Source organism: Streptomyces sp. NPDC085460 (genome assembly GCF_044541975.1).
Lineage (GTDB): Bacteria > Actinomycetota > Actinomycetes > Streptomycetales > Streptomycetaceae > Streptomyces.
On record NZ_JBITTO010000007.1, the window covers coordinates 164432 to 218297 of the forward strand.

Below are 53866 nucleotides of genomic sequence, written 5' to 3' on the forward strand. Positions count from 1 at the left end.
GCGCACCGCGCTCCGCGACCGGGCCGCCGGACTCGCCGCCCTGTACGCGTCGCCGGCGGGCGCCGGCCGTGAGGCCGGGCGACCGGCGGCGGATCGCCGCGTCACCGGGCGGTGAGGCCACCGGCGCGGGCGGTCGCGCGGTGGGTGCTGGGGTGGTGGCCGGTGTGGCGGAGGAACAGGGTGGTGAGGGTGCCGGCGTCCTGGTAGCCGACGTCGGAGGCGATGGTGGCGATGGGGCGGTCCGTGGTCTCCAGGAGGTGCCGGGCGCGGCGGACGCGGGCGGTGTGGAGGTGGGTGAGCGGGGTGTGTCCGGTCTCGGCGCGGAAGCGGCGGAGGAGGGTCCGGGTGCTGACCCCGAACTCCGCCGCCAGGGCCCGGAGGTCGTAGCGGGTGGCCAGGTGCTGGTCGAGCCAGCGCATCACACCGGCGGAGAAGGCCCGTCCGGCGGCCGGGAGGAGGTCCGGGTCGACGTAGGGCGTCTGGGTGGAGCGGGTGGTGTCGAGGAGGGCGACGCGGGCGGTGCCGTCGGCGATGCGGGGTCCGTCGTGGTCGCGGACGAGGCGGAGGGCGAAGTCGTACATGGCGGTGAAGGCTGCGGTGGTCGTCACGCCCCGGTCGGTGAGGACCAGTTGGTCCGGGCGCGTGCGGACGTCCGGGTAGCGGCGGGCGAAGCGGTCGGCGTACAGCCAGCTGGTCGTCGCCTCGCGGTCGCGGAGCAGGCCCGCCTCGGCGAGGAGGAAGGCGCCAACGCAGATCGACACGACCGTGGTGCCGGACTCCGCGGCCGCCCGGAGGGTGGCCAGCTCGGGCGTGAGGCCGGCGAGCGTCGCGTCCAGGTCCAGGGCGGGGGTCAGGGCGAAGCCGGGCACGAGCAGGACGTCGGCGGGACGGACCGCCGAGACGTCGATCCGGGCGCCGCCCGCGGCGAGGACGCGCCGGCGCGGCGAGACCACGGAGGTCTCGTACGCGGGCTCCGTACGGCCGTGCGCCGCGGCGACGTGACCCGCCATCGTGAGGAGGTCGGGGACGCCGTGGACCTCCGACGCGAAACAGCCGGGGTAGGCGAGGACGCTCAGTCTGAGGGGGCTGCTCATGCGGACGTCCGATCGTGGGAAGGGGTGGCGGGATCGGCGGGTATCTCGGCGATGACGCCAGTGTCGCCCACCGTGCGGGGGCCGTCATCCTGCCTGCCATGGGACACGTGAGAAGGCAGTGCGACGACCCGCTGGACGACTTCGAGCGCCGGGAGGTCGAGGTGGAGGGCGTGGAGAAGCGCGTGTACGTCTCCGGGGACGGGCCCGCGGTCGTGATCATGCCGGAGATGCCGGGGATCAGTCCTGACGTGGCCCGGTTCGCACGGTGGGTAGGGGCCACCGGCTTCTCGGTGTACCTGCCGTCCCTGTTCGGGGTCGACGGGGCCTACCCGCGGACCGAGGCGGCCGGGGAGGTCGTGCGGCGGGCCTGCGTCAGCGCCGAGTTCCGGGCCTTCGCCGGGGGCGGTACGAGTCCGGTGGCGGCGTGGCTGCGGGGCCTGGCGCGGGCGGCGCACGCCGAGCGGGGCGGGCCGGGGGTCGGCGCGGTCGGGCTGTGCTTCACCGGGAACTTCGCCCTGTCGATGGCGCTGGAACCGGCGGTCGTCGCGCCCGTGGTCAACCATCCGTCGCTGCCGCTCGACGATCCCGCGGGCCTCGAACTGAGCGAGGACGACGCCGTGGCCGTGGCCGAGCGGCTGCGGCGCGACGGGCTGAGGGTGCTCGCGTACCGCTTCGAGGGCGATCGCTGGTGCACGGGGCAGCGCTTCGCCGCGTACCGGGCGCTCCTCGGCGACGCGTTCGACGGGCGCACGCTGCCCGCCGAGGCGGCGAACGCGGACCCGCCGCCGTTCTTCCGCGAGGTCGTGGGGTGCGCGCACAGCGTCGTCACCGCGCATCTGGTGGACGAGGCCGGCCATCCGACCCTGCGCGCCCGTGACGAGATCATCGCCTTCCTGAAGGAGCGGCTGGCCGGTCCGAGCGCCGGCCCCCCGCCCGCGCCGGAGGGCTGAGGCGGGCTCAGGACAGGAGCGGACGCCAGTGGTCGGCGGAGTCCTTCAGGTCGTGGACGACGCGCTCCAGGAAGACGCCGGCCTTGGAGAGGCGGCGGGCGGCGGGGTTGTCGGGGCCCAGGGCCTCGGCCGCGTCCATGGCGGCGTGCGCCGACGCGAGGGTCTGGCGGACGCTGACCACGATCGAGTGGTACCAGGCGTCGTCGTCGACGACGTAGACGTCGCGCCGGCGGTGCGGGTCGCGCTCGCGGCGCACGTACCCCTGCTGGAGAAGGAAGTTGACGGCCACCGAGACGGAGGCGGGGCTGACCTCCAGGCGGTGGGCCAGTTCGGCGGCGGTGCGCCGGCCGTCCTCCGAGAGCAGCAGGTCGACGTGGACGCGCGCGGTCATACGCGGCATCCCGGATCTGACCGCGATCTCGACGATCTCGACGATCTCGTCGCCGGTCGCCTCGCGCGGTCTCCCGGCGGCGCGCGCGGACGCCGGGGCCGCGCGGTGGGCCCGGTCGGCGGTCGCCCGGTGGGCCCGGTCGGGGCGGTAGGCGTGGGCGCCGCCGTTGCGCGCGATCTCGCGGCTGATCGTGGACGTCGGGCGGTCGAGCCGCCGGGCGATCTCGGCGTAGGAGAGGCCGTGGGCGAGTCCGGCCGCGATGTGACGGCGCTCCTGCTGGGTCAAGCGTCCTCCTGGCATGGCGCCCAGTATTGCCTTCGAAATCGCCCATTGCAACGCTTCGTTGCGTTCGATCCCAGGCCATTGCATCAATTTCCCTTCTCTACCTGCACATTCACGAATTGACGATTGACGATCTCGTGAACGCAACGTAGCTTTCGGAATACATCAAACACGTCATATCGCGAGATGAGGACCGGTCATGAGCGCACCCCTCCACACCGTCGCGGCGATGCCGACGGAGCGTCGGCCCGGCTGTCCGTTCGATCCGCCGGCCGAGCTGCTCGACGCCCGGGAACACGGACCGATCAGCCGGCTCACCCACCCCGGCGGCATGCCCGGCTGGCTGATCACCGGGTACGACCTGGTGCGGTCGGTCCTCGCCGACCCGCGGTTCAGCTCGCGCAAGGACCTGCTGAACGTGGTCGACTTCGAGATTCCGCCGGCGCCCCCGGGCGAGTTCCTGCTGATGGACGATCCGGAGCACGCCCGCTACCGGAAGCCGCTGGTCGGCAAGTTCACCGTGCGGCGGATGCGCCTGCTCACCGAGCGGATCGAGCAGGTCACCGCCGAGTGCCTGGACGCCATGGCGGAGGCGGGGCCCACGGCGGACCTCGTGACCGCCTTCGCCAAGCCCATCCCCACCATCGTGATCTGCGAGATCCTGGGGGTGCCGTACGAGGACCGCGCCTCCTTCCAGCAGCAGATCGACACCTTCATGGGCGGGGAGGTGAGCGACGAGGAGCTCATCGCGGCCTACACGGCCACCCAGGAGTACCTGGCACGGCTGGTGGCCGCCAAGCGCGCGCACCCCACCGACGACGTGCTCAGCGAACTCACCGACAGCGACCTCTCCGACGAGGAGCTGAAGGGGATCAGCCTGATCCTGCTGGCCGCCGGCTTCGACACGACCGCGAACATGCTGGCCCTCGGGACCTTCGCGCTGCTCCAGAACCCGGAGCAGCTGGCTGCCCTGCGCGCCGACCCCTCGCTCACCGACGGGGCGGTGGAGGAGCTGCTGCGGTACCTGAGCGTGGCCAAGACGTTCATGCGGACGGCCCTGGAGGACGTCGAGGTGGGCGGGCAGACCATCGAGGCAGGGACGACGGTCGTCCTCTCGTACCACACCGCGAACCGCGATCCCGAGCGGTTCACCGACCCCGGCGCGCTCGACATCCGCCGCCCGTTCGACGGCCACCTGGCCTTCAGCCACGGCATCCACCAGTGCCTCGGGCAGCAGCTGGCCCGCATCGAGATGCGGGTCGCGTTCCGCGCGCTGATCGAGCGCTTCCCCACGCTGCGGCTCGCCGTGCCGGCCGAGGAGGTCGCGCTCCGCCCGGAGAGCGCGGACATCTTCGGGGTGAAGAGCCTTCCGGTCACCTGGGACGCGAAGTGACGGGCGCGAACCGGCTGTCCGTCGACCGGGAGCGGTGCATCGGCGCCGGGATGTGCGCGATGACCGCGCCCGCCGTCTTCGACCAGGACCCCGACGACGGGCTCGTCCTCCTGCTTGAGGCCGAGCCGGCTGCCGGCGACCGCGCGGCCGCGCGCATGGCCGCCGGCGTCTGCCCCTCCGGCGCGATCACCGTGCCCGACGCCGGTCCTGGCGGGCCGGGAGGGCCGGGTAGTTCGGGCGGGCCGGGCAGTTCGGGCGGGCTGGGCCGGGCGGCGACGCCGGGCGCCGGCGGCGCGTAGCCGGGCCGCCGGCGGCCCCGGCGGGAACGGAACCCGGCTCGTGGCCGGGTTCCGTTCCCGCTGCCGTCGCACCCGGGATCCGTTCCCGTCGCGTGCCGGATCCGTTCCCGTCGCGCCCGGAATCCGTTCGGGCTCCCGTCGCGCCCGGGGTCAGGCCAGGACCCGGAGCGCGGCGGGCTGGACCCGGAGGGTCACCGGCAGGGTCGCGTCCACCTCGCCGTCGGCGCCGTACGGCAGGGGGCGGTCGGCCTCGATGCGTATCTCCTTGCCGCGCAGGACCTCCACCTGGGGGCGGTCCAGGTGGGCGCCCGTCTTCAGCTCGTTCATCATGGCGAAGAAGAGCCGCTTCGGGGCCTGCCGTATCACCACGACGTCCAGCGTCCCGTCGTCGACCCGGGCGCCCGGCGCGATCTTCCGCCCGAAGCCGTAGAAGCCGGAGTTCGCCGCGACGACCGTGTAGCCGGTGCGTTCGTGGCGTACGCCGTCGATGGTGATGCGGTAGTCGGCGGGCTTCCAGGCCAGAACGGCCCGCAGGCCGCCGGCGTAGTACGAGGCGGCGCCCCGGAGGATCCGGGAGTCGTTGGCGTGCCGGTTCGCCACCGCGTCCACGCCCGCGTACACACTGCCCAGGACGCAGGTCCTGGCGTGCGCGGCGGACTCGACCTCGATGGTGTCGACGGCGCGCGGCTCGCCGTGGAGCAGGACGGCGGCGAGCCCCGGCGCGTCGGTGGGCAGGCCCAGGGCGCGGGCGAAGTCGTTGCCCCGCCCGGCGGGCACCAGGCCGAGCACGGTGTCGGTGCCGCTGAGCGCGCCGCCGACCCCGCCGGCCATGCCGTCCCCGCCGACGGCGAGGACGACGTGGCCCCGGGCTCCGGCGTCCCGGGCGAGTTCGCGGGCGTGTTCCAGGCTGCGGCTGTAGACGGTGTCGAGCCGGGCGCCCGCCTCCCGCAGCAGCCGGGCCAGCGGGAGCAGGCCGGCCGTACCGCTGGAACCCCCTGCGGTGGGGTTGACGACTGCGGTGAACTGTCGCATGGGTGAGACCTCCGGGCGGCAGGAGAGGGGGTCAGCGGACGGGGACGAGGACTCCGGGGTTGAGCACTCCGGAGGGGTCGATCTCGGCCTTGACGGCCTGGAGCATGCGGATGCCCAGGGGGCCGATCTCCTCGACGTACCAGTCGCGGTGGTCGGTGCCGACGCCGTGGTGGTGGCTGATGGTACCCCCGGCCGCCAGGATGGCGTCGTTGGCCGCCCGCTTCGCCGGGGCCCAGTGGGCCACGGGGTCCTCGCCCTGGGCGGAGACGACGGTGAAGTAGAGCGAGGCGCCGTTCTCGTACGTGTGCGAGATGTGGCACATGACGAGCGGCGGGGTCCCCGCCTCGGTGAGCGTCTCCGTCAGCGCGGAGCGGACCGCCGCGTACAGACCGGGGATCGCGGACCAGAAGGCGGCCGTCTCCAGGGTCTCGGCGAAGGCGCCGGCGTCGAGGAGGGCGTCGCGGAGGTAGGGGGCGTTGTAGCGGCCGTGCTCCCAGCGGTCGCCGGGCTCCTCGCCGAGGTACTCGCCGTCGCAGGCGAGGAGGACCTCGCGGGCGGCGGCGCGGCGGGCCTCGGTCTCCGCCTCGGTGCCCTCGTATCCGACGATCGCCATGCAGCCGGGGTTCTGCGGGAGTTCGGTGCTGCCGATGGCGTCCGGCTGGGCGAGGCCGACGAAGGTCTCGGACTCGTCGGAGAGCCGCAGCACGGTGGGGCGGGGGCCGTCCTGGGCGAGGCGGCGCAGCGCCGCCGTGCCGGCCTCGAAGGAGGCGAAGCGCCACCCTTCGTAGATCCGCCGGGCCGGCAGGGGCCGGATGCGGACGGTCACGGCGGTGATGACGCCGAGGGCGCCCTCGGAGCCGAGGATCAGCTGGCGGAGGTCGGGGCCCGCGGCGGAGCGGGGTGCGCGGCCGGTCTCCAGGGTGCCTTCGGGGGTGGCGACGGTGAGGCCGAGGACCATCTCGTCGAAGCGGCCGTACCCCGCGGACGCCTGGCCGCTGGAGCGGGCCGCGGCGAAGCCGCCGACGGAGGCCCACTCGAAGGACTGCGGGAAGTGGCCGAGGGTCCAGCCCTGGGCGTTGAGCAGCTCCTCGCAGCGGGGGCCGCGCAGGCCGGGCTGGAGCGTCGCGGTGCGGGACACCTCGTCGACGGCGAGCAGCTGGTCCATGCGGCGCAGGTCGAGGGCGACGAACGGGCGCTTGGTGGCGGGCGCGAGGCCGCCGACGACGGAGGTGCCGCCGCCGAAGGGGACGGCGGCGAGGCCGTGGTCGGCGCAGGCGCTCAGCACCGCGAGGACCTCGTCGTGTCCGGCGGGCAGCACGACGGCGGCGGGGATGTCCTCGACCTCGCCGGCGCGGATGCGCAGCAGGTCGGGGGTGGACTTGCCGCGGGTGTGGCGGATCCGGCTCTCGGCGTCCTCCCGCAGGCCGTCAGGGGCGGCGACGGCGGTACGCAGCGCGGCGCGGGCCTCGTCGGCGAGGGCCGGGGCCGGGGCTTCGACGGCGGCGAGCCCGGTGGGGCCGCCGTCGCGGGGGGTGACGCCGAGCAGGTCGCGCAGGAGGCCGGTGACCGCGTCGGGCAGGGGTGCCGCCTTGGCCGGGTCGCCCCAGCCGCTCCACAACATATCCACTTCGAGGGTTCCTCACGGTCTGGTGCACGGGCTGGTTCGGGTGCCGGCCGGCGGGCCGGCCGGCGGGTGGTTCCCCGTGGACGGCCGGCGGGCGGCTCGCGGAGCGTTCGCGGCTGGACTGCCGCTCGGCCCGTCCGGGTATTACACTGTGACAGATGACGCCCATTCGTCACAACCATGCAGACGCAGATCCCGTGCTCGACGCCGCACGCGACTGCGTGCTCGCCGTCGGCGTACGGCGAACCACCCTCACCGACGTCGCCCGGCGCGCGGGGGTGTCCCGGATGACGCTCTACCGGCGCTGGCCCGACGTGCGCAGCCTGGTCGGCGACCTGATGACCCGTGAGTGGATCGGCGTCGCCGCGGGAGCCATGCCCCCGTCCGACGAGACGCGGCCCGAGCGGGAGCGCATCGTGGAGGGGCTCGTCGCGGGCGCCGCCGCCTTCCGGGCGCACCCGCTCTTCCACAAGATCATCGACGTCGATCCGGAACTGCTGCTGCCGTACATCCTCGACCGGCGGGGCGCGAGCCAGGACGCCCTCCTCGGCCTCCTCCACACCGCGCTCGAGGACGGCCACGAGGACGGTTCGGTCCGCCGCGCCCGGGCGGACCTCCAGGCGCGGTCCCTGCTCCTCGTCGTCCAGTCCTTCACGCTGTCGCTGCGGACCATGACCGACGAGACCGATCCCGAACTGAGCGAAGCGGCCTTCCTCGGCGAGCTGCGCACCCTGCTGGAGAGGACCCTCACCCCGTGAACCCCACGAGCGGCATCGCCCTGCCCGGCTCCTCCCTCGACGCCGAGCGGCGCCGACGCGAACTGGAGCGCCTCGCCGACGGATCCGGTGCGTCCGGTGCGTCAGGCGGATCCGACGGCGTCCTCGACGTCCTCGTCGTCGGCCTCGGCGCCACCGGCGCCGGCGCCGCGCTGGACGCCGCCACCCGCGGGCTCAGCGTCGCCGCGATCGACGCCCACGACCTCGCGTTCGGCACCTCGCGCTGGAGCTCCAAGCTGATCCACGGCGGCCTGCGGTACCTCGCCTCGGGCCAGCTCGACGTCGCCCACGAGAGCGCCGTCGAACGCGGCGTCCTGATGGAGCGCACCGCCCCCCACCTCGTCCGCGCCCAGCCCTTCGTGCTGCCGCTCACCCCGCTGGTGAGCCGCGGCCAGGCCGCCCTCGCGCAGGCCGGGTTCCTCGCCGGCGACCTGCTGCGGGTCGGCGCCCGCACCTCGCGCCGCACGCTGCCCCGGCCGCGCACCCTCTCCGCCGTCGAGACCCGGCACCTCGCCCCCGCCCTCCGGTCCACCGGGCTGCGCGGCGGCCTCCTCTCCTGGGACGGCCGGCTCTCCGACGACGCCCGGCTCGTGACCGCGATCGCGCGCACCGCGGCGGCCCACGGCGCCCGGATCCTCACCCGGACCCGCGCCCTCGAACTCCACGGCGACGGGGCTCTGGTCCGCGACGAGACCACCGGCGAGACGCTCCGCGTCCGCGCCCGCACCGTCGTCAACGCGACCGGGGTGTGGGCCGGCGGCCTCGTCGACGACGTCCGGCTGCGGCCCTCGCGCGGCACCCATCTCGTCCTGCGCGCCGAGGACCTGGGCCGGCTCTCCAGCGGCCTGCACATCCCCATCCCCGGCGAGACCAACCGCTTCGTGCTGGTCCTCCCCCAGGGCGACGGACGCGTCTACGTGGGCCTCACCGACGAACCCGTCGACGGCGACGTGCCCGACGTGCCGGAGGTCCCCGAGACGGACATCGGCTTCCTCCTCGACGTGCTCGGCTCCGCGCTCGACGTGTCCCTCCAGCGGTCCGACGTCGTCGGGGCCTTCGCGGGGCTCCGGCCGCTGCTCGACACCACGGACGCCTCGGGCCGCACCGCCGACATCTCGCGCCGCCACGCGGTCCTCACCTCCCCCGAGGGCATCGTCACGGTCGTCGGCGGCAAGCTCACCACCTACCGGCGGATGGCGCAGGACGCCGTCGACGCCGCCGTCGCCGCCCGGGCCCTGGACGCCGGCCCGTGCCGCACCGCGTCCCTCCCCCTGGTCGGCGCCGCCGCGCCGCGCGTCCTCGCCGGGCTCGACGTACCGGCCCGGCTCGTGCACCGGTACGGCTCCGAGGCCCCGGCCGTCCACGCCCTCGGCCTCCGGGACCCCGCGCTCGCCGAGCCCGTCGTCCCCGGTCACCCCGTCACCGGCGCCGAACTGGTCTGGGCCGTCCGCCACGAGGGCGCGCTCGACGTCTCCGACGTCCTGGACCGGCGCACCCGGATCGGCCTGGTCCCCGAGGACCGGGCCGCGGCCGAGCCCGCGGCGCGCGCGGCGCTCGCCGCCCCGGCCCGGGTGGGCTGACGGGCGCCCCCGGGCGGCGGCACCCGGGGGCCCTGGGGCGTCAGGAGACGAGCCGGGTGTCCACCTCCCGCAGCTTCACCGTGCAGAGGCCGCTGCGCTCGGCCTTCACGTCGGTGACCTCCAGCTGGGTGCCGGGGGCCAGGATGTACTCCTCCTCGCCGGTGAAGGCGGAGAAGCTGCGGATGCCCACCGCCCGGGCCGGCGTGACCTCGAACAGGGTCCGCTTGCCGCGGCTGCCGAGGAAGGAGCGGGCCACGCCCAGCTCGGAGGTGCAGGAGGAGACGCCCCACCACGTGACCGTCTCCCCGACGGGGTACTGGCCGCGCAGGTCCAGGGCGACGCCGCGCCACAGCGGCTCGGTCCGGGCGGGCAGCGACTCCACCGCGGCGAAGAGCAGGCGCAGGTAGGGCAGGTAGGGGACGACGCGGGCGCGGTCCGGCGAGCGGAGGACGGCGTTGATGTTCCGGTAGAAGCCGGACTCGCAGGTGTACAGGAAGAGCGCGGCGATGGCGTCGGCGGAGAGTCCGCCGCCCGCCTGCTCGTCGGCACGCCGCTTGCCGAACTCGCGGGAGCGGTCGATGTGCCCGCCGAGGCCGCGCAGCACCTGGGCGACCGGGGCGACGGCCTCCTCGAAGGGCATCAGCGGGGTGTCGAACACGCCGGTGAGCGGGGGCAGGACGTGGCCCTCGTCGCGGACGCTGGTGAGCCGCTCCAGGTACAGCTGGTGGAGCTCCATGGTCGAGGCGATGAAGGCGCCCATCCGGGCGGCGACGTCGTCGTCCTGGCCCCCGGCGCCGCCCGCGGTGCCCTTGCCGGCACCGGCGGGGGGCTGGTTCCAGCCCTTGCTCGGCAGCCAGTCGACGGCGTCGGCGCCGAGGGACATCAGGGCGTCGTTGACGGTGGCGAGGTGGTCGCCGTCGCAGAACAGGTCGCCCTGGGCGGCCGGGTTGGCGTGGTCGAGGTGGCGGACCTCGACGCCGGGGTACTTCTTCTCCAGCCGCTGCACGGTCCGCTTCAGGCTGCGGGCGTGGGCGCCCCACCAGGCGAAGACGACGCCCCGGTCCTCCGGGTCCTCCGCGTCCTGCTTGGCGCGCAGGATCTCCTCGACGATCCGCTCGGAGACGGGCCGCCAGAAGCCGGTGTGCAGGTCGGTGCCCATGGCGCCGTCCGCGCTGGCCGTCAGCGAGGCGTTGAGCAGGAGGACGCCCTGGGTGAGCATGGCCTGGAACCACTCGGGCGGCTGGACCGTGTCCCGCTCCTTCAGGAGGGCGCGGATCTCGGCGATGGGGGTCTTCTTGACGATGCCGTACTTCCACATCGCCGCCGCCTTGATGAGGCAGCGGATGCTGACGACCCGTCCGAACTGGCTGTCCTTCCAGTCGTTGAAGGTGTTGTCGAACATCGCGATGCCGGTGGCGCTCTCCGGCCGCGGGTAGGGGTTCTGCCCGAAGACGACGACCTTCCACTTGTGCGGCGGATGGGGCTTGAGCGCCTGGAAGGTGAGCTCGCGGACCGGGACGACCTGCGGGCTGCGGCCCGGTCCGATGAACCGGTCCGCGTCCGGCCGGGCCTCGATGACGGGCTTCAGGACCGGCAGCCAGGGCTCGCCTCCCCCGGTGAAGAGCTCGGCGAGGGCCAGGGGGTCGTTCGGGTCGGGCTGGGGGGTGGCGGTCGTGGTCGCTGCGCTCATGGCGGGGGAACTCCCGGTGGTCGTACCTGCGGGGTCGGAGGTGCCGGCGGCCGTGTCCCCGGCGGGTGTGGCACCGGCGGCCGTGCCCCCGGCCTGGGTGTCGCCGGCGGACGGTTCGGCCTGCTCAGGCGCAGTGGGCGCACCCTTTGGCTGGAGCTCCTTCGCCGACTGCTCCTTTGGCAGCGGCTCCTTTGCCGGACCCCCCTTTGCCGGCTGCTCCTTTGCCGCCTGCCCCTTTGGCAGCGGCTCCTTTGGCAGCGGCTCCTTTGGCCGGAGCTCCCTCGGGCGGTGTGATCCGTACCCGCGTCGTGTGCGGCCTCTGCTCGATGCCGGCGAGCTGCGAGGTGATGGTCGCGCGCAGCTCGTCGTCGTCCTCGAACCAGTGGTCGTGGAAGAGGGTGTATCCGGTCCACATCAGGTTGGCGCAGACCCGGGCCGGGACGCGGCCGGTTCGGGCGCCCATCCCGACCAGGGCCACCGACCGGATGCTGCCCGGCGCCTTCCGGTTCTGCCGGTGCACGGCCTGGAAGGCCGCCGCGCAGGCCATGGCGACGTTCAGCGTCTCGCTCACGTTCTGCGAGGAGGCGACCATGGTCGGGGTCGAGATCACGAAACGCGGCACCGTCGCCCCCGACGGGACGCACACGGCGCTGCCGACCGGCATGCTCCCGGCGAACCGGTCACGGATCGCCTGCCGCACCCGCAGCTGGATGCCCGCCCCCAGGTGGCGCTTGATCGCCGCGTCGACACCGCCGTCCATCCGGCCGGCGGAATTCGTCGGCGTGACCCAGGCGTCCACGTCCTCGTCGAGGATCGAACCCCGCCGGATCTCGATGCCGGGCACGTCGGCGAAGGCCGCCCGCCACGCCTCCACCACTCCCTCGCTGACGTCCGTCAGTACCACCCGCAGCGCGGTGCCCACCTGGTCGTATGTCATCGAAGCCCCCTGTCGGAACGATCTCCTGCAACACCTCCGAAACTAGTGGGCACCACTGACAACGGCCCCCGCCGCAGCCCCGCCTGAGCCTCAGTCGGGCTTCCTGGCCATCACGACGACACCCGGCCCGGCGAACTCGTCCGCGGGGAGCCGCAGCTCGGCCACGGTGCGCAGTCCGGCCCGCTCGACCAGCTCCACCAACTGCTCCGGCCGCCACCGGTGCGTCGTCCACCGCACCGGCACCCCCCCGTACGCCTCGGTGCGGAGCAGGTCCCCGTCCCCGACGTGGGTCGCGGTGATGAGGTGTCCCCCGGGCTTCAGGGCCCGCGTGAAGGAGGCGAGGACCTGCGGGAGGACGTCCCGGGGGAGGTTGAAGAGCGACCACCAGCCGAGCACGCCGCCGAGGGACGCCTCGTCGAGGGCGAGTTCGGTGGCGGAGGCGACCGCGAAGCGGCACTCCGGGTACAGGCGGCGCGCGTTCTCGATCATCCGGGGCGAGAGGTCCACTCCGGACACGTCGAGGCCGCGCTCGGCGAGGTAGCCGGTCACGGTGCCCGGCCCGCAGCCGACGTCGAGGACGGGGCCGAGGTCGCCCACGCTGTCGGCGAAGGCGTCGATGGACGCCTTGAGCCACGGGTGGACGCGGATGTCGCCCATGCCCGTCGTCGTCATCATGTGGGCGTAGTTGTCCGCCACCCGGTCGTAGGACTCGCGTACCTCGTCGAGGTCGGCCGGGCGGTCGATGGGGTGTGCGCTCATCGGCCCACGATAGGACAGTGGCCTGATGTCCTATGCCCGGGGCATCGTCTTCCGCGAAAGCGCCTCGCTCCCGGCGCACTTGGTGTCTAGTGGAGGACGAACGCGATCACCGACCGAGGGAGCAGTACGGATGGCGAGTGTGGAGACGTCTCTCAAGGAGGCGATGACCTCGATCGAGGGCAGTGTGGGGGCCGCCCTTGTCGACTACACGAGCGGCATGGCGCTCGGCACGCTGGGCGGGGGCAAGGACCTCGACCTGACCGTCGCGGCGGCCGGCAACACCGACGTGATCCGGGCCAAGCTGCGGACCATGGACATGCTGGGCATCGACGACGGCATCGAGGACATGCTGATCACCCTCGGTACCCAGTACCACCTGATCCGGCTGATCAAGAGCCGGGGCGGCAACGGCCTGTTCCTCTACATGGTCCTGGACAAGGACAGGGCCAATCTGGCCATGGCCCGGCACCAGCTGAGGCGCATCGAGGCGGAGCTGGAGCTGTAGTCCTCGTCCCGCCGCCCGGCTCCGCACGCCCACCAGTTGAAGAAGTCTTCAAGTCGGCACATCTGAAAGTGATCAGTCGAGGGTGGGCCGGAGCCGGGACAGGCGAGAATGACGGCCGTCCGTGGATCAGGGATGATCAAGGATCCGGCCGGTCGGGCCGTCGTCGTCCGGGGAGTCGATCCGGGGGGAGTGTCGTCGCATGCAGGTGCCGCTGTACCAGGCCAAGGCGGAGTTCTTCCGCATGCTCGGGCACCCCGTCCGGATCCGGGTGCTGGAACTGCTCCAGCACGGCCCCCTGCCCGTCCGTGAGCTGCTCAAGGACATCGAGGTGGAGCCGTCCAACCTCTCCCAGCAGCTCGCGGTGCTGCGCCGCTCCGGCATCGTCATCTCCATCCGCGACGGCTCCACCGTCAGCTACGCCCTCGCCGGCGGCGACGTGGCGGACCTCCTGAAGGCGGCGCGGCGCATCCTCACCGAGCTGCTCGTCGGCCAGCGCGAACTCCTGGAGGAGCTCCGCCACGCCGACGGCGCGGCCGTTCCGCACCAGGCGGGGGATGATGAGGGCGGAACGACGGAACACGAGGTCAGGAGCGTGCATGGCGAAGCGGGTGCACCAGCCCCGTGAGGACGCGGAGTTCGATTTCATCCTGCGGATGAGCGGAGTCCCCGTGCTCGCGTACTTCATCGGGACGTGGCCCAAGGCGATCGAGCCCTGCCGGGAGATGGACCTCGTCGTGGGCGAGCTCGCCGACGCGTACGCGGACCGGCTGACGGTCGTGCGCACCGACATCACGCGCTGCCCCGACGCGACCCGGCGGCACGAGGTCGCCGGCGCCCCGTCGTACGTCCTCCTGAAGGACGGGGCGGCGGTCGCCCACGGCACGGGACCGATGTCCCCGACCGCGCTGCGGGAACTGGTCGACGCCCATCTGTGAGCCGGCCGTGTCGGGTCAGTGCCCCGGCGCGGCGGATCCGGACAGCCGGTCGAAGGCGGCGGTGACGCCGGCGGTGCGGGCGAGATCCATGAGGGTACGGGCCATGACCGGGCCCGGGTCGCGCGCGAGGGTCACCAGGCCGACGGTGACGGGCCGGGAGGGCGCCGCCATCGGCACCGCCCGCATGCCGCTCGCCACCCCGAAGACGTTCAGCCAGGCGGAGGGCACGATGGTGGCCCAGCGGCCCGTGCGGACGTGGGCGAAGAGCGCGGCCACCGAGTCGGTCTCGACCCGCGGCGACGGCCGCAGCCCCGCCTCGGAGAACACCTCCTGGAGCACCCGCCGCCCCTGCATGGTCTCGGCCAGGAGACAGAGCGGGAGCCGGGACGCCTCCGCCCAGGTGGCCTCGGAGCGGCTGCCGAGGCCGTCGGCGGAGGAGTCCTCGGTGAGGAGCACATACCGCTCCTCGTACAGCGGAACCGTCCTGAAGCCCTCCCGGACGCGGTGCAGATACGTCACTCCGGCATCGATCTCGAAGTTCTGGAGCTGCCGGAGGATGTCCTCGGAGCGCAGATCCGCTCTCAACTCGACGGTGACGAGCGGGTGCCGGCCGCAGAAGGGGCCGGTCAGCAGGGCGACCGCGCCCGAGGCGGTCGGGACCGCGCCGATCCGGAGCCGGCCGCTGAGTCCGGTCCGCAGGGCGTCGACCTCGCTCTTGAGGGAGTCGCGGTCGGCCAGGATCCGCTGCGCCCAGAGGACGATCCGCTCGCCCTCGGGGGTCAGCCCCTCGTAGGTGCGGCCGCGCCGCACGAGGGAGACGTCGAGCTCGTCCTCCAGCTTCCGGATCGCTTCGGACAGCGCGGGCTGGGAGACGTAGCACGCCTGGGCGGCACGGGCGAAGTGGCGCTCGCGGGCGAGGGCGACCAGGTACTCCAGTTGACGAAACAGCACTCCACGGGTTTATCCGAACGCCGGTCGGAACGCCACCACTGCCACCGTGTCGGTCACCCCGGCCCTTCGCGCTCCGGCGTGATCCGTTCCTCGCCCGCGTACACGTTCATCGAGGCGCCGCGCAGGAAGCCGACGAGGGTCAGTCCGCTCTCGCAGGGGCAGCAGTCCGGAGCGTAGGGCGTGCCCGACGATTTCCGCTCCAGCGAGGCGTCCGGGGCGGGCACGCCGGGTGCCAGTCCGACGTCCACCACGTTGTAGGTGTTCCCGCCGTCGGAGGTGGCCCCGGCGCAGTAGCGGATTCCGGCCACGTCGGCGGCGCTGCGCACCACGCCCTCGCCGACGAGGAATCGAAAAGGCGGGCCCGGTCTTCCCGGGCGAGGTTTCGGGCGCCGCCGTGCCGGCGGGTTCCCTTGGTGCGGGGGATTTTCCCGGGTGTACAGCGGGAAGTCACGGGACGGTCGTGGAGCGGTGGCTCTCGGGCGCTCTTCTTGGGGCGCTCAGCGCCGGGCCCCGGCCGCCGCTCCGTCGCCGTCCCGCCCGACGTTTCGCCCCGCTGTCCCGTTTCGTCCGTTCTAGTTCCGGAGGACCACTCCCCCATGGCCGACCTCGATCGCCGCAGGTTCCTTCAGCTCGCCGGTGGTGCCGTCGCGTTCAGCGCGCTGTCCGAGTCCATCGCCCGCGCCGCCGCCATCCCCGCACAGGGCTCCACCGGCACGCTCCAGGACGTCGAGCACATCGTCGTCCTGATGCAGGAGAATCGTTCCTTCGATCACTACTTCGGGTCGATGAAGGGCGTCCGCGGCTTCGGCGACCCCCGGCCGGTCACCCTGCCCAGCGGGAAGTCCGTGTGGAACCAGTCCGACGGCTCGAAGGTGACGCTGCCGTTCCGGCCGGAGAGCGCCAAGCTCGGGATGGAGTTCCTCCAAGGGCTCAACCACGACTGGGCGGGCGGCCAGAGCGCCTTCAACAAGGGCCGGTACGACAACTGGATACCGGCCAAGTCCAAGGCGACGATGGCGTACCTCACCCGGGACGACATCCCCTTCCACTACGCGCTCGCCGACGCGTTCACCATCTGCGACGCCTACCACTGTTCGTTCATCGGCTCGACCGACCCGAACCGCTACTACCTGTGGTCCGGTCACACCGGCAACGACGGCACCGGCGGCGGCCCGGTCCTCAACAACGCCGAGGCCGGCTACGGCTGGAAGACGTACCCCGAGCGGCTGGAGGCGGCCGGGGTCTCCTGGCGGGTCTACCAGGACATCGGCGACGGCCTGGACGCCGCCGGACACTGGGGCTGGATCAACGACGCGTACCGCGGCAACTACGGCGACAACTCGCTGCTCTACTTCAACACCTACCGCAACGCGCAGCCCGGCAACCCGCTCTTCGAGAAGGCCCGGACGGGCACGAACGCCAAGGCGGGAGAAGGCTACTTCGACCGCCTGCGCGCCGACGTGCAGGCCGGCCGGCTGCCGCAGGTCTCCTGGATCGCCGCCCCCGAGGCGTTCTCCGAGCACTCCAACTGGCCGTCGAACTACGGCGCCTGGTACATCGCGCAGGTCCTCGACGCGCTGACGTCCAACCCCGACGTGTGGGCGCGTACGGCGCTCTTCATCACGTACGACGAGAACGACGGCTTCTTCGACCACGTCGTCCCGCCGTACGTCCCCGCCTCGGCGGCGCAGGGCCTGTCGACGACCCCCACCGCGCTCGACCACTTCCCGGGCAAGGCCGGGTACGTCGCCGGGCCCTACGGCCTCGGGCCGCGCGTCCCGATGCTCGTCGTCTCGCCCTGGTCCACCGGCGGATACACCTGCTCCGAGACCTTCGACCACACCTCGGTGATCCGCTTCATCGAGCGCCGCTTCGGCGTCCAGGAGCCGCAGATCTCCCCCTGGCGGCGTGCCGTCTGCGGCGATCTGACCTCGGCCTTCGACTTCACCCGCGCGCAGACCGGGCCGGTCTCGCTGCCTCCCACCAGCGGCTACTACCCGCCGGACCGCGACCGGCACCCCGACTTCCCGGCCACCGCCCCCGCCGTCGGCACCATGCCCCGCCAGGAGCACGGCGCCAAGCCCACCCGGCCGCTGAAGTACGCCCCGTACGTGGACGGCTCCGCCGACACCGCGGCCGGCACCTTCCGGCTCGCCTTCAGCGGCGGCCCGGCCGCCGGCGCCCAGTTCTACGTGACCTCCGCGAACCGCACCGACGCCCCCTGGACCTACACGGCGGCGGCGGGCAAGTCCATCGCCGACACCTGGAACACCAAGTACTCCAAGGGCACCACCGACCTCACCGTGCACGGCCCCAACGGCTTCCTGCGCCGCTTCCGCTCCCCCGGCAAGACCGCCGTCCCCGAGGTGACGGCCCGTCACAACGCCGCCACGGGCGCCCTCGACCTCACCTTCACCAACGCGGGACCGACGACGACGGTGACCGTCACCCACGCCTACGCGGGCGGTCCGCGGACGCTGACGGTGGCCCGGGGCGCGACGGTCACCCACACGGTGCCGCTCACGGACTCCGGCCGGTGGTACGACGTCACCGTCACCTCGGCCGCGCACGCCGACTACGTACGCCGCCTGGCCGGGCACGTGGAGACGGGCGCGGAGGGGGTGACCGACCCCGGGATCCTCACCCACTGACACCGGCCCCGCGGGCGCCGTGAACCGGTCACACCGGGGTCATGGCGCCCGTCCGGGTGCGGAAGGTCCGCCGGTAACTGTCCGGGGGCACCCCCAGCGTCCGGTTGAAGTGCCGGCGCAGGGTGGTGGCGGTGCCCATGCCGGTGGCCGCGGCGATGGCGTCGACGCCGTCGTCGGTCCGCTCCAGGAGCTCCTGGGCCCGGCGGATCCGCTGGGCCAGCAGCCACTGGAGCGGGGTGGTGCCGGTCGCCGCGCGGAAGTGGCGGGTCAGCTGGCGCGAGCTCAGGCCGGCCCGGCGGGCGAGGTCCTCCACGGTCATCGGCCGGTCGAGGCGCTCGACGATCCAGGGGAACAGGGCGGTGAGCGGGTGGTCGTCCTGGGCCGGTACCGGGGCGGTGACGAACTGCGCCTGACCGCCCGAGCGGTGCGGCGGCACGACGAGCCTGCGGGCGACGGCGTTGGCGACGGCGGAGCCGTGGTCCAGACGGACCACGTGCAGGCACAGGTCGAGCGCGGCGGCCTTGCCGGCGGAGGTGAGGACGCTGCCGCCGTCCACGTAGAGCACGTCGGGGTCCACCTCCACCTCGGGGTGGCGGGCGGCCAGCGCGTCGGCGTGGGCCCAGTGGGTGGTGGCGCGCCGGCCGTCGAGCAGCCCGGCGGCGGCGAGCACGAAGGCGCCCGTGCACAGGGAGACGATCCGGGCGCCCGCCGCGTGGGCCGCGCGCAGCGCGCCGACCAGTTCGGCGGACGGCTCGACGTCGACGTCGGCCCAGCCGGGGACGACCACGGTGCCGGCGTCCGCGAGCCGGTCGAGACCGTGGTCGGGTGCGAGGCGGAACGGACCGAAGGGCACCGGGCCGGGCCCGCAGACGGTCAGGTCGTACCAGGGGACGCCCACCGCGTCGGGAGCGGATCCGAACACCTCTTGGGCGACGGCCAGTTCGAAGTGCAGCATCCCGTCGGTGACGGCCAGGGCGACTGAGGGCATGTCCGGAAGTGTACGGGGCACGTCGTTTCCGACACTCACCGTTGCCTGTTCAACCATTCCAGGATGGGGGTGCTCGATCGGACGCGGCGAGGACGTCGGACGCGGCACGGGAACAGGGAGAGACCTCATGGCGGCGGGACAGACGGTGACGGTGTACGGCGCTTACGGACACACGGGTCGGTTCGTGGTGGCGCACCTGCGGGAGCGCGGGTTCGTCCCGGTCCTGGCCGGGCGTGACCGGCGGAAGCTGGAGGCACTGGCCGCACGGTACCCAGGACTTGACGTGCGTCCCGCGCCGGTCGACGACCCGGTGGCGCTCGACCGGGCCCTCGCCGGCGCCGACGCCGTCGTCAACGCGGCGGGGCCGTTCGCGACGACGGCCGCCCCCGTGATCGAGGCGGCGCTGCGGGCCGGGATCCCGTACGTCGACGTGGCGGCCGAGATCGAGGCCAACGCCGACACGTTCGCGCGGTTCGCGGACCGGGCGAAGACGGCGGGCGCGGTGGTTTTGCCCGCGATGGCCTTCTACGGCGGTCTCGGCGACCTGCTGGCCACCGCCGCGCTCGGCGGTCTCACGACGGCGGACGAGGCCCACATCGCGTACGGGCTCAGCGGCTGGCAGCCCACCGAGGGGACTCGGCTGGCCGGGAAGGTGTCGGCGGAGCGGCGCGGGGGCCGCCGGGTCCGCTTCACCCAGGGGAGGCTGGAGTACCACACGGACGCGCTGCCGACACTGACGTGGCCGTTCCCCGAGCCGATGGGCCCCCGGTCCGTCGTCGGCGAGTTCACGATGGCCGACGTCGTGACCCTCCCGAGCCACCTCTCCGTCCCCACCGTGCGGACCTACATGTCCACCGAGGCGGCCGGCGGCGTCACGGGCGCGGACACTCCGGCCCCGACGGCGGTCGACGCGCGGGGCCGGTCCGCGCAGACCTTCCTCGTGGACGTCGTCGTGCGCTCCGGCGAAACGGAGCGGCGCGCCGTCGCCACCGGCCAGGACATCTACGCCGTGACGGCGCCGCTCGCGGTCGAGGCGGTCCACCGGATCCTCACGGGACGCACCCGCACGACCGGCGTCGCCTCCGCGGGCGAACTCTTCGACGCGCCGGACTTCCTCGACTCCCTCGCCGCGTCCGGGCACCTCGCCTGGGAGCATGGCACCGCGGTGGTGGGGTGAGGCGCCCGCTCGGGTACGGGCCGGGGGGCGGGCTCGGCGGTCAGCGGGGGTCGCGGAGGTCGCGGAGGCGGCGGAGGTACGTGGCGGTCAGGGAGACGGCCGGGTCCTCGTCCTCGGTCAGACCGGCGAGGGCGCGGGAGGCGACGGGGCCGGGGATGTCGGCGAGGGCCTGGGTGAGGCGGCCCCGGGACGCGGGCGCGGTGGCGGGGTCGGCGAGACGGGCGACGAGCCGGGCAGCAATGGCGTCCGCCGCGTCCATGGCGGTGCCGTCGCCGGGACCGGCGGGCATGTCCGTGTCGTCGCCAGGACTGGCAGCCGTGTCAGGGCGGTCGCCTGGACCGGCGGGCATGTCCGTGGCATCGCCAGGACTGGCAGCCGTGTGAGGGTGGTCGCCTGGACCTGCGGGCATGTCCGTGGCATCGCCAGGACTGGCAGCCGTGTGAGGGTGGTCGCCGGGACCGGCGGGCATGTCCGTGTCGTCGCCAGGACTGGCAGCCGTCTGCGTGCCGTCGCCGGGACCGCCGGCCAACGGGGTGTCCTCGCCAGGACCCTCGGCGGCGCGCGCGAGGGCCGCGAGTGCGTCGGCCGCGTCCGTGTCGTTCCGGCCGTCCGCGACCATCGCGACGAGCTCCGGGATCGCCTCGGGCACGCCACGGGTGCCGAGGGCCAGGGCCGCCCGGCCGCGGACCACCGGATCGGAGTGGCCGAGGGCGTCGCGGAGCCGGGCCGTGGCGTCGTCGCCCGGGAGAGCGGCGAGGGCCAGGACGGCCCGCTCACGCACCTCCGGCGCGGGGGCGGCGAGGGCCCGTGCGAGGAGCGCGGGGCCGCCGTCGCCCGAGCGGACCAGCGCCCAGCGGAGCGCGCCGGCGACATTGGTCTCCGTCTCGCCGAGCGCGGCCTCGACCAGTGCCTCCACCGGTACGGGAACCCCGTCGGCCGACGACAGGACGGCCCGCTGCCGGATGTCCCTGCTGGCCGAACCGAGCGCCTGGAGGAGCGCGACGACCCGGAGGGCGTCGTCCCAGCTGGAGGGTGCGGTGGCGTCGAGGCGGCGGAGCCGGGTGAGCAGTTCGGTCTCGGCGGCGATGCGGGCGCGGGTCTGGTCGATGAGGTCGCCGACGAGCTGTGCGGGGGTGAAACCGGGGTCGTCGAGGGCACGCCCGATCTCCCGCAGCGACAGGCCGAGCGAGCGCAGGCTCTCGATGTGGAAGATCCGCCGGATGTCGTCGTCCCGGTACTCCCGGTATCCGGAGCCGGTGCGGCCCGAGGGCCGCACCAGACCGAGCGACTCGTAGTGCCTGAGCATGCGGGCGCTGACGCCGGAGCGCCGCGCCACCTCCCCGATCAGCACGCCCACGTCCTCTCGTTCCTCCGGTTCCCACGGGTACGCCCCGGGCGGAGGACCTAGTCTCCCGCCTGCCCGGACCCGCCCAGCGCCACGACGCGCTTCGCCTCCTCGATCGCGTACGCGAAGCCGGTGTCGGGGTCGGCGAGGATCCGCTCGGTCGCGAGCGCGTGCGCGCGGACGTCCGGGTCGGGGTCCCGCGCGGCACCGTTCAGGACCGTCAGGATCACGTCGCCCAGCTCGATCAGCGCGCGGCTGAGGCTGAGCTGCGTGTCCCGCCCGCCGCGGCCCAGCTGCGTGGCGAGGACCTCGGCGAGGGGGCCCTGGGCCCCGTCCGGCACGAGCAGCACCGCCGTCCGCCACGCGGCCCGCGCCACCTCGTCGTCCGGGTCGGTCAGATGCCCGCGCGTGATCGCCGGCCATGCCTGCCGGTCGCCGAGCTTCGAGAGCGTGTGCAGGGCCTGGCTCCGCGCCTGGGCCCGTTCCGAGCGGAGCTCCTGGAGCATCCTGGGGAGCGTCAGGTCGGCGGGGAGCCGGGTCAGGGCCCAGGTCAGCATGTCGCGGACGAAGAACTCGGGCTCGACCGCGCACCGCTCGACGAGGGTGTCCACGAGCCGGGCGTCGGGCGCCGTTCCGGCGGCCATCGCGGCCCGCAGCCGCACGGACGAGCGCCCGTCCTCCAGGGCTCGCACGACCCGCAGGACCTCCGCGTCCCGCTCCACCCCGCGTCCCCGTCCCTGCTCCTGCTCCGTCATGGTCATCGGGACCACCTCCTCGACCGGCAGTCAAAGGCTTGTCACCGTGTCAAGGTCAAGCGGACCCCGCCCGCTGCCACCCCTGGCCCCCTCCCGCTGCCGCCCCTGAGCGAGCCTCAGTGCGCCCCTTGCGCGCCGGGCGCGCCTCCCGGTGGGACTCCTGCGGTGCGCGCTCGCCGGAACCGGTGAATACGGGGGTGGGCAGGTGGGGTCGGCACGTGCGTCGGGCACGTTCCCGCCAGCGGTTCTCGCCGTTGAGAGGGATGGGCATGACGAGCCACGCCACCGAGGCAGTACTGGAAGACCTCCTCCATCGCGAGCTGCGTGCCACGGGCACCGGCGAGCGCTGGACGACCGCGTCGGACGACCTGTGGTGCCGGGTGGCACCGCGCTCCGGCGAGCAGCGCCGGCAGGGCTGGAAGCTGCACCTGTCGGCGACGGCCGCGTCCGCGCCGGCCGTTCTGGCGAAGGCCCTGGAGGTGCTGCTGCCGGACGCGTCGGGGTTCAAGTTCGCCCGGTCGCTGGAGCGGGTGAGCGCGCTCAACTCCCGGGCGACGCCGCGCGGGAGCTCCGGCAAGTTCGTCACCGTGTACCCGCGCTCGGACGCCGACGCGGCCCGGCTCGCCGGGGAGCTGCACCGGGCGACGGCGGGTCTCGCGGGGCCGCGGATCCTGTCCGACCAGCAGTACGCCGTCGACAGCCTCGTGCACTACCGGTACGGCGCCTTCGTCGCCCGGCGCCGGCTGTCCGCGGACGGCCTGCTGGTCTGGTACTTCGAGGACCCGGACGGGAACCCGGTGGAGGACCGGCGGACCGGCGCGTACACGCCGCCGGAGTGGGCGGTCAGCCCCTTCCCCGCCCCGGTGCCCGGCGCGGCGCGCCCGGCGGGCACGGAGACCCGTCCGGTGGTGCTCGGCGGCCGGTTCTCGGTACGGGAGGCGATCCGGCACACCAACAAGGGCGGTGTCTACCGGGGCAGCGACGTCCGCACGGGCGCCCCGGTCGTCATCAAGGAGACCCGGCCGCACGTGGAGGGCGACGCCTCCGGCTTTGACGTCCGTGACTGGCTGCGAGCCGAGGCGCGGGTGCTGGAGAAGCTGCGGGGCACGGGCCTGGCGCCGGAGCCGCTCGCGCTGTTCGAGCACGGCGGGCACCTCTTCCTGGCCCAGGAGGAGGTGCCGGGCGTCCCGTTGCGCACCTGGGTCGCCGAGCGCTTCCGTGACGTCGGCGCCGAGCGGTACCTCGCCGAGGCGACGGAGCAGGTGTCCCGGCTGATCGACCTGGTGGCGGCCGCCCACGCCCGAGGCTGTGTGCTCCGGGACTTCACGCCCGGCAACGTGATGGTCCGCCCGGACGGCGAACTCCGCCTCATCGACCTGGAGCTCGCCGTCCTGGCGGAGGACACCCCGCTGCCGACCCGGGTGGGGACGCCCGGTTTCAGCGCCCCCGAACGCCTGCTGGACGCTCCGGTCGCCCCGTCCGGCGACGCCTACAGCCTCGGCGCGACCGTGTGCTTCGTCCTGACGGGCAAGGTGCCGAACCTGCTGGACGAGGAGCCGGCGGACCGGCCGGCGGAGCAGCGGCTCGCCGCCTGGCTGACCGCCTGTACCGCCTCCGTACCCCTCCCGGACGGCATGCGGGAGCTGATTCTCGGGCTGATGCGGGACGATCCGGCCGAGCGGTGGGCCCCGGCCGGGGCCCGGGAGGCCCTGCGGACCGCCCGCCCGGCGCCGCGCGGTGCCGCGCGCACCGGAGACGAGCCGGCCGGTGACCCGATCGAGGCCCCCGTCGCCGACCACGAACCGTCCGGCGACCCGACCGTGGCCGCCGTCGCCGGCCACGAGCCGTCCGGCGACCCGATCGAGGCCGCCGTCGCCGGCATCGTGCGGCACCTGGTGGACACGTTCACGCCCGGTGGCGACCGGCTGTGGCCCGTCTCGACCCGGGCCGGCGAGACCGATCCCTGCACCGTGCAGCAGGGCGCGGCCGGCGTGCTGGCCGTGCTGACGCGGTACTTCGCGCTCACCCGCGATCCGGCAGTGCCGGCGGTGCTGTCCGCCGCCGGCCGCTGGATCGCCGACCGCACCGACCCGGCCGGCGCGCGGCCCGGTCTGCACTTCGGCGCCCGGGGCACCGCCTGGGCGCTGTACGAGGCGGGGCGCGCTCTCGACGACCGGGAGCTCACCGACCACGCGCTGGCCCTGGCCCTGGCCGCCCAGGAGCCGACGCCCAGCCACGACATCACCCACGGCACGGCGGGCGGCGGACTCGCCGCGGTCCACCTGTGGCGGCGCTCCGGTGACCCCCGTCTCGCCGAGGTGGTGGCCGAGGCGGCCGACCGGCTGAGGTCCGCCGCGCGCCGCGACGGGCCCGGGGCGAGCTGGCCGGTCCCGGCCGAGGCCGTCGCGGAGGAGGCGGGCAAGCGGTACCTCGGTTTCGCCCACGGCACGTCCGGCATCGGCTGCTTCCTCCTCGCCTCGGCGTCCGTGACGGGCCGCGCGGAGGACCTGGACCTGGCCGTGGCGGCGGGCGAGCACCTGGTGGCGCACGCCGTGGACGTCGGCGGCGCGGCCCAGTGGCCCGCGCAGGCCGGGGACGTCCCCACGGCCCCGTACTGGTGCCACGGCTCGGCCGGCATCGGCTCGTTCCTGGTGCGGCTCGGCCTGGCGACCGGGGACGACCGGTTCGGCGGCCTCGCCCGCCGCTCGGCGCGGGCGGTCGTGGAGCGGGCCTCGCGGGCCGCCCTCACCCAGTGCCACGGTCTGGCCGGTAACGGCGACCTGCTCCTCGACCTGGCCGACGCCACCGGCGACCTGGCCCACCGGGCGAGCGCCGAGGGCCTGGCCCGTCTGATCGTCTCCGAAGGGGCCCGCCGCGGCGGCCACGTCGTCTTCCCCAACGAGTACGGGGACGTCTCGACGGGCTGGAGCGACGGCTCCGCCGGAATCCTGGCGTTCCTTTTGCGGGTCCGCCATCCCCTAGAGCCCCGGCACTGGATGGTCCAGCAGCCGGTTTGAGCGGCAGAGAGCCTGCCGCCGCCTCACTGAGAAGGAGAATGCCATGGAGAACCAGGACCTCGAACTGCTCGCCCGCCTGCACGCCCTTCCGGAGACCGACCCGGTCGGTGTCGACGGAGCGCCCTTCGCCGCGACCTGCGAGTGCGTCGGCCTGCTCACGCTCCTGAACACCGTCTGTATCGGCATCAGCTGCGCGTAGCGCGCACCGCCTCCTCCGGCCGGCTGCTGTCCCGGGGCAGTCACCGGCCGGAGTGAGGCCCCCCGGCCGGCCGGGGGCGCGGAAGGCGCCGCTCCCGTCGCCTCCCCGTGCCCCCGGCCGGCCATCGACGGCGACCCCTGGACGAGGACGTGCCCCATGCAGCTCCACGCCCGTGACCACGAGCCCGCCGGCACGCCCGCGCCCGCACCGGCGCCACGCGCCGACGCCCGCGATCCCGCACTCGCCATCAGCACGCGGGGGCTGGTCAAGAGCTACCCCGGTCCGGGCGGCACCACCACCCACGCGGTGAGCGGCCTGGACCTGGACGTGCACCGGGGCGAGACCTTCGCCTTCCTCGGGCCGAACGGCGCCGGGAAGTCCACCACGATCGCCCTCCTGTGCGCCCTCGCCCGCCCCACCTCCGGCCGCGCCACCGTGGCCGGCGCCGACGTCCTGGCCGAGCCCGAGCGGGTACGGCGCCGGGTCGGCCTCCTCTTCCAGCACAGCGCCCTCGACCCGGACCTGACGGCCGAGCAGAACCTCCGCGTCCACGCCCGCCTGTACGGGCTCCGCCGCGCGGAGGTCCGCCGGCGCACCGCCGAGGTGCTGGAGCTCGCCGACCTGGCCGACCGGCGGCGCTCCCCGGTCCGCACCCTCTCGGGCGGCATGCGGCGGCGCCTGGAGATCGCCCGGCAGCTGCTGCACTCCCCCGGCGTGCTGTTCCTGGACGAGCCGACCACCGGCCTCGACCCGCACGCGCGCGCCCGGATCTGGGAGCACCTGCGGGCGCTGCGCGACCGGGACGGCAGCACGCTCTTCGTCACCACCCACTACCTGGAGGAGGCGGAGCACTGCGACCGCCTGGCGATCATCGACCGGGGCCGGCTGGTGGCGGGCGGCACGCCCGGCGAGGTGAAGGCGGCGATCGGCGACGACCGGGTGGTGCTGCGCACCAGCGACGACGGGGCGGCCCGCCGGATCGCGGGGCTGCTCGTGCCTCCCGAGCGGACCGTCCACGTGGACGCGGACGGCGTCTGGCTGCGGGTGCCGGACGGCAGCACGTGGATCCCCCGTCTGTGCGCGGCCCTTGAAGTCCACGGGATCGCCGTGCACGCCGCGTCCGCGACCCCGCCCACGCTCGACGACGTCTTCTTCCACCACACCGGCCGCAGCATCACCGGCCCCGCGGGAACCGGAGGCGGCCGATGACGGCCCTCACCCTGCCGACGCCCGCCGACAGCACGACGGAACCGCGCCGGACGGGCCGGCTGCGGCGCGAACTGCGCGCGGTCCACGCCCTGGTCCACCGCGATCTGCTCCGGCTCGCCCGCCAGCGGGTCCCCACCGCGCTGATGCTGCTCCACCCGGTGCTGTACCTGTTCATCCTGGGCGGAGGTCTGGCGGCGCTCATCCCGGCGGGTTCGCTGGGGGTCGGCTACCAGGCGTACCTCTTCCCCGGCATGCTGATGATGACCGTGCAGACGCCGGCCATCATGGTCGGCATCCGGCTGATCACCGACCGTCAGAGCGGCTATCTGCGCGAGCTGCTGATGGCCCCGGTCAGCCGGTCCACGCTGCTGCTGGGCAGCTGCGCGGGCGGCACGCTGGTGGCGACCGTGCAGGGCGCCGTCCTCCTCGGTCTGGCCGGGGCGGTCGGGCTGCCGTACGACCCCGTGCTGCTCGCGCTGCTCCTCGGCGGCATGGTCCTCATCTCCTTCACGCTCACCGCGCTGTCCCTGGCGCTGGCCGTGGGGCTGCGCAGCCCGGAGACCTTCCACACGCTGCTGGGCGTGGTGATGATGCCGCTGCTCTTCCTCTCCGGCGGCTTCTTCCCCCTGGCGTCCCTGCCCGGCTGGGCGCAGGGGCTCGCCGCCGCCAACCCGCTCGCGTACGGCGTGGACGTCCTGCGCCGCTCCATCACCCTGCGGGTTCCCGAACAGGCGGCGGCCGGCGGCGTCGAGTGGGCGGGCCGCCGGCCGCCCCTCCCGCTCGAAGCGGGCCTCCTCCTGGCCGTGGGCGCGCTGGCCCTGGTGTGGGCGGCCCGCCGCTTCAGCCGCCCGGAGTGACGGGGCCCCGCCCGGCCGTCACTCCGCGGGGAGCTGGTGGTCGGCCCAGACGTACGTCTCGGGCAGGAGGTCCGCGACGGGGACGGCGCGGAGGCGGTCGGCCGCGCCCACGAGGACCCTGAGGTCGGGGAAGTAGTCGAGGAGGACCTGGCGGCAGCGGCCGCACGGGGGGACGACGCCGCGCTCGCGGTCGCCGACGGCGACGACCGTCTCCAGGTCGTGGACGCCCTGGGCCGCCGCCGCGCCGATGAGGACCAGTTCGGCGCAGGGGCCTCCGGTGAAGTGGTAGGCGTTGACGGCGGTGACGATCCGGCCGTCGCGGCCCCGGCCCGCCGCCGCCATCGTGTGCGCGTCGCCCCGGCAGCGGGTGCGGGCGACGTGCGCCGCCGCCCGGACCAGTTCCGCGTCGAGGGCGTCAAGGCCGTCGAGAGCGTGGAGGGGCGCGCGGGGGCTGTCGGTGCCCTGCTTCCCGGCGCTGGTGTTCTGTGGGGGCATCGGCTCCGCTTCCTCGGGATGGTCCGGTCGGACGACGACCTTGGCGCCGGTGCGCGGGGAAGCGCAAGCGGGTTCCGGCCGCGGGGCGTGCGGGGGGGGATCGTTCAGGCGTAACGCTCCGCCAAAGTGCGGACGGTGGCGGCGATCCGCGCCCGCAGCTCCGCCGGGGCGAGGACCTCCACCTCGGCGCCGAGGGCGAGGAAGGTGGCGTGGGCGTGGTCGGTGCTCTCGACGGGCAGGGTGGCGCGGGTCCAGCCGTCGGGTTCGGGGACGCCGTTCTCCGCGAGGGCGCGGGCGGCGGCGCCGGTGAGCCGGCCGGCACCGAGCGGGGAGATCCGTACGACGGCCTCGCCCTGGTGGAGCCGGGCGTGGAAGTCCCGCTGGCTCTCCCTCCAGTGCGCGGCGAGGTCGAAGCCGGGCGGGAGGGGCGCCTCCTCGTCGGTGACGGTGAGGGAGATGATCTGGTCGACCCGGTACGTACGCGGGCCGGGGCCGGCGACCAGGTACCAGCGGCCCGCCTTGAGCACCAGGCCGTACGGGGCGAGCCTGCGGTCGACCTCGGCCGGCTCCCGCCACCGCCGGTAGCTCACGGCGAGCACCCGGCCGGCGCGGACGGCCTCGGCGACCTCCGGCAGGAACGGCGCTTCCGTGGACTCCGCGTACCAGCCAGGCGCGTCGATGTGGAAGCGGGTGCGGAGCCGGTCGACGTGCTCGCGCAGCGGGGCGGGCAGGGCGGCGCGCAGTTTCAGCTGGGCGTCGGCGAAGTGGCCGCCGAGCCCGAGTTCGTCGGCGGCGACGGGCAGCCCGGCGAGGACGAGCGCCTCGGCCTCGCGCGCGTACAGGCCGGTGAGCCGGGAGCGGTGTCCGGCGAGCAGCCGGTAGCCGCCGCGGTGCCCGGCGTCGCCGTACAGCGGCACGCCGGCGGCGTGCAGCGCCTCGACGTCCCGGTAGACGGTGCGGACGGAGACCTCCAGTTCGTCGGCGAGCTCACCGGCGGTCATCCGGCCGCGGGTCTCCAGGAGGAGCAGGATCGACAGAAGACGGCTGGACTTCACTGACACACGGTGTCAGTGAAGGGCTCCTACAGTCCAGCCATGGCTTTCGCGGAGAAGAACCTCTTCGTGCCGGAGCCCGTCGAGATCGGCGGCCGGCACATCAAGCGCTATCACGTCACGTCCGACCCGGCCGGCATCGCACCGGAGGTGGAGAAGGCGGCCCACGTCCTGCTCCCCGAGCTGCTGCCGCCGCCGGACGGCACGCCCGCCGCGAGCTTCGTGGTGCTCCACCGGGGCGGCGACACGGGGGCGTACCTCAACGTCTACAGCTGGGCGTGGGACAACGTGCTCCACTTCGCCGAGGCCGCCGCCGGTCAGCCCGCGCTCGACTGCCCCGACACCGACCCCACGCACTTCGTCCGCCTCACGGGCACCGCCCGCGACCGGTCCTGGATCGGCTGCGTCTGGGAGCTGGCCCCGCTGGAGCACGAACGCACCGCCTGGATCCGCCACATGCTCGCGCCCGCCACCCCCGACCTGCCGGGCTACCTCGCGGACTCGCTGCGCACCGGCACGACGGCGACGGCCGGCGCGACGAGCGCCGGCGGAGGGCCGACCGGATGAGGTCATGGACTTCAGCCGTCGTCGTACGGGGGTCGACGACGGCTGAGGTCCCGGCCGCTACCGGAAGGCCGGCAGGTTGCGCGCCACCCAGGCGCCGAAGGGGGCGGCCGGGCGGCCGAGGACGGCCGCCACGTCGGGGCTGACCCGCCGCTCCTCCGGGAGCGGGAGGCCGAGGACGTCGAGGGTGCCGGTCACGACGTCCTCCGGCATGAACCGCGCGAGGTGGGTGCGGGCCTCGTCGCGGGTCAGTTCCGCGAAGGCGACCTCCTCGCCCAGGGCCTCCGCGAGGATCTCGGTCTGCCGGCGGGGGCTGATCGCCTCGGGTCCGGTCAGTTCGTACGTGCGGCCCGCGTGTCCGTCCTCGCGCAGCGCGGCCGCCGCGACGGCGGCGATGTCCGCCGGGTCGACGACCGGCAGGGCCACGTCCCCGAACGGCGCGTGGACCGTGCGCCGGGTGCGCACCGTCTCGGCCCAGGCGAAGGCGTTGGACGCGAAGCCGCCGGGGCGCAGGACGGTGGTGTCCCGCCCGGAGGCGCGGACGGCCGCCTCGAACTCCCGCAGCCGGGCGTGCGAACGGGCCGTGGGCCTGGTGGCGCTGACCTGCGAGGAGACGAGGACGATCCGCTCGACCCCGGTGTCCTTCAGGCCGTCGAGGAGGGCGGTGGCGGCCTCGCCGTGGCTGTTGAGCTCTCCGCCGAGGAGGAGGAAGAGGGCGCGGGCGCCCTCGGCGGCGGACCGCAGTCCCGCCACCGTGCCCATGTCGGCCTGGATCCACCGGACTCCGTCCGACGGCCGTACGGGCTCGGCGGGCCGGGCGTGCCGCGAGACGGCGACGACCTCCTCCCCCGCCCCGGTGAGCAGTTCCACGAGCGTCCTGCCGATGTTGCCGGTCGCACCCGTCACGGTGATCATCCCGTACCCTCACAGTAGTTAGTTAGCTGACTGACTCACTTGATGGGCGTGACCGTAGCACGCGGCGACCCGGGGTTGTCTATAGTCAGTTGGGTGACCAACTCAGTGAATCGGCGGGAGCAGGCGTCCCAGAAGCGCCGGCGGCTCACGGCCGCGGCGGCCGTGGTCCTGCACGAGCAGGGCGTGGAGCGCACCACGCTCGCCGACATCGCGCGCGAGGCCGACGTCCCGGTCGGGAACGTCTACTACTACTTCAAGACCAAGGACGAGCTCGTCCGGGCCGCGCTCGCCGCGCACGGCGCGCACCTGGACGAACTCACCGCGCGCCTGGAGGAGTTCGAGGACCCTCGGGCACGCCTGAAGGCGCTGATCGAGGGGTGGATCGCCCAGCGCGACACCGCCGCGCGCCGCGGCTGCCCGACCGGGACGCTCGCGGTCGAGCTCGACAAGCGCGCGGACGGCACCCTGGACGCCGAGGTCGGCGCGGTGGTCCGGCGGCTGCTGGACTGGGCCGCCGACCAGTTCCGCGCCCTGGGCCTGCCCGACCCCGAGGGCCTGGCCCTCACCCTCGTCTCCGGCTACCAGGGCATGTCGCTCCTGGCCAACGCCCTGCGCGACCCGGACGTCATGACCCGCGAAGGCACCCGCCTCCTGGGCTGGCTCGACTCCCTCCGGGTCCCGGACGACCCGGCCTGACCACGTCGGCCGCCTCCCGGCCACCCGGGGGCGGCCGCTCACGGGTGGCCGGGGGCGGCCGCTCACGGGTGGCCGGGGCCGGCCGCTGCCCGGTCGCCGGGCCGGCCTCCACCGGTCGCCCGGGCCGGCCGCTACCGGTCGCCCGGGCCGGTCGCGAAGGCCAGTGGGGGTGCGATCGCCTGGGCGTCGGCGCCCTCGCCGACCCAGAGGCCGATGTAGAGCGCGGCGGTCGCCTCCAGCAGGGCGGCGCGTTCGAGGCCGCCGCCGGAGACGGGGAGGCAGCCCGCGTCGCGGACCAGGGTGCGGACGAGCCCGAGGGCCGTCTCGTCGTCCCCGCAGACGGGGACGGCCAGCGGGCGGCCGTCGAACACGGGCGGCCGCATGCGCCAGACGTCCTCGTGGCAGAGGTTGAACGCCTTCACCACGTGCGCCCCGGGTGCCGCCGCCGCCAGGCGCCGCGCCGCTGACGGCCCGCCGTCCGTCAGGAGGCGGAAGCCCGCGCCGACCGGATTGGAGCAGTCGAGCAGCGCCTTGCCCTCCAGCTCCGTACGCACGCCCCGTACGACGTCCGCTCCCGCCGCGAAGGGCAGCGCGGCGAGCACCACGTCACCGGCCGCGGCGGCGGCGCTCAGGCTGCCGGACTCCGTGCCGGAGCCGACGCTCCGCGCCAACTCCGCCGCCCTGCCCGCGTCCCGGCCACCGATGGTCACGCGGTGCCCGGCCCGCGCCCAGTGGGTGGCGAGGGCGTCGGCCATGTTGCCCGTTCCCAGTACGCCGATTCTCATCTCGTGCCGCCTCTCGTCGACTTGATCCGTACGGGACGACGCTAGAGCGCGGCTCAGGCACCATTCGGTACGTGACGACGACCGACCCTTTCCTCGCCGACTGCCGCGCGCGGCTCGCCTTCGACCTCCTGTCCCCCACCTGGAACTCGGTGGTGCTGTGGTCCCTGCGCGACGGCCCTCTACGCCCCGTCGAACTGCGGGAGCGGATCGGCGGCATCAGCTCCAAGGTCCTCAACGAGGCCCTGCGCAGGCTGCGTTTCAACGGGCTGATCGACCGCCGGGCCCATCCCGGATCACCACCCCACGTGGAGTACGAACTCACCGCCCTGGGCCGTACGTTGCTCCCGCCCATCGAAGCCTTAGGCGCCTGGGCCCACGAGTACGGCGACGAGGTCATGGCCGCCCAGGACGCGGCGCGGGAGGAGGCGGACCAGGGGTGACCCGGGCCGACGGGGCGCCCGCGTCGTCGGCCGGGCCCGTCATGTAGGGCCAGGTGATGGCGGGGGCGGGGTGGGCCGTGCCCTGCGGGCCATGGTGGGTGGCGGTGCGCGGGGAGGGCGTGAAAGGGGACCAGTCGGCAGGGGGCGTGCCGTCGAGGGCTGCCACCTGTTCGGCGGGGATCGCGTCCGAATCCGCCTCCGTGCCGCGACCCAGGTGGTTCAGGAGGTAGTTGAGGAGGACCGCGACCAGGCAGCCGGCGGTGATGCCGGAGCCGAGGACGGTCGCCACGGGCGCGGGGAGGCGGTCGTAGAAGCCCGGGTCGAGGACGGGGAAGAGGCCGAAGGCGAGACTCACCGAGACGATCAGGGCGTTGTGGCCGGTGCCGAGCGCGGCCTTCGCCAGCGTGCGGAGGCCCGCGACGGCGACGGAGCCGAAGAAGACCACGCCCGCGCCGCCGAGTACGGGCAGGGGGACGAGGGCGACGAGCGATCCCAGGACGGGGACGAAGCCCATCAGGACGAGGATGGCGCCGCAGAGCGTGACGACGTAGCGGCTGCGGATCCGGCTGAGCGCGACCAGGCCCACGTTCTGGGCGTACGCCGTGCTGGTGAACGCACCGAGGACGCCGCCGACGGCCGTGGCCAGTCCGAGGGCGCGGAGGCTTCCGGCGAGGGTCCGGTCCTGGGTCGGGCGCTCGGTCACCGCGCCCAGCGCCAGCAGCGCGGCGGTGGACTCCGTCATGGACACGAGCATGACGACGACGGCCGTGGCGATCACCGTGGGCACGAACTGCAGTGCGCCGAAGGCGAAGGGCGTGGGCAGGGCGAACAGCGGTGCCTGGGTGAGGGCGTCGAGGTCGACCTTGCCCAGAGGGACGGCGATCAGCGTGCCGGCCAGCATCCCGATCAGGATGGCGACGCGGCCGAGGAACCGGCCGGAGAGCAGGCGGTGGACGGCCAGGGTGATCGCGAGGGTCGTCGCCGCCAGGGCGAGGTTCGCGGGGGAACCGTAGCCGGGTGCTCCGGGGTCGCCGCCCCGGGCCCAGGTGCCGGACACCGGCAGCAGGGAGAGGCCGACAAGGGTGATGACGCAACCGCTGACGACGGGCGGGAAGAACCTGACCGGCCGACAGAAGACGGGGGCGAACGCGAGGCAGAGGACCCCGGCCACGAGCGTGGCACCGAAGATCGCGGGGAGCGCGTCGTCGCGCCCTTGGGCGGCGGCGGTGGCGAGGGCCGGCGAGACCACGGCGAAGGACACCCCGTTGACCAGGGGCAGCCGGGCGCCGACTCCGAAGACGCCGAGGGTCTGGGCGATCGTGCCCAGGCCGGCGACCAGCAGGGTGGCGGCGAGCAGGGCCGAGAGCTGGGCGGGGGTCAGCCCCAGTGCGCCGCCGATGATCAGCGGTGGAGCGGTCAGGCCGGCGTACATGCTCGCCACGTGCTGGAGCGCGGCGGGCAGCAGGCGGCGGGCGGGAAGGATCTCGTCGACCGGATGCGGAGGGGTGGACGGCTTGTGAGCAGCGGCGCGGGAGCGCAAGGCGGGTCCTAGGGACACGGCCCTCGGGCAGGGATGCCGTGGGCGTGCGGGCGGGGGTGACCGGCGCCGGGGGACGGCCCGAACCGGGGTGCGGTCGCCCGGACGTGCCGCATGGGGTGGGCGACAGCGACCGGTCATTCCGCAGTGCGGAAGAAGTTTTCCGCTGTGGACGGTCGGGACTTTATGACCCGGCCCCTCCCTCGTCAACTCCCCCAAGAAGCCGCGCCAGTTCTCGCCGAAGTCTGGAGGAAACACCAGTCGTCGCCCCTCCGATCCCTCCGTCCTCGCACGGCAGCGGCCGCAAAGCACAAGGTCAACGGGGAGCCGCACACTGGGGTCATCGGACGAACCCGCCGCCCCGACCCCCGCGGGCCCCCCGATCCGAAACACCCGGCCCTTGGCCGGAACCCCCTCGGGTCCCTACGGTGTCCCGCTATGCCACCCGCAGACGACCCGTACGCCCTGCCTCCCTTCGCCCCGGCCCGCGCCGCGGCGATCCGCCGACAACTCGGCCTGACGACCGGCCAGGTCGCCTGGGCCGTCGCCGCCTACTGCGGCTCGCCCGTGCACCCCGATCTCGTCCACGCCTGGGAAGCCGGCACCATCGCACCCGAGAACGACCACGTCAAAGCCCTCGCGGCCGCCCTCTGGTGCTCCCCGGCCGACCTCGTCGGAGAAGCCACCACGCTCGCCCAGTGCCGCACGGTCGCCGGACTCACCGTGAACGAGACGGCGGCCGCGCTCGGCATCACCCGCGGCCAGTGGGAGCAGGCGGAACGCCGCAACCACTGGCGGGGCACACCCGCCCAGACCCAGGCCCTCCTCAGGACCCTCTGTCCGCCGCCGCCCTGCTTCGTCGCCGCCTGCGGCAAGTCCGCCCAGCTCCGCGTCCTCCTCCGGGAAGCCGTCACGACCTGGTGGCCCCCCTACGTCGGCCCCCTCACCCGGATCGTGCCGCTCGACCCCGCCCTCCTGCACCACGCCCTCGAACGCCTCCACCGCGCCTATCAGCACCGGGAGGGCGCGACGGGCGGTCCCGTCCACCAGGCCGCCCGGGCCGAGGCACGGGCGGCGGACTTCCTCGAACACATCGACCGACACCTCTGGCAGCACCTCCGCGAGGCGCTGAATCCCGCCGACGACCCGAGCCGTCCCACCCCTTGACACCCGGGCCGCACCGTGAGGAACTGTTGCGACTTCGCCGGACGGAGTGACCCCGCATCACGGACGGATGCGCGGCGCCGGCCGAGGGCACCACAGGAATCCCAGGGACACGAATCCCCTTCCTGACGACCCCTGGCCTTCTTCACTCCCCGCTCTCCGGCCACGGCCCCCCGCAGGATCGACGGCCCTCCCGCCGCGCCCTCGACGCCGCGTCCTTCCCCGTACCACCCCGCACCCGCAGAGCCGCGCGTCCCCGACGCCGGCTCTCCCCTAGGGCTGCCCGCGTTCCCCCGGGAGCGCCGCGGCCAGGAGGTACCCCATGCCCGAGACCCACCCCGCCCCGGACCCCACGAAGCCCGAGCCCGGGACCGCCTCACCCCCTGACACCCCCGGCACCCCCGACACCAAGGCGAGACCCGACGCCACCCACCCCGTCGATCAGATGCTGCCCCCGCTGAAGCTCTTCAGCGCCGGTCTGCAGCACGTCGCCGCCATGTACGCCGGCGTCGTCGCGCCCCCGCTGGTCGTCGGCATCGGCGTCGGTCTTTCCACCGCCGACATCGCGTTCCTGATGAGCGCCAGCCTGTTCACCTCGGGCATCGCCACGCTCCTCCAGACGCTCGGCTTCTGGAAGGTCGGAGCCCGGCTCCCGTTCGTCAACGGCGTCTCCTTCGCCGGCGTCGCCCCCATGCTCGCCATCGCGAAGGCCGAAGGCCCCGAGGACGCCCTGCCCGTCATCTACGGCGCCGTGATCGTCGCCGGCGTCTTCGGGTTCTTCCTCGCCCCCTTCTTCTGCAAGCTGATCCGCTTCTTCCCGCCCGTCGTCACCGGCACCGTCATCACCCTCATCGGCGTCTCCCTGCTGCCCGTCGCCTTCAACTGGTCCCAGGGCGGCAACCCGCAGGCACAGGACTACGGCAGCCTCACGTACATCGGCCTCGCCACCGCCACCCTCCTGATCACCGTGGTCCTGCGCCGGCTCCTGACGGGATTCCTCAAGCAGATATCCATCCTGCTGGGACTCGTCGCCGGCACGCTCCTGTCCCTGCCGCTGGGCGTCGCCGACTTCAGCGCCGTCGGCGACGCCGACATCATCGGATTCCCCACCCCGTTCCACTTCGGCGCCCCGCAGTTCGCGGCCGCGGCGATCATCTCCATGTGCATCGTGATGCTCGTGTCGATGACCGAGTCCACCGCCGACGTCCTCGCCCTCGGCGAGATCGTCGAGCGGCCGGCCGACGAGAAGACCCTCGCCGCCGCCCTCCGCGCCGACGGCCTCGGCACCGCCCTCAGCCCCCTCTTCAACGGCTTCGCCGCCAGCGCCTTCGCCCAGAACGTCGGCCTGGTCGCGATCACCAAGGTCCGCAGCCGCTTCGTCGTCGCCGCCGCCGGCGGCATCCTCCTCCTGCTCGGCCTCTGCCCGCTCCTCGCCTCCGTGGTCGCGCTCATCCCACAGCCCGTCCTCGGCGGAGTCGGCATCGCCCTCTTCGGAACCGTCGCCGCCAGCGGCATCCAGACCCTCGCCGGAGCCGCCCTCGAACGCGGCGACAACGTCCTCATCGTCGCCATCTCCCTCGGCGCCGGCATCATCCCCATCGCCGCGCCGAACTTCTACCACGCCTTCCCCGAAGGCGCCCGGATCGTCCTCGACTCCGGCATCAGCACCGGCTGCGTCGTCGCCGTCCTGCTCAACCTCGCCTTCAACCACCTGGGCCCCAAGCCCGCCGACGCCCCCGAAACCCCGCCCGCAGCACACCATCACTGACACCACAGCCGGGTGCGCCCCTTCCCCACGGGAGGGGCGCACCCGGCTGCCCGGCGGCCTACGCTCTCGGCATGATCGCCACTGTGCAATGCGTCGTGCTGGACTGTCCGGACGTCCGGGAGCTCGCCCGGTTCTACCAAGCGCTCCTGGGCGGGGCGGTGGACCGCCCGGATCCCCGCTGGTCCCTCGACGACGACTGGTCGACCCTCCACACCGACGGCGGCCTGGTGCTGGCGTTCCAGCGCGTGACGGACCACCGCCCGCCGCGCTGGCCCGACCCGGCCCACCCCCAGCAGTTCCACCTCGACCTGGGCGTCGAGGACCTCGACGAGGCGCGGGCGCGGGCCGTCGCGAGCGGCGCCACCGTCCTCGACGGCGGCGGCGCCGAGCGCGGCTGGTGTGTCCTCGCGGATCCGGCGGGTCACCCCTTCTGCCTCGTACGGGACTGAGCCCGGACCCTTCCTGCCCCAGCCCCAGCCCCAAGCCCCTGACCCGGCGCGGGATCTTCCCTCGCCGGGTCAGGTGGCGAGTTCGGCCTCGAAGCCGGAGAGGAGGGCGTTCAGGGCGAAGGTGAAGCGGCTGTCGGCCCGGTCGTCGCCGGCGGCCCTGGCGGCGGCCACCAGGCGGGGGTACGCGTCCTCGTCCAGGGCGGTCATGATGCCCGCGTCGTCGACACGACCCGCCTGGGCGGCGGCGTGGCCGACGACGAAGCCGGTGAGCGAGTAGAGGACGTCGAGGGTCCTCGGCAGCGGGAAGCCCGCCTCGTGGAGCATGCCCACGACGGCGTCCAGGGTGCGCAGGTTACGGGGGGTCACCGCCGGGCGGGAGAGCAGCAGGGGCACCGTGTGGGGGTGGGCGGCGAGGGCGGCGGCCAGGGCGTGGGCGTAGGCGCTCAGGTCCTGGCGCCAGGTCGCGGCGCCGAAGTCCGGGGGGACCGCCTCGGCGACGACCTGCTCGATCATGCCGTCGAGCAGGGCGGTCTTGTTCGGGACGTGGTGGTAGAGGGTCATCGCCTCCACGCCCAGTTCCGCGCCGAGCCGGCGCATCGACAGGGCGTTCAGGCCCTCCCTGTCGACGAGCTTCAGGGCCGCCCCGAGGACGTCCTGACGGCTGAGCCCCGCCCGCTGCCCGCGGGCCCTGTTGGCGGCCACGGCGCCTCCTTCCTCCGGCCGACCGGCCCTCGCTCCGGGCCGGTTCGGTCGTTCCCCACGATTGACGATTCTTACGCCGTAAGTATAGCGTCGCCCCGCATCGCAGCCTTACGACGTAAGAATCGCGGGCTGTTCCACTGACCGACGGGGGCGAACATGGGTGTGTCCATCAGCGAGTCGACCGAGGAGAGTCCGGCGACCGGGGCGAGTGCGGCGGAGGATCCCGCTCTACGGCCGCCGGCGCGGCTGCTGCGGCCGTACGCCCGGGGACTGGCCGCCGTGGCCGCCCTCCAGGTCGCCGGCGCCGTCGCCGGACTGGCCCCGCTGCTCGCGGTCGTGGAGCTCGGCCGGACCCTGCTCGCGCCCGGACCGGTCGATCCCGGGCGCGTGCGGTTCCTCGTGGTCGCCGGCGCGGTCGGCCTGTTCGTGAAGCTGGTGCTCACCGCCACCGCGGCCGGGATCGGCCATCTCCTCGACGGGAACGTCCAGTTGGCGCTGCGCCGGGCCCTCGCCGCACGGCTGGGACGGGTGCCGCTCGCCTGGATCGCCCGGCATCCCAGCGGCGAGCTGGCCAAGGTGGTGGGCGACGACGTCGGCGCCGTACACCCGCTCATCGCCCATACGCCCGGCGAGCTGACCTCGGCCTTCGTCGTCCCGGCGGTCTCCCTCGGCTACCTCCTCACCGTCGACTGGCGGCTCACGCTGATCACGCTCGCCCCGGTGCTCGCCGCGGTCGCGCTGGTGCCCCTGATGATGACCCCGGCCCGGCTCCGCGAACAGGCCGCATTCGACTCGGCGATGGCGCGGATCGCCGTCTCGGTCGTCGAGTTCGTCCAGGGCATCGCCGTGGTGAAGGCGTTCGGCGGCGGCGAACGCGCCCACCACCGGTTCCGTACCGCCGCCGACGACTTCGTCTCCGTCTTCCGCCGCTGGGTGCACGGCATCTCCCCGGTCGCGGCCGGGATGCAGCTGCTCCTCTCGCCCCCGTTCGTCCTGCTGACCGTGGTGTGCGGCGGCGCGGCCCTGATCGCCGGCGGCGGGACCGAGCCGGCCGATCTGCTGCCCTTCCTGCTCCTCGGCCTCGGTCTCACCGCCCCGGTGGCGGCGCTCGGACACGGCTTCGACGAGGTGCAGGCCGCCCGCCGCGCCGTCGGCCGGATCCGCGAGGTCCTCGCGGTGCCGCCGCTGCCCGAACCCGCGGCCCCGGCGGTGCCGGACGGCCACCTGGTCGAGCTGCGCGGCGTCCGCTTCGCGTACGACACCGGCGGGCCCGAAGCGTCCCACCGGACCGGCGGGCCCGAGCCGTCCCACCCGTCCGGCGGGCAGCCCGAACCGTCCCACCGGTCCGGCCGGACCGAGGTGCTGCGCGGGGTCGACCTGGTCCTGCGGCCGGGGACCGTCACCGCGCTCGTGGGCGCGTCGGGGGCCGGCAAGTCCACGCTCGTCCGGCTCCTTCCCCGGTTCGCCGACCCGACGGGCGGCGCGGTCCTGCTCGGCGGTGTCGACCTGCGCGACCTGGCCGACCGCGAGCTCTACCGGCGCGTCGCCTTCGTCTTCCAGGACGTCCGCCTGGTGCGCGCCTCGGTCGCGGACAACATCGCGCTGGCCGTGCCGGAGGCCGGCCGGGAGGCCGTCGAGCGTGCCGCGCGGCTCGCGTACGTCCACGACCGCGTGGTCCGGCTGCCCCGCGGGTACGACTCGGTGATCGGCGAGGACGCCCGGCTGTCGGGCGGCGAGGCGCAGCGGATCGCGCTGGCCCGCGCGCTGCTCGCCGACACCCCCGTCCTGGTCCTGGACGAGGCCACCTCGTTCGCCGACCCGCACACCGAACGGGCCGTACGCCGGACCCTGGACGCCCTGCGGGAGGACCGGACGGTGCTGGTCGTCGCGCACCGCCTGGAGACCGCCGCCGGGGCGGATCTGGTCGCGGTACTGGAGGACGGGGTGATCGCCGAGCACGGCACCCCGGCCGAACTCCTCGCCGCGGGCGGCGGGTTCGCCCGGCTGTGGGACGCCCGGCAGGCCACCCCGCGCGCGGCGGGCGGTGAGCGGCCGTGACCGCGCCGCACCACCGCCGCCACCCGAACGACCCCCACCCGCACCGGCACCCGCACTCCCAGTCCCACCCGCACCCGCACCCGCACCCGCACCCGCACCCGCACCCGCCGAGGAGGCGACCTCGATGATCCGGATCCTGCTGCGCGTACTGGGCGAGGAGCACCGCCGCCCGCTGCTGCGCGCCCTCGCCCTGATGACGGCGGCGGCCGTCGTCGAGGGCATGTCGTACGCGCTCCTCGCGCCCGTCCTGCGGGCGCTGCTCAACGGCGCCCCGGCCGACGCGCGGCCCTGGCTCGGCGCCTTCGGGGCGGCCGTGGCCGGCTACGCGGTCCTGCGCTACCTCGGCGACCTGGCGGCCTTCCGCGTCGGCACCTCGCTGCTGCGCGGGGTGTACCACCGCCTCGGCGACCATCTGGCCCGGCTCCCCGTCGGCTGGTACGGGCCGGCCCGGGTCGGCGAGCTGTCCGCCCTGGCCGGACAGGGCGTGCTGCGGGCGATGAGCGTGATCGCGCACCTGCTGGCGCCGGCCGTCTCCGCCGCCGTGACGCCCCTGACGATCGTCGTCGTGGTCCTCGCGCTCGACTGGCGGCTGGGCCTGGCCCTGCTGGCCGCCGCCCCGGTGGTGACCGGGATCCAGCTGCTCACCGGACGCGTGACGGCGGCGCAGGACGCCGACCGGGCCGTCCGCGACCGCGAGGCGACCGGCCGGGTCGTGGAGTACGTCCAGGCCCAGCCGGTGCTGCGCGCCGCGGGCCGCACGGCGGAGCGCTTCCGGCTGCTGGACGACGCCCTCGACGACGTCCGGCGTGCCTCACGCCGTGCCACGCTCGCCGCGCTCCCCGGGGCGGTCGGTCTGACGCTCACCGTGCAGGCGGTGTTCACCGCGGTCCTGGCCCTGGGGGCGTACCTCGCGCTCGGCGGGGAGATCGGGGCGGCGGCGCTGCTGACCGTGCTGGTCCTGACCGCCCGCTGCGCGGATCCGCTGCTGTCGCTGGCAGATCTCGGCGGGAGGCTGCGCGGCGCGCACGGCGAACTGGTGCGGCTCGACGCGGTGTTGCGGACCGCGCCGCTGCCGCAGGCCGCCGATCCTGTCGAACCGGCCGGACACGGCCTCGAGTTCGAGTCGGTGGTCTTCCGCCGGGACGGCCGGACGGTTCTCGACGGTCTGTCGCTGACCGTGCCGGAGGGGCGGCGGCTGGCGGTGGTCGGTCCGTCGGGCGCCGGGAAGAGCACCCTCCTGCACCTGCTCGCGCGCTTCCACGACGTGGACGGGGGCGTGGTGCGGGTCGGCGGCGCGGACGTCCGGGACGTGCGCGCGGAGGCGTTGATGGCGCGGTTCGCGGTCGTCTTCCAGGACGTCCACCTCTTCGACGGGACCATCGAGGAGAACGTGCGCCTCGGCCGCCCCGGAGCCTCCGGCGAGGAGGTGCGCGCCGCGGCGGCCGCCGCCCGGCTGGACGAGGTGGTCGAGCGCCTGCCCGACGGCTGGGCGACGGCCGTCGGCGACGGCGGCACCCGGCTCTCCGGCGGTGAGCGCCAGCGCGTGTCGATCGCCCGCGCGCTGCTGAAGGACGCGCCGATGGTGCTCCTGGACGAGGTGACGTCCGCCCTCGACCCGGTGAGCGAGGCGGCCGTCCACGCCGGCGTCGAGCGGCTGGTGCGGGGCAGGACCGTGGTGATGGTGGCCCACCGGATGCGTACCGTCCGCGACGCCGACCGGATCGTGTTCCTCGACGGCGGCCGGATCGTCGAGGAGGGCGACCACGACGAACTCCTGCGGCTCGGTGGCCGGTACGCCGAGTTCTGGCGACTGTCCTCGGAAGCGGTGCCCGCCTCCGCGCCGGCGCCCGTGCCGACGCCGGCCTCCGCGTCGGCACCGGCGCCCGTGCCGGGCGGTTCCCCCCTCGGCTGACGCGGACCGTGACGAGTTCTCGCCAAGGAACCGTGGGTTCCGCATCTGTGGCGCGGAGCGGGGGAGCCATGGGGGAGACCGTCGCCGTCCGTGCGGCGACGCCACGCCCAGCGTTCCGTGAGGAGCCGTCATGCCCCTGTCGTCAGTCCCCGGCGAACCCGTCCTCACCGCCGACTTCGCGTCGCCCGCGCAGTGGGTCGCCGGCCGGTCCTGGGCCTATCCAGACGGTGGGCCGGTCAACCCGCTCGACAACAAGCTCGACCACCTGGTGGAGGATCCCGCGTACAGCCGTTCCGGGGTGTTCCGCGCGAGCCGCCGCCGTGACGGTCTCTGGGACAGCGGGCTCCTCACCACGGAGGGGAGCGCCGAGGCGTTCGAGGTGCGGGCCGGTGACGTGCTGGAGGCGCGGGTCAGGCTGCCGGAGGAGACGGGGGCCTGGCCGGCGATCTGGACGTGGCGCGACGGCGGGCAGGAGGTCGACGTGTTCGAGTACCACCCGGACAACCCCGACCTCCTGGAGCTCTCCAACCGGGTGCGGGGCACCCACCTCTACCACCGCTCCCCCGCCGTGCGCCCCGGCGGCTGGGTGGAGCTGCGGACCGAGTTCGGCGCGCGGTCCGTGGTGTGGTGGGTGAACGGCGCCCGGGTGTTCGCGGACGGGCGGGGGGTGGGGCGCTCCTGGCACGCGTATCTGATCGTCAACCTCTCGGTGTGCGCGGGTCGTTACCACCCCGCTCCCGATCCGGGGACGGACGAGATGTCCTTCGAGGTGTCCGACCTGCGCGTGTACCGCTCGGGCTGACCGCCTGCGCGTGTACCGCTCGGGCTGACCGCCTGCGCGTGTACCGCTCGGGCTGACCGCCTGCGCGTGTACCGCTCGGGCTGACGGCCCCCGCGCCGCGCGAGCCGCTTCAGTCCCTGGGGCCCGGTCCCACGGGCGTCATGCCGTGCGCGACGGCGAGCCGCGACGCCCCGCCGGAGGCGAGGTGGCCGAGGGCGGCGAGGGCGCGCTCCGGGTCGGTGGCGGTGGTGAGGACGCCGCCGGCGAAGGTCGAGGTGATGGCCGTGTCGCCGGGCAGGGGGCCGACCACGGTGACCCCGGGGAGGTCCTTCAGCTCGCTGTGCTGCTGGAAGGCGAGGTCGGCGCGGCCGGACGAGAGGAAGTCGCCCGCGGGCACGCCGGGCGGGGCCTGGACGAGACGGTCGGCGAGGGTGCCGGCGAGGCCGAGCCGGTGGAGCAGCTCGATCAGGGCCGTCCCGCTGGGTCCGGTGGAGTACGCGATGCCGCGTGCGGAGGTCAGGGCGGTGCGGAGGTCGTCGACGGTGGCGAGGGCGGGGGCCGGGCCGCCGTCGGGGACCGCCGCGACGACCTGGGAGGTCCACAGCGGGCGGACCGTTCCGGGACGGAGCCGGCCCTCCCGTTCGAGGGCGGTGACGGCTCCGGCGGCGAGGACGAGGAGGTCCGCCTCCGCGCCCTCGCGGACGCGGCGGGCGATCTCCACGCCGCCGGCCGAGTCGAAGCGTACGGGCGTGCCGTGGGCGCGCCGCAGGTGCTCGCCGAGCTCGGCGAGCAGGGGCCGGGTCGCCATCGAGGACAGCCCCCTGAGTTCCTGGTGCACGTCGGCTCCTCACGTCATGGGGATGGGGTGGGGCACGCGCGGCCCGGGGGCTCGACGCCCGTCTGCGAGACTGACGGCGTGAGCACGACCCGGAGCACGGCGGCAGGAAAAGTACTGGAGGTCCTCGCGGCCTTCGACCGCGAGCACCCCGCCCAGACACTATCCGAGATCGCCCAGCGCACCGGTCTGGCCCTGAGCACCGCGCACCGGGTGGTGAGCGAGCTGGCGGCCTGGGGGGCGCTGGAGCGGGGCGAGGACGGGTCGTGGCACGTGGGGCTGCGGCTGTGGGAGATCGCCGCGGGCTGCCCCCGGACGCAGATCCTGCGGGACGTGGCGCTGCCGTTCATGCAGGACTTGTACGAGGTGACCCACGAGAACGTCCAGCTCGCGGTGCGGGAGGGCACCGAGCTCGTCTTCGTGGAGCGGATCTCCGGGCACCGGTCGGTGGAGCTCCTGACGGGGGTCGGGACGCGGTTCCCGGTGGGGGCCACGGGGATGGGGCGGGTGCTCCTGGCGTACGCGCCGCCGGACATCCAGGGGGAGGTCCTGGGCGCTCCGCAGCGGGCGTGGACGCCGCACACGGTCACCGATCCGAGGACGCTGCGGACCCAGCTGGACCGGATCCGGCGCGAGCAGGTCTTCGTCAGTGACCGGCAGCTCTCGGAGAGCACGGTGGCGGTGGCCGCGCCGGTGCGGATCGGGCGGAAGGGGCCGGTGAGCGCCGCGCTGGGCATCGTGATCACGGCGCGGGGCGGGAGCGGGGCGCGCGGGCTGCGCGAGCCGCTGCTGCGGGCCGCGTACGGGATCTCCGACGAGCTCGGCAGGCGTACCCGGACGACGGACTGAGTTCCGGACCGGCTTCCGCCTGACGGAAACAGCGCAGACCAGGGGCCGGGCAGGCTGGCAGCGTTCGAACCGCTTCACCGTTCGAAACGTCCACAGCTGCTTGGGAGATGCCATGGCCGACGCCCCCGTCGACTCGATCGTCTCGGTTCCGGTCGCGATCGTCGGGGCGGGCCCGGCCGGGCTCATGCTGGCGCATCTGCTCGGCCGCGCCGGGGTGGAGTCGGTCGCCGTCGACACCCGGACCCGCCACGAGATCGAGACGACCCAGCGGGCCGGGATCCTGGAGGCCGACGTGGCCCGGGACCTGGTCGAGACGGGGGTGTCGGACCGGGTCCTGCGCGAGGGGCACGAGCACGAGGGCATCGAGGTGCGGTCGGCGGGACGCCCGTACCGCGTCGACTTCAAGGAGCTCGTCGGCGCCTCCACCTGGCTCTACCCGCAGACCGACGTCTTCGCCGACCTCGCGGACGCCCGCGCCCGCGACGGCGGGACGGTCCACTTCGGGATCCGGGACACCGAGGTCGCCGGCGTCACGACCGACGCCCCCCGGGTCCGCTACACCGCGCCGGACGGCGGCCGGCACGAGATCCGCGCCCGGTACGTCGTCGGCGCGGACGGGTCGCGGAGCATGTGCCGCGACCTGGTGCCGGAGGACCGGCGGACCCGGTACGGCAAGGAGTACCCCTTCGCCTGGTTCGGCGTCCTCGCCGAGGCGCCGCCGAGCGCGCCCGAGCTGGTCTACGCCCGCTCCGAGCACGGTTTCGCGCTGATCAGCCAACGGACCGAGTCGGTGCAGCGCATGTACTTCCAGTGCTCCCCCGACGAGTCCCCCGACGCCTGGCCGGACGACCGGATCTGGGAGACGCTCCAGGCCCGGGTCGCCGGGGAGGACGGCTTCCGGCTGAAGGAGGGGCCGATCACCGAGCGGACGGTGCTGCGGTTCCGCTCCTTCGTGCAGGAGCCGATGCGCTGGGGCTCCCTGCTGCTCGCCGGCGACGCCGCGCACACGGTGCCGCCGACCGGCGCGCGGGGGCTCAACCTGGCCTTGCACGACGTGAAGGTGCTGGCCGGCGTCCTCGTCCGGGCGCTCGCCGGAGCGGGCGAGGCCGCTCTGGAGGAGTACCAGCCGCGGGCCCTCCAGCGGGTGTGGCGGGCGCAGAACTTCTCGTCCTGGATGACCGGGCTGCTGCACACCGCGCCGGGCGCCTCCGCCTTCGACCTGCGGCTCCGGCTCGGCGAGCTGGACAACGTGGTCGGCACGCGCGCCGGACGCGCCTACCTGGCCGAGCAGTACACGGGCTGGCCCACCCGCGAGCACTGACCACCCACCCGCACGACCACGAGGCTTCCCCATGATCATCGACTGTCACGGTCACTTCACCACCGCGCCGCCGCAGCTGGCGGAGTGGCGCGACCGGCAGATCGCGGCGGCCGAGGGCCGCGGCCCCGCCCCGGACCCCGGCGAGCTGCACATCACCGACGACGACCTGCGGGCCGCGATCGAGGCCAACCAGTTGCGGCTGATGGACGAGCGCGGCACCGACCTCACGGTCTTCTCGCCGCGTGCCAGCTTCATGGCCCACCACATCGGCGACTTCGCCGTCTCCTCGCGGTGGGCGCGGATCTGCAACGACCTGGTCCACCGGGTCGCCGGCCTCTACCCCGGCCGCTTCGCCGTGGGCGCGATGCTGCCGCAGTCCCCCGGCGTCGACCCCGCCACCTGCCTGCCCGAGCTGACCCGCGCGGTCGAGGAGCTGGGCGCGGTCACGGTGAACCTCAACCCCGACCCGTCGGGCGGCCGCTGGACGGCGCCGCCGCTGACCGACCGGAGCTGGTACCCGCTGTACGAGGCGCTGGTCGCGTACGACGTCCCGGCGATGATCCACGTCAGCACCTCGTGCAATCCGGCGTTCCACACCACCGGCGCGCACTATCTCAACGCCGACACCACGGCGTTCATGCAGCTCGTGCAGGGCGATCTGTTCGCCGACTTCCCCGCGCTGCGGTTCGTCGTCCCGCACGGCGGCGGCGCCGTCCCGTACCACTGGGGGCGCTTCCGGGGCCTGGCCATGGCGCTCGGCAGGCCGGACCCGGAGGCGCTGCTCGACAACGTCTTCTTCGACACCTGCGTCTACCACCAGCCCGGCATCGACCTGCTGACCCGGGTGGTCCCCAGCCGGTCCGTCCTCTTCGCCAGCGAGATGATCGGCGCGGTCCGCGACCTCGACCCGCGCACCGGCCACCACTTCGACGACACGAAGCGGTACGTGGACGCCACCCCGCACCTGTCGGACGAGGAGCGCGCCGCCGTGTACGCCGGCAACGCCCTGCGCGTCTACCCCCGACTCGCCGCCCGCCTCGCCGCGGCCGGCCGCTGACTCCCAGGACGGAGAAGGACCCATGGAACACACCGAGATCGGCGTCGTCCGCACCCGGATCGACCGGGCCGACCCGGAAGCCGTCGCCGCGCTGTCCTCGTTCGGCGTCGCCACCGTCCACGAGGCGATGGGCCGGACCGGGCTGATGCGCCCCTACCTGCGCCCCGTCTACCCGGGGGCCCGGATGTGCGGCACGGCCGTGACCGTGCTGCTCCAGCCCGGCGACAACTGGATGCTGCACGTCGCCGCCGAGCAGATCAGGGACGGGGACGTCGTCGTCGCCGCCTGTACGACGGAGAGCGAGGACGGCTTCTTCGGCGAGCTGCTCGCCACCTCCTTCCGGGCGCGCGGCTGCGCCGGCCTGGTCATCGACGGCGGCGTCCGCGACGTCGCCGACCTGGAGGGGATGGACTTCCCCGTCTTCTCCCGCGCGGTGCACGCCAAGGGCACGGTGAAGGCCACCCTCGGCTCGGTCAACGTGCCCGTGGTCTGCGGCAACGCCCTCGTACGCCCCGGGGACGTCGTCGTCGCGGACGCGGACGGCGTCGTCGTGGTGCCGCGCGAGCGGGCCGCCGAGGTGGCCGCCGCCTCGGCCGCCCGCGAGGCGAAGGAGGAGGGCAAGCGCGCCCAGTTCCGGGCGGGCCGGCTCGGCCTCGACCTGTACGGCATGCGCGGCCCGCTGGCCGAGCTCGGACTGCGGTACGAGGACTGAGGAGCACGCATGACCACGGAGTTCGTCAAGACCCCCGGCTGGCTGGACTGGTACGCCGGTCCGACCCGGCCCGCGTACCGGCTCCCCGAGGGCGCCGTCGACGCGCACTGCCACGTCTTCGGCCCCGGGGCCGCTTTCCCGTACGCCCCCGAGCGCAAGTACACCCCGTGCGACGCCTCCAAGGAGGAGTTGTCCGCGCTCCGCGACCGCCTCGGCTTCGCCCGCAACGTCATCGTGCAGGCGACCTGCCACGGCGCCGACAACCGTGCGATGGTCGACGCCCTGCGGGCCTCCGGCGGGCGGGCCAGGGGCGTGGCGACGCTGCGGCCCGGCGTGACCGACGCCGAGGTGCGGGAGCTGCACGAGGCCGGGGTCCGGGGCGTGCGGTTCAACTTCGTCAGACGGCTGGTGGACGCGGCGCCGCGGCGGGACCTCCTGGACGTCGTCGAGCGGATCGCGCCGTACGGCTGGCACGTCGTCGTCTACTTCGAGGCGGCCGACCTGCCGGACCTGCGGGACTTCCTCCTGTCGATCCCGGTGCCCCTGGTCGTCGACCACATGGGCCGTCCCGACGTCTCCAAGGATCCGGACGGGCCGGACTTCGAGGCGTTCCTGGACTTCCTGCGGGCCCGCACCGACATCTGGTGCAAGGTGACCTGTCCGGAGCGGCTGACGGTGAGCGGCCCGCCCGCCCTGGACGGGGAGCGGGAGGCGTACCGCGACGTCGTGCCGTTCGCCCGGCGGGTCGTCGAGGAGTTCCCCGACCGGGTGCTGTGGGGCACCGACTGGCCGCATCCCAACCTCACCGACCACATGCCCGACGACGGCCTCCTCGTCGACTTCGTCCCGCACATCGCACCGACGCCGGAGCTCCGGCACAGGCTCCTGGTGGACAACCCGACGCGCCTGTACTGGCCCGAGGCCGACTGACCCCCTCCCTCGATTGGAGTTCCGGCATGGCGCTGGACAAGACCTACAAACTGGTTCCGGGGACGACGATCTTCGACGCCGAGCAGTCGGCCAAGGGCTACCACCTCAACCAGTTCTGCATGTCCCTGATGACGGCGGAGAACCGTGCCGCCTACCTCGCCGACGAGCGCGCCTACCTGGACGCGTGGCCGCTGCGCGAGGAGCAGAAGCGGGCCCTGCTCGACCGCGACCTGAACGCGGCGATGCGCGAGGGCGGCAACATCTACTTCCTCGCCAAGTGGGGCGCCACGCTCGGGTTCTCCTTCCAGCAGATGGCGGGCTCGATGACCGGCATGACCGAGGAGGAGTACCGCGCCATGATGGCGGGCGGCGGCCGGCCGGTGGACGGCAACCGGATCGACCACGCGGTGCTCGAAGCCGCGCACGCCCCGGCCGCGCCGGCCGAGCACGCCACGATCACCGGCGCCGTCTTCACCTCGCACGTCCCGGCGATCGGCGCGGCGATGGACCACGGCAGGACCGAGGAGCCCTACTGGCGGCCGGTCTTCGAGGGGTACGAGTTCTCCAGGGCGTGGGCGCGGGAGAACGTCCCCGACGTGGTCTTCCTGGTCTACAACGACCACGCCAGCGCCTTCGACCAGTCGGTGATCCCGACCTTCGTGCTCGGCACCGGCGCCGTCTTCCCCGTCGCCGACGAGGGGTACGGGCCCCGCCCGGTGCCGCCCGTCGAGGGCGACCCCGAGCTGGCCGCGCACCTCGCCCATTCCCTCATCCGGGACGACTTCGATCTCACCCTCGTCAACGAGATGACCGTCGACCACGGGCTGACCGTCCCGCTGTCGCTGATGTTCGGCGACGTCGAGACGTGGCCGTGCAAGGTCATTCCGTTCCATGTGAACGTGGTGCAGTACCCGGTGCCCTCCGGGGCCCGCTGCTTCGCGCTCGGCCGGGCCCTTCGCAGGGCGATCGAGTCGTACGACCGGCCGCTCACCGTGCAGGTGTGGGGCACCGGCGGCATGAGCCACCAGCTCCAGGGCCCGCGCGCCGGCCTGATCAACCGGGAGTGGGACAACGCCTTCCTCGACCGGCTGGTCGAGGACCCGGCCGGCCTGGCCGGGGTGCCGCACCTGGAGTACGTCGAGGAGGCCGGCTCCGAGGGCATAGAGCTGGTCATGTGGCTGATCGCCCGCGGGGCGATGAGCGACGTCGACGACGCGGGCGAGGTCGACGTCCAGCACCGCTTCTACCATGTGCCGGCGTCCAACACGGCCGTCGGACACCTGATCCTGGAAAACCGTCCCCGGGCCGAAGAGCCCGCCGTGAAGGAGTGACATGACTGACGACCGGACCCTGCGGATCGCCCTGGCCGGCGGCGGCGCCTTCGGCGCCAAGCACGCGGCGGCACTTCGGCGGATCGAGGGCGTCGAGGTGGCCGCCGTCGTGAGCAGCGGCCTCGAACGGGCGCGGAAGTTCGCCGCGGAGCACGGCGTGGGCCGCGCCGCCGCGACGCTGGACGAGGTGCTGGCGATGGACGACATCGACGCCGTCGTCCTCGCCACCCCCACCCAGCTGCACGCCTCCCAGACGCTGGCGTGCCTCGAAGCCGGCAAGCACGTGCAGGTCGAGATCCCGCTCGCCGACTCGCTCGGCGACGCCGAGGCGTGCGTGGCGGCGCAGGAGCGCACCGGGCTGGTCGCGATGGCGGGTCACACCCGCCGCTTCAACCCCAGCCACCAGTGGGTGCGCCGGCGGATCGAGGCGGGCGAGTTCGGCATCCAGCAGATGGACGTGCAGACGTACTTCTTCCGCCGGAAGAACCTCAACGCGCTCGGGGAGCCGCGCTCCTGGACCGACCACCTGCTGTGGCACCACGCCGCGCACACCGTCGACCTGTTCGCCTACCAGACGGGGTCGCCGATCGTGCAGGCCCACGCGGTGCAGGGCCCGGTCCACCCCGAGCTCGGCATCGCGATGGACATGTCGATCCAGCTGCGGGCGGCGAACGGCGCCATCTGCACGCTGTCGCTGTCGTTCAACAACGACGGCCCGCTGGGCACGTTCTTCCGCTACATCGGCGACACCGGCACGTACCTCGCCCGCTACGACGACCTGTTCACCGGCAGGGACGAGCCGATCGACGTGAGCGGTGTCGACGTGTCGATGGACGGCATCGAGCTCCAGGACCGGGAGTTCGTGGCGGCGATCCGCGAGGGCCGGGAGCCGAACTCCTCGGTGGCCCAGGTGCTGGCCTGCTACCGGACGCTCGCGGCGCTGGAGGAGCAGCTCGCCGCCGCCCCGTTCGCGTGAGCGCGCCGGGACGGGCCGCCGGCGGTTCGCTCAAGATCCGCTCAAGTCTCTTGCGGGGGGCGGTTGGTGGCGGGCAGGGTCGGTAGCGCCATCGACCATGGCGCTACGGGGGAACACCATGATGAAGCACACGAAGGGCTGGGCGACGGCGTGCGTCGTCGCCGGGCTGCTCGCGACCACGGCCGCCTGCTCGTCCGACGACCAGGCCCGTCCCGACCCGACGGCGACGCCCACGGCGGAGTGCGCCACCGGCACGTACGCGTGGTCCGACGTCGTACGGCGGGACGTCCTGACGGGCGTCGCCGAGAAGCAGACGTTCGGCAAGAACGGCGGAATGCTCACCCAGCCGTTGCGGCGGCTCCAGACCCCTCGCACCGAGGCGACGACGGAGACGGGCCCGAAGGTCGACCCGGTGACCGCGCTGCGTTCGCTGGGCGCCCACATCGGCGGCGCCGGCAAGGACTCCGCCTTCTCCGAGGCGGGCCGGCCCGCACCGCGCGTCGACGGCAACACCACCAACAGCTCGGGGCCGGGCACCCTGGTGACGTACGCCTACGTGGAGGAGGTCACGGCCGCCTTCCGCCGCACCTGCGCCGGCGGCGAGCCCTCGACGGGCCGCGCCACCAGCTGGACCGTCGAGGGTTCGGGCGTCCTCGACTGCGGCCAGCCGCAGACCGCCTTCGACGACAGCGAGCCGGCCCGGGAAGCCGCTCTGCTCTCCTGCGCCCCCGGCGCCCCGGCCACCAAGGACTGAGGGTCGTTCCGCGTGTCGCGCGGTGACTCCGGCCGGGCCGGGCAGCGGGGCCAGGACGGTCTCTAGCCGTCCGCCCGCGCGCAGCGGAGCGGCTCGACGTCGCGCTTCGGGGCCCAGCCCTCCGTACCGGCGGGAAGGCCCTCTCGCGCGCGGTCGTCGAGACGCACCCGGTACCAGTCGCCGGACTCCCGCAGGACCGTGACGTCGTCGCCGGCGCGCAGCACGCCCGGGGAGGAGCGCGTCGCAGCGGGGCCGGTACGGAGGTGGAGCGTGCCGGCGGCCTCGTAGCCGCACGGGTCGAACCCTCCGGGGGCGGCGGGGGCGCGGGTGACCGCCGCCAGGAACACGGCCGTGAGGACCACGCCGAGCATCGACGTCATGCGCATGCCCCCGCAACGGCCCTCCCCCGGCGGGGTCACGGGCGCGGCCCGCATCTCACCCCCACGGGCGACACCCCGGCCCGGGTCACGTCAGCAGACGGCGGACCTCCCGGGCCGCGGCCGGAACGGGGCCGATGACCGGGACCGGGAAGCGGTGCCGGAGGGCCTCGGCGGCTTCGCCCAGGGGGCCGCCGCCGATGACGACCGCCTCCGCGCCGTCCTCCCGTACGCAGCGGTCGACGGCCTCGGCCAGACGCTCCGTCATCTCGGCGGGCGTCGCGGCCAGTCGGCGGGGGTCACCGGCGGTGAGGCGGAGGCCGGTGTACCGGGCGGACCGGCCGAGGCGTGCGACGCGGGCGTCGATCGCGGCGGCGAGTCCCGGGGTGGTGGTGGCGATGCCGAAGCGGCGGCCGTCCGCGCCGGCCTCGCGCAGGGCGGCCTCGGCGATGCCGACGACGGGGACGGAGGCGCGGGCGCGGAGGTCCTCGACGCCCGGATCACCGAAGGCGCTGACGACGAACGCGGCCACGCGGTCGCCGCCGGTTCCCGCGAGGAGGCGGTCCGCCGCGTCGAGGACGTGGCCCGCCGCCGCACGCAGGGCCTCCTCGTCGACGAGCATCGGCGGTCCCGCGGCGACGGTGACGCCCCGGACGTCATGCCCGTCCTCGGGACGCAGGGTACGGCGGGCGATGGCGGCCATCATCGCGGTGGTGGCCTCGTCGGTGTTGGGGTTGATCCAGGCCACGAACGTCACACGCCGAGTCTACAAACCCGCCCGTCCGGCCCCACCCTCCACTGACCACGGCCGGCGGACGGCCGGCGCGGGGCCCGAAGCCGGCCGAGGAGGGCCGCCCGTCCGGGGAACCGGGGTCAGCGGACGAGCGGCGGCGTCCCCTGGGCGGCGGCTGCTGCCGCCAGCGCGGCGACGATCTCCTTGAAGTCGGCGAGCTTCTCCGGTTGACGCCGGGCCCCCCACCACACGGCCCGGTCGCGGGCCCGGAGGGTCGGGGTGGCTCCACGGGCGAGGAGGTGGCGGACGACCTCGGGGCGGGGCATGCCGGCCGCCCATTCGAGCGGGGTCATGCCATGCCGCCCTTCCTCGATGTCCGCCCCGAACTCCAGGAGCAGGTCCACCAGGGCGCAAGGATCGCCGTGGGTGGCGGTGGCGGCGTGGACGAGGGGCACCCAGCCGAACCGGGTCTGGGGGCCCGTGGGCGCGCCGGCGACGAGCAGGAGCCGCACCACCTCGCTGTGTCCCCAGCCCAACGCCGCGGTGAGCGGGGTCTGGTCGCCGCCGTACTCCCCGATGAGCTGCGCCGGATCCGCGCCGGCCCGGAGGAGCAGGTCGACCACAGGGGCGTGGCCAGGGCGCACGGCCGCCTCCAGCGGCGTCTCGTGGCCGCCGCCCTGGTCGTCGGGCGCGGCGCCCGCGCGCAGGAGCCGTTCCGTCGTCGCCGCGTCACCGTCGCGCGCGGCGGCGACCAGGCGGTCCGCGGCGTGCGCCGGTCCGTTCCGTTCTTCCATGCGGACCATCGTGCCCGAGGGGGAGGTCGTGTCCGGCCCCTGTCGCCAGATGCTACTGGGCGGTAATGTGCGGGCCCGTCCACAGTCTTGGGGGAAGCGCATGGGTGCAGTCACGGCTTTCGATCCGGTGGCCGAGCATGAGCGGACGCGGGTCCTGCTGGAGGCCGCGATCGGGCGGCTGGTCGAACTGGTCGGCGGGATCGGCGACCTGGAGGTCCCGTCCGGGGTGCCGGTGTGGTCCGTCGGGGACGTCGGGGCGCATCTCGCCGCCGTGTACCTCGCGTACGGGACGGCCGTCCCCGGCGAACGGCACGGCGGGGCCGCCGGGCGCATCGACTGGGACGCCCTGCCGGCCGTCAGGGAGGGGACGTTCGGCGCTCGCATCGCCGCCGTGAACGCGCTGTCCGTCGGGCTCGTCGCCGGGGCGGAGCGGAAGCGGCTGGGCGTGATCCTCGCCGAGCGGGGCGCGGCCTTCCTGCGGGA

54 protein-coding genes and 1 pseudogene (2 of these 55 cut by a window edge) are annotated in these 53866 nt (G+C 74.4%); 33 read left to right on the forward strand and 22 right to left on the reverse strand.

Annotation, left to right across the window (positions count from 1 at the left end):
• On the forward strand, positions 1 to 115 hold the final stretch of the coding sequence (locus ACIGHB_RS19605) for a helix-turn-helix transcriptional regulator (protein WP_399914586.1). The gene continues 914 nt to the left of window position 1, outside the view; only the last 115 of its 1029 coding nucleotides appear in the window; the start codon falls outside the window, past its left edge; it ends in the stop codon at positions 113 to 115.
• Here ACIGHB_RS19605 and ACIGHB_RS19610 read toward each other — a convergent pair.
• Positions 102 to 1094: a GlxA family transcriptional regulator gene (locus tag ACIGHB_RS19610; RefSeq protein ID WP_399914588.1), complete on the reverse strand. Its 993-nt coding sequence runs from the start codon at positions 1092 to 1094 to the stop codon at positions 102 to 104. The two genes, ACIGHB_RS19605 and ACIGHB_RS19610, sit on opposite strands and share 14 nt — an antisense overlap.
• Positions 1095 to 1192: 98 nt before the next feature.
• Here ACIGHB_RS19610 and ACIGHB_RS19615 point away from each other — a divergent pair, with 98 nt between their 5' ends.
• On the forward strand, positions 1193 to 2044 hold the full coding sequence (locus tag ACIGHB_RS19615) for a dienelactone hydrolase family protein (RefSeq protein WP_399914590.1): 852 nt from the start codon (positions 1193 to 1195) through the stop codon (positions 2042 to 2044).
• A gap of 7 nt (positions 2045 to 2051) precedes the next feature.
• On the opposite strand, the gene ACIGHB_RS19620 is transcribed toward ACIGHB_RS19615, so the two are convergent.
• A complete protein-coding gene (locus ACIGHB_RS19620) occupies positions 2052 to 2720 on the reverse strand; it encodes a helix-turn-helix domain-containing protein (RefSeq protein WP_399914592.1) in 669 nt (222 codons plus the stop codon).
• 196 nt (positions 2721 to 2916) lie between these two features.
• Here ACIGHB_RS19620 and ACIGHB_RS19625 point away from each other — a divergent pair, with 196 nt between their 5' ends.
• Complete coding sequence (locus ACIGHB_RS19625; RefSeq protein ID WP_399914593.1) at positions 2917 to 4110, forward strand: cytochrome P450; 1194 nt, start codon at positions 2917 to 2919, stop codon at positions 4108 to 4110.
• Entirely contained in the window at positions 4107 to 4409 is a 303-nt protein-coding gene (locus ACIGHB_RS19630) for a ferredoxin (RefSeq protein ID WP_399914595.1), read from the forward strand. The genes ACIGHB_RS19625 and ACIGHB_RS19630 overlap by 4 nt, the downstream gene beginning before the upstream one ends.
• A gap of 150 nt (positions 4410 to 4559) precedes the next feature.
• Here the strand turns inward: ACIGHB_RS19630 and ACIGHB_RS19635 are convergent, their stop codons facing one another.
• A complete protein-coding gene (locus ACIGHB_RS19635; RefSeq protein WP_399914597.1) occupies positions 4560 to 5441 on the reverse strand; it encodes a YegS/Rv2252/BmrU family lipid kinase in 882 nt (293 codons plus the stop codon).
• Positions 5442 to 5472: 31 nt separating this feature from the next.
• Entirely contained in the window at positions 5473 to 7068 is a 1596-nt protein-coding gene (locus ACIGHB_RS19640) for an FAD-binding oxidoreductase (RefSeq protein WP_360317299.1), read from the reverse strand.
• A gap of 155 nt (positions 7069 to 7223) precedes the next feature.
• Here ACIGHB_RS19640 and ACIGHB_RS19645 point away from each other — a divergent pair, with 155 nt between their 5' ends.
• Complete coding sequence (locus ACIGHB_RS19645; protein WP_360317297.1) at positions 7224 to 7823, forward strand: TetR/AcrR family transcriptional regulator; 600 nt, start codon at positions 7224 to 7226, stop codon at positions 7821 to 7823.
• Entirely contained in the window at positions 7820 to 9421 is a 1602-nt protein-coding gene (locus tag ACIGHB_RS19650; RefSeq protein WP_399914600.1) for a glycerol-3-phosphate dehydrogenase/oxidase, read from the forward strand. The genes ACIGHB_RS19645 and ACIGHB_RS19650 overlap by 4 nt, the downstream gene beginning before the upstream one ends.
• A gap of 40 nt (positions 9422 to 9461) precedes the next feature.
• Here the strand turns inward: ACIGHB_RS19650 and ACIGHB_RS19655 are convergent, their stop codons facing one another.
• The 3 genes from ACIGHB_RS19655 to ACIGHB_RS19665 form a co-directional block, all read right to left on the reverse strand.
• Positions 9462 to 11111 (reverse strand): ADP-ribosyltransferase domain-containing protein, encoded by a 1650-nt coding sequence (locus ACIGHB_RS19655; protein ID WP_399914602.1) that lies wholly within the window; start codon positions 11109 to 11111, stop codon positions 9462 to 9464.
• A 124-nt stretch (positions 11112 to 11235) separates the two neighbouring features.
• Positions 11236 to 12048 (reverse strand): macro domain-containing protein, encoded by an 813-nt coding sequence (locus tag ACIGHB_RS19660; protein WP_399914604.1) that lies wholly within the window; start codon positions 12046 to 12048, stop codon positions 11236 to 11238.
• 90 nt (positions 12049 to 12138) lie between these two features.
• Positions 12139 to 12807 carry a methyltransferase domain-containing protein gene (locus ACIGHB_RS19665; RefSeq protein ID WP_399914606.1) on the reverse strand — a complete coding sequence of 223 codons (669 nt, stop codon included), beginning with the start codon at positions 12805 to 12807 and terminating at the stop codon, positions 12139 to 12141.
• A 130-nt stretch (positions 12808 to 12937) separates the two neighbouring features.
• Here ACIGHB_RS19665 and ACIGHB_RS19670 point away from each other — a divergent pair, with 130 nt between their 5' ends.
• The 3 genes from ACIGHB_RS19670 (at position 12938) to ACIGHB_RS19680 (ending at position 14247) form a co-directional block, all read left to right on the forward strand.
• Positions 12938 to 13312, forward strand: a complete 375-nt coding sequence (locus ACIGHB_RS19670; protein WP_360317286.1) for a hypothetical protein — start codon at positions 12938 to 12940, stop codon at positions 13310 to 13312.
• A 199-nt stretch (positions 13313 to 13511) separates the two neighbouring features.
• Positions 13512 to 13937 carry an ArsR/SmtB family transcription factor gene (locus ACIGHB_RS19675; RefSeq protein ID WP_399914608.1) on the forward strand — a complete coding sequence of 142 codons (426 nt, stop codon included), beginning with the start codon at positions 13512 to 13514 and terminating at the stop codon, positions 13935 to 13937.
• Positions 13909 to 14247, forward strand: coding sequence for a thioredoxin family protein (locus ACIGHB_RS19680; protein ID WP_360317282.1), 339 nt, complete (start codon positions 13909 to 13911; stop codon positions 14245 to 14247). The genes ACIGHB_RS19675 and ACIGHB_RS19680 overlap by 29 nt, the downstream gene beginning before the upstream one ends.
• 15 nt (positions 14248 to 14262) lie before the next feature.
• Here ACIGHB_RS19680 and ACIGHB_RS19685 read toward each other — a convergent pair whose 3' ends face one another.
• Positions 14263 to 15198 carry a LysR family transcriptional regulator gene (locus ACIGHB_RS19685; protein WP_399914611.1) on the reverse strand — a complete coding sequence of 312 codons (936 nt, stop codon included), beginning with the start codon at positions 15196 to 15198 and terminating at the stop codon, positions 14263 to 14265.
• Positions 15199 to 15392: 194 nt separating this feature from the next.
• A pseudogene (locus ACIGHB_RS19690) lies at positions 15393 to 15545 on the reverse strand (sulfurtransferase FdhD); the annotation flags it as partial.
• A gap of 249 nt (positions 15546 to 15794) precedes the next feature.
• On the opposite strand from ACIGHB_RS19690, the gene ACIGHB_RS19695 reads away from it, so the two are divergent.
• A complete protein-coding gene (locus ACIGHB_RS19695) occupies positions 15795 to 17849 on the forward strand; it encodes a phosphocholine-specific phospholipase C (protein ID WP_399914613.1) in 2055 nt (684 codons plus the stop codon).
• 28 nt (positions 17850 to 17877) lie between these two features.
• Here the strand turns inward: ACIGHB_RS19695 and ACIGHB_RS19700 are convergent, their stop codons facing one another.
• Entirely contained in the window at positions 17878 to 18837 is a 960-nt protein-coding gene (locus ACIGHB_RS19700; protein ID WP_399914615.1) for a helix-turn-helix domain-containing protein, read from the reverse strand.
• A gap of 127 nt (positions 18838 to 18964) precedes the next feature.
• On the opposite strand from ACIGHB_RS19700, the gene ACIGHB_RS19705 reads away from it, so the two are divergent.
• Positions 18965 to 20014, forward strand: coding sequence for a saccharopine dehydrogenase family protein (locus ACIGHB_RS19705; RefSeq protein WP_399914617.1), 1050 nt, complete (start codon positions 18965 to 18967; stop codon positions 20012 to 20014).
• Positions 20015 to 20054: 40 nt separating this feature from the next.
• On the opposite strand, the gene ACIGHB_RS19710 is transcribed toward ACIGHB_RS19705, so the two are convergent.
• Both ACIGHB_RS19710 and ACIGHB_RS19715 read right to left on the reverse strand, forming a co-directional pair.
• Positions 20055 to 21365: a MerR family transcriptional regulator gene (locus ACIGHB_RS19710; RefSeq protein WP_399914619.1), complete on the reverse strand. Its 1311-nt coding sequence runs from the start codon at positions 21363 to 21365 to the stop codon at positions 20055 to 20057.
• 53 nt (positions 21366 to 21418) lie between these two features.
• A complete protein-coding gene (locus ACIGHB_RS19715) occupies positions 21419 to 22120 on the reverse strand; it encodes a HEAT repeat domain-containing protein (protein ID WP_399914621.1) in 702 nt (233 codons plus the stop codon).
• 263 nt (positions 22121 to 22383) lie between these two features.
• On the opposite strand from ACIGHB_RS19715, the gene lanL reads away from it, so the two are divergent.
• The 4 genes from lanL to ACIGHB_RS19735 all read left to right on the forward strand — a co-directional run bounded on the left by lanL (position 22384) and on the right by ACIGHB_RS19735 (position 27396).
• The gene (lanL, locus tag ACIGHB_RS19720; protein WP_399914623.1) at positions 22384 to 25131 is read left to right on the forward strand and encodes a class IV lanthionine synthetase LanL; all 2748 of its coding nucleotides are present in this window, start codon (positions 22384 to 22386) and stop codon (positions 25129 to 25131) included.
• A gap of 43 nt (positions 25132 to 25174) precedes the next feature.
• Positions 25175 to 25330 (forward strand): VenA family class IV lanthipeptide, encoded by a 156-nt coding sequence (locus tag ACIGHB_RS19725; protein WP_189849959.1) that lies wholly within the window; start codon positions 25175 to 25177, stop codon positions 25328 to 25330.
• Positions 25331 to 25486: 156 nt separating this feature from the next.
• Positions 25487 to 26539, forward strand: a complete 1053-nt coding sequence (locus tag ACIGHB_RS19730; RefSeq protein ID WP_399914625.1) for an ATP-binding cassette domain-containing protein — start codon at positions 25487 to 25489, stop codon at positions 26537 to 26539.
• A complete protein-coding gene (locus ACIGHB_RS19735; protein WP_399914627.1) occupies positions 26536 to 27396 on the forward strand; it encodes an ABC transporter permease in 861 nt (286 codons plus the stop codon). Before ACIGHB_RS19730 ends, ACIGHB_RS19735 begins: the two co-directional genes overlap by 4 nt.
• 18 nt (positions 27397 to 27414) lie before the next feature.
• Here the strand turns inward: ACIGHB_RS19735 and ACIGHB_RS19740 are convergent, their stop codons facing one another.
• Together ACIGHB_RS19740 and ACIGHB_RS19745 are read right to left on the reverse strand one after the other, a co-directional pair.
• Positions 27415 to 27891 carry a cytidine deaminase gene (locus tag ACIGHB_RS19740; RefSeq protein ID WP_399914629.1) on the reverse strand — a complete coding sequence of 159 codons (477 nt, stop codon included), beginning with the start codon at positions 27889 to 27891 and terminating at the stop codon, positions 27415 to 27417.
• A gap of 104 nt (positions 27892 to 27995) precedes the next feature.
• Positions 27996 to 28946 carry a helix-turn-helix transcriptional regulator gene (locus tag ACIGHB_RS19745; RefSeq protein WP_399914631.1) on the reverse strand — a complete coding sequence of 317 codons (951 nt, stop codon included), beginning with the start codon at positions 28944 to 28946 and terminating at the stop codon, positions 27996 to 27998.
• A 39-nt stretch (positions 28947 to 28985) separates the two neighbouring features.
• Between ACIGHB_RS19745 and ACIGHB_RS19750 the strand changes: the two genes are divergently transcribed.
• Positions 28986 to 29510, forward strand: a complete 525-nt coding sequence (locus tag ACIGHB_RS19750) for a hypothetical protein (protein ID WP_399914633.1) — start codon at positions 28986 to 28988, stop codon at positions 29508 to 29510.
• A 57-nt stretch (positions 29511 to 29567) separates the two neighbouring features.
• Here ACIGHB_RS19750 and ACIGHB_RS19755 read toward each other — a convergent pair whose 3' ends face one another.
• Positions 29568 to 30422, reverse strand: a complete 855-nt coding sequence (locus ACIGHB_RS19755; protein WP_399914635.1) for an SDR family oxidoreductase — start codon at positions 30420 to 30422, stop codon at positions 29568 to 29570.
• Positions 30423 to 30527: 105 nt separating this feature from the next.
• On the opposite strand from ACIGHB_RS19755, the gene ACIGHB_RS19760 reads away from it, so the two are divergent.
• A complete protein-coding gene (locus tag ACIGHB_RS19760; RefSeq protein ID WP_399915026.1) occupies positions 30528 to 31118 on the forward strand; it encodes a TetR/AcrR family transcriptional regulator in 591 nt (196 codons plus the stop codon).
• Between the two features lie 131 nt (positions 31119 to 31249).
• On the opposite strand, the gene ACIGHB_RS19765 is transcribed toward ACIGHB_RS19760, so the two are convergent.
• Positions 31250 to 31903 carry an NADPH-dependent F420 reductase gene (locus ACIGHB_RS19765; RefSeq protein WP_399914636.1) on the reverse strand — a complete coding sequence of 218 codons (654 nt, stop codon included), beginning with the start codon at positions 31901 to 31903 and terminating at the stop codon, positions 31250 to 31252.
• 71 nt (positions 31904 to 31974) lie between these two features.
• Here ACIGHB_RS19765 and ACIGHB_RS19770 point away from each other — a divergent pair, with 71 nt between their 5' ends.
• Positions 31975 to 32343, forward strand: coding sequence for a winged helix-turn-helix transcriptional regulator (locus ACIGHB_RS19770; RefSeq protein WP_399914638.1), 369 nt, complete (start codon positions 31975 to 31977; stop codon positions 32341 to 32343).
• On the opposite strand, the gene ACIGHB_RS19775 is transcribed toward ACIGHB_RS19770, so the two are convergent.
• Positions 32297 to 33883, reverse strand: a complete 1587-nt coding sequence (locus tag ACIGHB_RS19775; RefSeq protein WP_399914640.1) for a nucleobase:cation symporter-2 family protein — start codon at positions 33881 to 33883, stop codon at positions 32297 to 32299. The genes ACIGHB_RS19770 and ACIGHB_RS19775 overlap by 47 nt on opposite strands.
• Positions 33884 to 34318: 435 nt before the next feature.
• Between ACIGHB_RS19775 and ACIGHB_RS19780 the strand changes: the two genes are divergently transcribed.
• The 3 genes from ACIGHB_RS19780 (at position 34319) to ACIGHB_RS19790 (ending at position 37261) form a co-directional block, all read left to right on the forward strand.
• Entirely contained in the window at positions 34319 to 35047 is a 729-nt protein-coding gene (locus ACIGHB_RS19780; protein WP_399914642.1) for an XRE family transcriptional regulator, read from the forward strand.
• A 319-nt stretch (positions 35048 to 35366) separates the two neighbouring features.
• Positions 35367 to 36812 (forward strand): nucleobase:cation symporter-2 family protein, encoded by a 1446-nt coding sequence (locus ACIGHB_RS19785; RefSeq protein WP_399914644.1) that lies wholly within the window; start codon positions 35367 to 35369, stop codon positions 36810 to 36812.
• 71 nt (positions 36813 to 36883) lie between these two features.
• Positions 36884 to 37261, forward strand: a complete 378-nt coding sequence (locus tag ACIGHB_RS19790; RefSeq protein ID WP_399914646.1) for a VOC family protein — start codon at positions 36884 to 36886, stop codon at positions 37259 to 37261.
• Positions 37262 to 37330: 69 nt separating this feature from the next.
• Here the strand turns inward: ACIGHB_RS19790 and ACIGHB_RS19795 are convergent, their stop codons facing one another.
• Positions 37331 to 37963, reverse strand: coding sequence for a TetR/AcrR family transcriptional regulator C-terminal domain-containing protein (locus ACIGHB_RS19795; protein WP_360317235.1), 633 nt, complete (start codon positions 37961 to 37963; stop codon positions 37331 to 37333).
• Between the two features lie 156 nt (positions 37964 to 38119).
• Between ACIGHB_RS19795 and ACIGHB_RS19800 the strand changes: the two genes are divergently transcribed.
• The 3 genes from ACIGHB_RS19800 to ACIGHB_RS19810 all read left to right on the forward strand — a co-directional run bounded on the left by ACIGHB_RS19800 (position 38120) and on the right by ACIGHB_RS19810 (position 42735).
• Complete coding sequence (locus ACIGHB_RS19800; RefSeq protein ID WP_399914649.1) at positions 38120 to 40021, forward strand: ABC transporter ATP-binding protein; 1902 nt, start codon at positions 38120 to 38122, stop codon at positions 40019 to 40021.
• Positions 40022 to 40145: 124 nt separating this feature from the next.
• Positions 40146 to 41933 carry an ATP-binding cassette domain-containing protein gene (locus ACIGHB_RS19805; RefSeq protein WP_399914650.1) on the forward strand — a complete coding sequence of 596 codons (1788 nt, stop codon included), beginning with the start codon at positions 40146 to 40148 and terminating at the stop codon, positions 41931 to 41933.
• A gap of 130 nt (positions 41934 to 42063) precedes the next feature.
• Positions 42064 to 42735, forward strand: a complete 672-nt coding sequence (locus ACIGHB_RS19810; protein ID WP_399914652.1) for a beta-glucanase — start codon at positions 42064 to 42066, stop codon at positions 42733 to 42735.
• Between the two features lie 109 nt (positions 42736 to 42844).
• On the opposite strand, the gene ACIGHB_RS19815 is transcribed toward ACIGHB_RS19810, so the two are convergent.
• Positions 42845 to 43552, reverse strand: coding sequence for a substrate-binding domain-containing protein (locus ACIGHB_RS19815; RefSeq protein WP_399914654.1), 708 nt, complete (start codon positions 43550 to 43552; stop codon positions 42845 to 42847).
• A 78-nt stretch (positions 43553 to 43630) separates the two neighbouring features.
• Here ACIGHB_RS19815 and ACIGHB_RS19820 point away from each other — a divergent pair, with 78 nt between their 5' ends.
• The 8 genes from ACIGHB_RS19820 (at position 43631) to ACIGHB_RS19855 (ending at position 51479) form a co-directional block, all read left to right on the forward strand.
• A complete protein-coding gene (locus tag ACIGHB_RS19820) occupies positions 43631 to 44398 on the forward strand; it encodes an IclR family transcriptional regulator (RefSeq protein ID WP_399914656.1) in 768 nt (255 codons plus the stop codon).
• Positions 44399 to 44510: 112 nt separating this feature from the next.
• Positions 44511 to 45719, forward strand: coding sequence for a 4-hydroxybenzoate 3-monooxygenase (locus tag ACIGHB_RS19825; protein ID WP_399914658.1), 1209 nt, complete (start codon positions 44511 to 44513; stop codon positions 45717 to 45719).
• A gap of 31 nt (positions 45720 to 45750) precedes the next feature.
• A complete protein-coding gene (locus ACIGHB_RS19830; protein ID WP_399914660.1) occupies positions 45751 to 46776 on the forward strand; it encodes an amidohydrolase family protein in 1026 nt (341 codons plus the stop codon).
• Between the two features lie 22 nt (positions 46777 to 46798).
• Positions 46799 to 47488, forward strand: coding sequence for a 4-carboxy-4-hydroxy-2-oxoadipate aldolase/oxaloacetate decarboxylase (gene ligK, locus ACIGHB_RS19835; RefSeq protein ID WP_399914661.1), 690 nt, complete (start codon positions 46799 to 46801; stop codon positions 47486 to 47488).
• A 9-nt stretch (positions 47489 to 47497) separates the two neighbouring features.
• A complete protein-coding gene (locus ACIGHB_RS19840; protein WP_399914663.1) occupies positions 47498 to 48418 on the forward strand; it encodes an amidohydrolase family protein in 921 nt (306 codons plus the stop codon).
• Positions 48419 to 48444: 26 nt separating this feature from the next.
• Positions 48445 to 49749, forward strand: a complete 1305-nt coding sequence (ligA, locus tag ACIGHB_RS19845) for a protocatechuate 4,5-dioxygenase subunit alpha (protein ID WP_399914665.1) — start codon at positions 48445 to 48447, stop codon at positions 49747 to 49749.
• A gap of 1 nt (position 49750) precedes the next feature.
• Positions 49751 to 50725, forward strand: a complete 975-nt coding sequence (locus ACIGHB_RS19850; RefSeq protein WP_399914667.1) for a Gfo/Idh/MocA family oxidoreductase — start codon at positions 49751 to 49753, stop codon at positions 50723 to 50725.
• A 118-nt stretch (positions 50726 to 50843) separates the two neighbouring features.
• Positions 50844 to 51479: a hypothetical protein gene (locus tag ACIGHB_RS19855; RefSeq protein WP_399914669.1), complete on the forward strand. Its 636-nt coding sequence runs from the start codon at positions 50844 to 50846 to the stop codon at positions 51477 to 51479.
• A gap of 62 nt (positions 51480 to 51541) precedes the next feature.
• Here the strand turns inward: ACIGHB_RS19855 and ACIGHB_RS19860 are convergent, their stop codons facing one another.
• The 3 genes from ACIGHB_RS19860 to ACIGHB_RS19870 all read right to left on the reverse strand — a co-directional run bounded on the left by ACIGHB_RS19860 (position 51542) and on the right by ACIGHB_RS19870 (position 53383).
• Positions 51542 to 51859, reverse strand: coding sequence for an SH3 domain-containing protein (locus ACIGHB_RS19860; protein ID WP_360317202.1), 318 nt, complete (start codon positions 51857 to 51859; stop codon positions 51542 to 51544).
• A gap of 85 nt (positions 51860 to 51944) precedes the next feature.
• On the reverse strand, positions 51945 to 52613 hold the full coding sequence (locus ACIGHB_RS19865; RefSeq protein ID WP_399914671.1) for an aspartate/glutamate racemase family protein: 669 nt from the start codon (positions 52611 to 52613) through the stop codon (positions 51945 to 51947).
• A gap of 116 nt (positions 52614 to 52729) precedes the next feature.
• Positions 52730 to 53383 carry an ankyrin repeat domain-containing protein gene (locus ACIGHB_RS19870; protein WP_399914673.1) on the reverse strand — a complete coding sequence of 218 codons (654 nt, stop codon included), beginning with the start codon at positions 53381 to 53383 and terminating at the stop codon, positions 52730 to 52732.
• A 100-nt stretch (positions 53384 to 53483) separates the two neighbouring features.
• On the opposite strand from ACIGHB_RS19870, the gene ACIGHB_RS19875 reads away from it, so the two are divergent.
• Positions 53484 to 53866: the 5' portion of a maleylpyruvate isomerase N-terminal domain-containing protein gene (locus ACIGHB_RS19875; protein ID WP_399914675.1), read on the forward strand. The gene runs 496 nt beyond the window's last position; 383 of the gene's 879 nt are visible here — the first part of the coding sequence; it begins with the start codon at positions 53484 to 53486; the stop codon falls past the right edge of the window.

Bases quoted from the DNA above. Each gene is read 5' to 3' on its own strand.
- ACIGHB_RS19610 (WP_399914588.1), bottom strand. From the start codon at position 1,094: ATGAGCAGCCCCCTCAGACTGAGCGTCCTCGCCTACCCCGGCTGTTTC.
- ACIGHB_RS19615 (WP_399914590.1), top strand. From the start codon at position 1,193: ATGGGACACGTGAGAAGGCAGTGCGACGACCCGCTGGACGACTTCGAG.
- ACIGHB_RS19625 (WP_399914593.1), top strand. From the start codon at position 2,917: ATGAGCGCACCCCTCCACACCGTCGCGGCGATGCCGACGGAGCGTCGG.
- ACIGHB_RS19635 (WP_399914597.1), bottom strand. From the start codon at position 5,441: ATGCGACAGTTCACCGCAGTCGTCAACCCCACCGCAGGGGGTTCCAGC.
- ACIGHB_RS19645 (WP_360317297.1), top strand. From the start codon at position 7,224: ATGACGCCCATTCGTCACAACCATGCAGACGCAGATCCCGTGCTCGAC.
- ACIGHB_RS19655 (WP_399914602.1), bottom strand. From the start codon at position 11,111: ATGAGCGCAGCGACCACGACCGCCACCCCCCAGCCCGACCCGAACGAC.
- ACIGHB_RS19660 (WP_399914604.1), bottom strand. From the start codon at position 12,048: ATGACATACGACCAGGTGGGCACCGCGCTGCGGGTGGTACTGACGGAC.
- ACIGHB_RS19665 (WP_399914606.1), bottom strand. From the start codon at position 12,807: ATGAGCGCACACCCCATCGACCGCCCGGCCGACCTCGACGAGGTACGC.
- ACIGHB_RS19670 (WP_360317286.1), top strand. From the start codon at position 12,938: ATGGCGAGTGTGGAGACGTCTCTCAAGGAGGCGATGACCTCGATCGAG.
- ACIGHB_RS19675 (WP_399914608.1), top strand. From the start codon at position 13,512: ATGCAGGTGCCGCTGTACCAGGCCAAGGCGGAGTTCTTCCGCATGCTC.
- ACIGHB_RS19680 (WP_360317282.1), top strand. From the start codon at position 13,909: ATGGCGAAGCGGGTGCACCAGCCCCGTGAGGACGCGGAGTTCGATTTC.
- ACIGHB_RS19695 (WP_399914613.1), top strand. From the start codon at position 15,795: ATGGCCGACCTCGATCGCCGCAGGTTCCTTCAGCTCGCCGGTGGTGCC.
- ACIGHB_RS19700 (WP_399914615.1), bottom strand. From the start codon at position 18,837: ATGCCCTCAGTCGCCCTGGCCGTCACCGACGGGATGCTGCACTTCGAA.
- ACIGHB_RS19705 (WP_399914617.1), top strand. From the start codon at position 18,965: ATGGCGGCGGGACAGACGGTGACGGTGTACGGCGCTTACGGACACACG.
- ACIGHB_RS19715 (WP_399914621.1), bottom strand. From the start codon at position 22,120: ATGACCATGACGGAGCAGGAGCAGGGACGGGGACGCGGGGTGGAGCGG.
- lanL (WP_399914623.1), top strand. From the start codon at position 22,384: ATGACGAGCCACGCCACCGAGGCAGTACTGGAAGACCTCCTCCATCGC.
- ACIGHB_RS19725 (WP_189849959.1), top strand. From the start codon at position 25,175: ATGGAGAACCAGGACCTCGAACTGCTCGCCCGCCTGCACGCCCTTCCG.
- ACIGHB_RS19730 (WP_399914625.1), top strand. From the start codon at position 25,487: ATGCAGCTCCACGCCCGTGACCACGAGCCCGCCGGCACGCCCGCGCCC.
- ACIGHB_RS19735 (WP_399914627.1), top strand. From the start codon at position 26,536: ATGACGGCCCTCACCCTGCCGACGCCCGCCGACAGCACGACGGAACCG.
- ACIGHB_RS19740 (WP_399914629.1), bottom strand. From the start codon at position 27,891: ATGCCCCCACAGAACACCAGCGCCGGGAAGCAGGGCACCGACAGCCCC.
- ACIGHB_RS19750 (WP_399914633.1), top strand. From the start codon at position 28,986: ATGGCTTTCGCGGAGAAGAACCTCTTCGTGCCGGAGCCCGTCGAGATC.
- ACIGHB_RS19755 (WP_399914635.1), bottom strand. From the start codon at position 30,422: ATGATCACCGTGACGGGTGCGACCGGCAACATCGGCAGGACGCTCGTG.
- ACIGHB_RS19765 (WP_399914636.1), bottom strand. From the start codon at position 31,903: ATGAGAATCGGCGTACTGGGAACGGGCAACATGGCCGACGCCCTCGCC.
- ACIGHB_RS19780 (WP_399914642.1), top strand. From the start codon at position 34,319: ATGCCACCCGCAGACGACCCGTACGCCCTGCCTCCCTTCGCCCCGGCC.
- ACIGHB_RS19785 (WP_399914644.1), top strand. From the start codon at position 35,367: ATGCCCGAGACCCACCCCGCCCCGGACCCCACGAAGCCCGAGCCCGGG.
- ACIGHB_RS19790 (WP_399914646.1), top strand. From the start codon at position 36,884: ATGATCGCCACTGTGCAATGCGTCGTGCTGGACTGTCCGGACGTCCGG.
- ACIGHB_RS19800 (WP_399914649.1), top strand. From the start codon at position 38,120: ATGGGTGTGTCCATCAGCGAGTCGACCGAGGAGAGTCCGGCGACCGGG.
- ACIGHB_RS19805 (WP_399914650.1), top strand. From the start codon at position 40,146: ATGATCCGGATCCTGCTGCGCGTACTGGGCGAGGAGCACCGCCGCCCG.
- ACIGHB_RS19810 (WP_399914652.1), top strand. From the start codon at position 42,064: ATGCCCCTGTCGTCAGTCCCCGGCGAACCCGTCCTCACCGCCGACTTC.
- ACIGHB_RS19825 (WP_399914658.1), top strand. From the start codon at position 44,511: ATGGCCGACGCCCCCGTCGACTCGATCGTCTCGGTTCCGGTCGCGATC.
- ACIGHB_RS19830 (WP_399914660.1), top strand. From the start codon at position 45,751: ATGATCATCGACTGTCACGGTCACTTCACCACCGCGCCGCCGCAGCTG.
- ligK (WP_399914661.1), top strand. From the start codon at position 46,799: ATGGAACACACCGAGATCGGCGTCGTCCGCACCCGGATCGACCGGGCC.
- ACIGHB_RS19840 (WP_399914663.1), top strand. From the start codon at position 47,498: ATGACCACGGAGTTCGTCAAGACCCCCGGCTGGCTGGACTGGTACGCC.
- ligA (WP_399914665.1), top strand. From the start codon at position 48,445: ATGGCGCTGGACAAGACCTACAAACTGGTTCCGGGGACGACGATCTTC.
- ACIGHB_RS19850 (WP_399914667.1), top strand. From the start codon at position 49,751: ATGACTGACGACCGGACCCTGCGGATCGCCCTGGCCGGCGGCGGCGCC.
- ACIGHB_RS19855 (WP_399914669.1), top strand. From the start codon at position 50,844: ATGATGAAGCACACGAAGGGCTGGGCGACGGCGTGCGTCGTCGCCGGG.
- ACIGHB_RS19860 (WP_360317202.1), bottom strand. From the start codon at position 51,859: ATGACGTCGATGCTCGGCGTGGTCCTCACGGCCGTGTTCCTGGCGGCG.
- ACIGHB_RS19870 (WP_399914673.1), bottom strand. From the start codon at position 53,383: ATGGAAGAACGGAACGGACCGGCGCACGCCGCGGACCGCCTGGTCGCC.